Annotated in this window: 53 protein-coding genes and 1 pseudogene (2 of these 54 cut by a window edge); 23 read left to right on the plus strand and 31 right to left on the minus strand. The window is 30.3% G+C overall.

Features of this window, described 5'->3' with window-relative positions:
- The 5 genes from QMG30_RS13485 to QMG30_RS13505 all read right to left on the minus strand — a co-directional run.
- On the minus strand, positions 1 to 288 hold the 5' portion of the coding sequence (locus QMG30_RS13485; protein ID WP_281816188.1) for an ABC transporter substrate-binding protein. 1,005 nt of this gene lie to the left of the window's left edge; only the first 288 of its 1,293 coding nucleotides appear in the window; the start codon lies at positions 286 to 288; its stop codon lies beyond the left edge, outside the window.
- A gap of 193 nt (positions 289 to 481) precedes the next feature.
- Positions 482 to 2,029: a response regulator transcription factor gene (locus QMG30_RS13490; RefSeq protein WP_281816189.1), complete on the minus strand. Its 1,548-nt coding sequence runs from the start codon at positions 2,027 to 2,029 to the stop codon at positions 482 to 484.
- Positions 2,022 to 3,785: a sensor histidine kinase gene (locus tag QMG30_RS13495; protein ID WP_281816191.1), complete on the minus strand. Its 1,764-nt coding sequence runs from the start codon at positions 3,783 to 3,785 to the stop codon at positions 2,022 to 2,024. The genes QMG30_RS13490 and QMG30_RS13495 overlap by 8 nt, the downstream gene beginning before the upstream one ends.
- A 333-nt stretch (positions 3,786 to 4,118) precedes the next feature.
- Positions 4,119 to 6,365: a thiamine pyrophosphate-dependent enzyme gene (locus tag QMG30_RS13500; RefSeq protein ID WP_281816194.1), complete on the minus strand. Its 2,247-nt coding sequence runs from the start codon at positions 6,363 to 6,365 to the stop codon at positions 4,119 to 4,121.
- Between the two features lie 19 nt (positions 6,366 to 6,384).
- Entirely contained in the window at positions 6,385 to 7,443 is a 1,059-nt protein-coding gene (locus QMG30_RS13505; RefSeq protein ID WP_281816197.1) for a 2-oxoacid:acceptor oxidoreductase family protein, read from the minus strand.
- A gap of 423 nt (positions 7,444 to 7,866) precedes the next feature.
- On the opposite strand from QMG30_RS13505, the gene QMG30_RS13510 reads away from it, so the two are divergent.
- Complete coding sequence (locus QMG30_RS13510; protein ID WP_281816198.1) at positions 7,867 to 8,205, plus strand: hypothetical protein; 339 nt, start codon at positions 7,867 to 7,869, stop codon at positions 8,203 to 8,205.
- Positions 8,206 to 8,263: 58 nt separating this feature from the next.
- On the opposite strand, the gene QMG30_RS13515 is transcribed toward QMG30_RS13510, so the two are convergent.
- Together QMG30_RS13515 and QMG30_RS13520 are read right to left on the minus strand one after the other, a co-directional pair.
- Positions 8,264 to 9,010: a hypothetical protein gene (locus QMG30_RS13515; RefSeq protein WP_281816201.1), complete on the minus strand. Its 747-nt coding sequence runs from the start codon at positions 9,008 to 9,010 to the stop codon at positions 8,264 to 8,266.
- A gap of 84 nt (positions 9,011 to 9,094) precedes the next feature.
- Positions 9,095 to 9,793 (minus strand): 5'-methylthioadenosine/adenosylhomocysteine nucleosidase, encoded by a 699-nt coding sequence (locus QMG30_RS13520; RefSeq protein WP_281816202.1) that lies wholly within the window; start codon positions 9,791 to 9,793, stop codon positions 9,095 to 9,097.
- A gap of 330 nt (positions 9,794 to 10,123) precedes the next feature.
- On the opposite strand from QMG30_RS13520, the gene QMG30_RS13525 reads away from it, so the two are divergent.
- The 13 genes from QMG30_RS13525 (at position 10,124) to QMG30_RS13585 (ending at position 22,122) form a co-directional block, all read left to right on the plus strand.
- Positions 10,124 to 10,375 carry a TIGR03905 family TSCPD domain-containing protein gene (locus QMG30_RS13525; RefSeq protein WP_281816204.1) on the plus strand — a complete coding sequence of 84 codons (252 nt, stop codon included), beginning with the start codon at positions 10,124 to 10,126 and terminating at the stop codon, positions 10,373 to 10,375.
- Positions 10,376 to 10,690: 315 nt separating this feature from the next.
- Positions 10,691 to 11,425: a GntR family transcriptional regulator gene (locus tag QMG30_RS13530; protein ID WP_281816206.1), complete on the plus strand. Its 735-nt coding sequence runs from the start codon at positions 10,691 to 10,693 to the stop codon at positions 11,423 to 11,425.
- Between the two features lie 152 nt (positions 11,426 to 11,577).
- A complete protein-coding gene (locus QMG30_RS13535) occupies positions 11,578 to 12,609 on the plus strand; it encodes a BMP family lipoprotein (RefSeq protein WP_281816208.1) in 1,032 nt (343 codons plus the stop codon).
- A gap of 160 nt (positions 12,610 to 12,769) precedes the next feature.
- Positions 12,770 to 14,299 (plus strand): ABC transporter ATP-binding protein, encoded by a 1,530-nt coding sequence (locus QMG30_RS13540; RefSeq protein ID WP_281816210.1) that lies wholly within the window; start codon positions 12,770 to 12,772, stop codon positions 14,297 to 14,299.
- A complete protein-coding gene (locus QMG30_RS13545) occupies positions 14,292 to 15,362 on the plus strand; it encodes an ABC transporter permease (protein WP_281816212.1) in 1,071 nt (356 codons plus the stop codon). The genes QMG30_RS13540 and QMG30_RS13545 overlap by 8 nt, the downstream gene beginning before the upstream one ends.
- A 1-nt stretch (position 15,363) precedes the next feature.
- Positions 15,364 to 16,272: an ABC transporter permease gene (locus QMG30_RS13550; protein WP_281816215.1), complete on the plus strand. Its 909-nt coding sequence runs from the start codon at positions 15,364 to 15,366 to the stop codon at positions 16,270 to 16,272.
- On the plus strand, positions 16,265 to 16,843 hold the full coding sequence (locus tag QMG30_RS13555) for a cysteine hydrolase family protein (RefSeq protein WP_281816216.1): 579 nt from the start codon (positions 16,265 to 16,267) through the stop codon (positions 16,841 to 16,843). Before QMG30_RS13550 ends, QMG30_RS13555 begins: the two co-directional genes overlap by 8 nt.
- Positions 16,836 to 17,792 (plus strand): PfkB family carbohydrate kinase, encoded by a 957-nt coding sequence (locus QMG30_RS13560; RefSeq protein ID WP_281816218.1) that lies wholly within the window; start codon positions 16,836 to 16,838, stop codon positions 17,790 to 17,792. The genes QMG30_RS13555 and QMG30_RS13560 overlap by 8 nt, the downstream gene beginning before the upstream one ends.
- A gap of 30 nt (positions 17,793 to 17,822) precedes the next feature.
- Complete coding sequence (locus QMG30_RS13565) at positions 17,823 to 18,581, plus strand: nucleoside phosphorylase (protein ID WP_281816219.1); 759 nt, start codon at positions 17,823 to 17,825, stop codon at positions 18,579 to 18,581.
- 71 nt (positions 18,582 to 18,652) lie between these two features.
- The gene (locus QMG30_RS13570; RefSeq protein ID WP_281816220.1) at positions 18,653 to 19,438 is read left to right on the plus strand and encodes a BtpA/SgcQ family protein; all 786 of its coding nucleotides are present in this window, start codon (positions 18,653 to 18,655) and stop codon (positions 19,436 to 19,438) included.
- 22 nt (positions 19,439 to 19,460) lie between these two features.
- The gene (locus QMG30_RS13575; RefSeq protein ID WP_281816221.1) at positions 19,461 to 20,627 is read left to right on the plus strand and encodes an iron-containing alcohol dehydrogenase; all 1,167 of its coding nucleotides are present in this window, start codon (positions 19,461 to 19,463) and stop codon (positions 20,625 to 20,627) included.
- On the plus strand, positions 20,617 to 21,330 hold the full coding sequence (gene trpA, locus QMG30_RS13580; RefSeq protein WP_281816223.1) for a tryptophan synthase subunit alpha: 714 nt from the start codon (positions 20,617 to 20,619) through the stop codon (positions 21,328 to 21,330). The genes QMG30_RS13575 and trpA overlap by 11 nt, the downstream gene beginning before the upstream one ends.
- A 216-nt stretch (positions 21,331 to 21,546) precedes the next feature.
- The gene (locus tag QMG30_RS13585) at positions 21,547 to 22,122 is read left to right on the plus strand and encodes a uracil-DNA glycosylase (RefSeq protein WP_281816226.1); all 576 of its coding nucleotides are present in this window, start codon (positions 21,547 to 21,549) and stop codon (positions 22,120 to 22,122) included.
- 168 nt (positions 22,123 to 22,290) lie between these two features.
- On the opposite strand, the gene QMG30_RS13590 is transcribed toward QMG30_RS13585, so the two are convergent.
- The 5 genes from QMG30_RS13590 to QMG30_RS13610 form a co-directional block, all read right to left on the minus strand.
- The gene (locus QMG30_RS13590; protein ID WP_281816227.1) at positions 22,291 to 22,995 is read right to left on the minus strand and encodes a histidine phosphatase family protein; all 705 of its coding nucleotides are present in this window, start codon (positions 22,993 to 22,995) and stop codon (positions 22,291 to 22,293) included.
- A 45-nt stretch (positions 22,996 to 23,040) separates the two neighbouring features.
- Positions 23,041 to 24,396 (minus strand): MATE family efflux transporter, encoded by a 1,356-nt coding sequence (locus tag QMG30_RS13595; protein ID WP_281816228.1) that lies wholly within the window; start codon positions 24,394 to 24,396, stop codon positions 23,041 to 23,043.
- A gap of 229 nt (positions 24,397 to 24,625) precedes the next feature.
- Positions 24,626 to 25,351 (minus strand): sulfite exporter TauE/SafE family protein, encoded by a 726-nt coding sequence (locus QMG30_RS13600; protein WP_281816229.1) that lies wholly within the window; start codon positions 25,349 to 25,351, stop codon positions 24,626 to 24,628.
- Positions 25,352 to 25,596: 245 nt separating this feature from the next.
- Positions 25,597 to 26,928 (minus strand): PhoH family protein, encoded by a 1,332-nt coding sequence (locus tag QMG30_RS13605; protein WP_281816427.1) that lies wholly within the window; start codon positions 26,926 to 26,928, stop codon positions 25,597 to 25,599.
- Between the two features lie 199 nt (positions 26,929 to 27,127).
- Complete coding sequence (locus tag QMG30_RS13610; protein ID WP_281816231.1) at positions 27,128 to 27,619, minus strand: shikimate kinase; 492 nt, start codon at positions 27,617 to 27,619, stop codon at positions 27,128 to 27,130.
- Between the two features lie 273 nt (positions 27,620 to 27,892).
- Between QMG30_RS13610 and QMG30_RS13615 the strand changes: the two genes are divergently transcribed.
- Both QMG30_RS13615 and QMG30_RS13620 read left to right on the plus strand, forming a co-directional pair.
- Entirely contained in the window at positions 27,893 to 29,143 is a 1,251-nt protein-coding gene (locus QMG30_RS13615) for a Y-family DNA polymerase (protein ID WP_330680747.1), read from the plus strand.
- A gap of 71 nt (positions 29,144 to 29,214) precedes the next feature.
- Positions 29,215 to 29,478, plus strand: coding sequence for a hypothetical protein (locus tag QMG30_RS13620; RefSeq protein WP_281816232.1), 264 nt, complete (start codon positions 29,215 to 29,217; stop codon positions 29,476 to 29,478).
- Positions 29,479 to 29,602: 124 nt separating this feature from the next.
- Here QMG30_RS13620 and QMG30_RS13625 read toward each other — a convergent pair whose 3' ends face one another.
- Positions 29,603 to 30,181, minus strand: coding sequence for a thymidine kinase (locus tag QMG30_RS13625; RefSeq protein WP_281816233.1), 579 nt, complete (start codon positions 30,179 to 30,181; stop codon positions 29,603 to 29,605).
- 792 nt (positions 30,182 to 30,973) lie between these two features.
- Between QMG30_RS13625 and QMG30_RS13630 the strand changes: the two genes are divergently transcribed.
- Positions 30,974 to 31,135 (plus strand): YtxH domain-containing protein, encoded by a 162-nt coding sequence (locus QMG30_RS13630; RefSeq protein ID WP_281816235.1) that lies wholly within the window; start codon positions 30,974 to 30,976, stop codon positions 31,133 to 31,135.
- A gap of 67 nt (positions 31,136 to 31,202) precedes the next feature.
- On the opposite strand, the gene QMG30_RS13635 is transcribed toward QMG30_RS13630, so the two are convergent.
- On the minus strand, positions 31,203 to 31,811 hold the full coding sequence (locus QMG30_RS13635; protein WP_281816236.1) for a TetR/AcrR family transcriptional regulator: 609 nt from the start codon (positions 31,809 to 31,811) through the stop codon (positions 31,203 to 31,205).
- A 22-nt stretch (positions 31,812 to 31,833) separates the two neighbouring features.
- Positions 31,834 to 35,127, minus strand: coding sequence for an efflux RND transporter permease subunit (locus QMG30_RS13640; protein WP_281816238.1), 3,294 nt, complete (start codon positions 35,125 to 35,127; stop codon positions 31,834 to 31,836).
- 647 nt (positions 35,128 to 35,774) lie between these two features.
- Here QMG30_RS13640 and QMG30_RS13645 point away from each other — a divergent pair.
- Positions 35,775 to 37,004 carry an AI-2E family transporter gene (locus QMG30_RS13645; protein WP_281816241.1) on the plus strand — a complete coding sequence of 410 codons (1,230 nt, stop codon included), beginning with the start codon at positions 35,775 to 35,777 and terminating at the stop codon, positions 37,002 to 37,004.
- A 21-nt stretch (positions 37,005 to 37,025) separates the two neighbouring features.
- Here the strand turns inward: QMG30_RS13645 and QMG30_RS13650 are convergent, their stop codons facing one another.
- The 4 genes from QMG30_RS13650 to QMG30_RS13665 form a co-directional block, all read right to left on the minus strand.
- Complete coding sequence (locus QMG30_RS13650; RefSeq protein WP_281816242.1) at positions 37,026 to 38,960, minus strand: early set domain-containing protein; 1,935 nt, start codon at positions 38,958 to 38,960, stop codon at positions 37,026 to 37,028.
- Between the two features lie 433 nt (positions 38,961 to 39,393).
- Positions 39,394 to 39,711 carry a thioredoxin gene (gene trxA, locus QMG30_RS13655; protein WP_281816244.1) on the minus strand — a complete coding sequence of 106 codons (318 nt, stop codon included), beginning with the start codon at positions 39,709 to 39,711 and terminating at the stop codon, positions 39,394 to 39,396.
- A 406-nt stretch (positions 39,712 to 40,117) separates the two neighbouring features.
- Positions 40,118 to 40,984, minus strand: a complete 867-nt coding sequence (locus tag QMG30_RS13660) for a DUF3298 and DUF4163 domain-containing protein (RefSeq protein ID WP_281816247.1) — start codon at positions 40,982 to 40,984, stop codon at positions 40,118 to 40,120.
- A gap of 2 nt (positions 40,985 to 40,986) precedes the next feature.
- Positions 40,987 to 41,481, minus strand: coding sequence for an RNA polymerase sigma factor (locus tag QMG30_RS13665; protein WP_281816249.1), 495 nt, complete (start codon positions 41,479 to 41,481; stop codon positions 40,987 to 40,989).
- Positions 41,482 to 41,698: 217 nt separating this feature from the next.
- Here QMG30_RS13665 and QMG30_RS13670 point away from each other — a divergent pair, with 217 nt between their 5' ends.
- Complete coding sequence (locus tag QMG30_RS13670; RefSeq protein ID WP_281816250.1) at positions 41,699 to 42,667, plus strand: CPBP family intramembrane glutamic endopeptidase; 969 nt, start codon at positions 41,699 to 41,701, stop codon at positions 42,665 to 42,667.
- Between the two features lie 316 nt (positions 42,668 to 42,983).
- Here the strand turns inward: QMG30_RS13670 and QMG30_RS13675 are convergent, their stop codons facing one another.
- From QMG30_RS13675 to QMG30_RS13685, 3 genes are all read right to left on the minus strand, one after another.
- Positions 42,984 to 43,859 (minus strand): synaptonemal complex protein 1, encoded by an 876-nt coding sequence (locus QMG30_RS13675; RefSeq protein ID WP_281816251.1) that lies wholly within the window; start codon positions 43,857 to 43,859, stop codon positions 42,984 to 42,986.
- Positions 43,860 to 44,152: 293 nt separating this feature from the next.
- Positions 44,153 to 45,973, minus strand: coding sequence for a hypothetical protein (locus tag QMG30_RS13680; protein ID WP_281816253.1), 1,821 nt, complete (start codon positions 45,971 to 45,973; stop codon positions 44,153 to 44,155).
- Positions 45,973 to 46,116 (minus strand): hypothetical protein, encoded by a 144-nt coding sequence (locus tag QMG30_RS13685; RefSeq protein ID WP_281816255.1) that lies wholly within the window; start codon positions 46,114 to 46,116, stop codon positions 45,973 to 45,975. The genes QMG30_RS13680 and QMG30_RS13685 overlap by 1 nt, the downstream gene beginning before the upstream one ends.
- A gap of 757 nt (positions 46,117 to 46,873) precedes the next feature.
- On the opposite strand from QMG30_RS13685, the pseudogene QMG30_RS13690 reads away from it, so the two are divergent.
- Positions 46,874 to 47,225, plus strand: a pseudogene (locus QMG30_RS13690) (hypothetical protein); the annotation flags it as partial.
- Between the two features lie 255 nt (positions 47,226 to 47,480).
- On the opposite strand, the gene QMG30_RS13695 reads toward QMG30_RS13690, so the two are convergent.
- From QMG30_RS13695 to QMG30_RS25355, 5 genes are all read right to left on the minus strand, one after another.
- On the minus strand, positions 47,481 to 47,636 hold the full coding sequence (locus QMG30_RS13695; RefSeq protein ID WP_281816257.1) for a hypothetical protein: 156 nt from the start codon (positions 47,634 to 47,636) through the stop codon (positions 47,481 to 47,483).
- A gap of 205 nt (positions 47,637 to 47,841) precedes the next feature.
- The gene (locus QMG30_RS13700; protein ID WP_281816258.1) at positions 47,842 to 48,471 is read right to left on the minus strand and encodes a hypothetical protein; all 630 of its coding nucleotides are present in this window, start codon (positions 48,469 to 48,471) and stop codon (positions 47,842 to 47,844) included.
- 83 nt (positions 48,472 to 48,554) lie between these two features.
- Positions 48,555 to 49,139: a hypothetical protein gene (locus QMG30_RS13705; protein ID WP_281816259.1), complete on the minus strand. Its 585-nt coding sequence runs from the start codon at positions 49,137 to 49,139 to the stop codon at positions 48,555 to 48,557.
- Positions 49,140 to 49,206: 67 nt separating this feature from the next.
- The gene (gene trmB, locus QMG30_RS13710) at positions 49,207 to 49,854 is read right to left on the minus strand and encodes a tRNA (guanosine(46)-N7)-methyltransferase TrmB (RefSeq protein WP_281816261.1); all 648 of its coding nucleotides are present in this window, start codon (positions 49,852 to 49,854) and stop codon (positions 49,207 to 49,209) included.
- Between the two features lie 216 nt (positions 49,855 to 50,070).
- On the minus strand, positions 50,071 to 50,178 hold the full coding sequence (locus QMG30_RS25355) for an Rpn/YhgA-type helix-turn-helix domain-containing protein (protein WP_491851251.1): 108 nt from the start codon (positions 50,176 to 50,178) through the stop codon (positions 50,071 to 50,073).
- Positions 50,179 to 50,941: 763 nt separating this feature from the next.
- Between QMG30_RS25355 and QMG30_RS13715 the strand changes: the two genes are divergently transcribed.
- The 3 genes from QMG30_RS13715 (at position 50,942) to QMG30_RS13725 (ending at position 55,174) form a co-directional block, all read left to right on the plus strand.
- Complete coding sequence (locus QMG30_RS13715) at positions 50,942 to 51,433, plus strand: NADH-quinone oxidoreductase subunit NuoE family protein (RefSeq protein WP_281816262.1); 492 nt, start codon at positions 50,942 to 50,944, stop codon at positions 51,431 to 51,433.
- A gap of 117 nt (positions 51,434 to 51,550) precedes the next feature.
- On the plus strand, positions 51,551 to 53,344 hold the full coding sequence (gene nuoF / locus QMG30_RS13720) for an NADH-quinone oxidoreductase subunit NuoF (protein ID WP_334305038.1): 1,794 nt from the start codon (positions 51,551 to 51,553) through the stop codon (positions 53,342 to 53,344).
- A gap of 21 nt (positions 53,345 to 53,365) precedes the next feature.
- Positions 53,366 to 55,174 carry an NADH-dependent [FeFe] hydrogenase, group A6 gene (locus tag QMG30_RS13725; RefSeq protein WP_281816265.1) on the plus strand — a complete coding sequence of 603 codons (1,809 nt, stop codon included), beginning with the start codon at positions 53,366 to 53,368 and terminating at the stop codon, positions 55,172 to 55,174.
- A gap of 100 nt (positions 55,175 to 55,274) precedes the next feature.
- Here QMG30_RS13725 and QMG30_RS13730 read toward each other — a convergent pair whose 3' ends face one another.
- From QMG30_RS13730 to QMG30_RS13745, 4 genes are all read right to left on the minus strand, one after another.
- On the minus strand, positions 55,275 to 55,496 hold the full coding sequence (locus QMG30_RS13730; RefSeq protein ID WP_281816266.1) for a hypothetical protein: 222 nt from the start codon (positions 55,494 to 55,496) through the stop codon (positions 55,275 to 55,277).
- Between the two features lie 215 nt (positions 55,497 to 55,711).
- Entirely contained in the window at positions 55,712 to 56,539 is an 828-nt protein-coding gene (locus QMG30_RS13735) for a carbohydrate ABC transporter permease (RefSeq protein ID WP_281816267.1), read from the minus strand.
- 5 nt (positions 56,540 to 56,544) lie between these two features.
- Positions 56,545 to 57,477, minus strand: a complete 933-nt coding sequence (locus QMG30_RS13740; protein WP_281816268.1) for a carbohydrate ABC transporter permease — start codon at positions 57,475 to 57,477, stop codon at positions 56,545 to 56,547.
- 25 nt (positions 57,478 to 57,502) lie between these two features.
- On the minus strand, positions 57,503 to 57,671 hold the end of the coding sequence (locus QMG30_RS13745) for an ABC transporter substrate-binding protein (RefSeq protein ID WP_281816269.1). It continues 1,139 nt past the right edge of the window; the window shows 169 of its 1,308 coding nt (coding positions 1,140–1,308); the start codon falls outside the window, past its right edge; its stop codon occupies positions 57,503 to 57,505.

A 57,671-nucleotide genomic window follows, 5' to 3' on the forward strand; every position in this document is an offset into this window, starting at 1 on the left:
ATGTTGTAACTTGATTTCCTTGATTTCTGGTACTGCACCTGCAATTCCTTCAACTGCTTTTGTAAAAGCTTTTTCTTCCCCTGATGAACCCCAGAAACCTAATGTCAATGTGACAGCTTCATCAGAGCTTTTATTAGATTTATCTGTATCGGTAGTCTCTTCTTCATCTTGATTTACCTTAGAAATTGTATCATCTTTTGCTTCTTTCTTTGATTTGCAACCTGTAAAACATACACATATAAGGCTTATTGTTAAACAAATAGTTAAAATCTTAGTTAAATTTTTCATCTCTCTAATTCTCCTTTTCTTAATTTTCACTTACAAGTATACCTTAATTAAATTTTAGCATCATTATTATATTTTGATATTTATTAATCTTTTTTTTATAGTTTTTGAATTGTTGCTCGAAAAAAAGTGGTAGTATCAAAACTACCACTTTTCATTAAATTAAAATATAATTATTTTTACATTAATTATATTTTTATGTACTACTATTCCTATATTCATTTGGTGTTATGTCACAATATTTTTTAAACATATTAATATAATGGATAGCAGAATTGAAACCACATTTTTCAGCTACTTGGTAATGTTTTAGATTAGTGGTTTTTATCAAATTCTTTGCATATTCTATTCTCTTTTCATTAATATAGTTAGATATGGTTTTATTCATATACTTAGAGAATATCCTACTTATATAACTAGGTGTCACTCCAATACTACCAGCAATATCATCAAGACTTACATTCGTTGTATAATTTTCATCAATAATTTTAAGTGTCTGTACAATCAAATAATTCTTTGGTCTTCTAATATCAATATTTAATCTATCATCAAATTCTTCTAGCACTTTCAGTAATTCATCTGCATTGTGAATCACATCAAAATCTATATCTATTTTTTTCGTTCCACATAATTCCTGCATATGATTTTTAATTACATAAATAAATTTATCCACATTGATTAGGATGTTGTCTTTAGTAATCTTCCCAATAAACTTCTTTACTGTTTTTGAAATCTTATTATTACTATTTGATTCTAACCCTTTGATTAAGTCACATTTCAATTCATTCAAGTATTTATCATTTACATCCAATTCATATTTATCGTTATGATAATATATTTTCTTATTAGGATAGAAGTATGTTTGATCCAATATTCTTTGGACTTTATCATATGTCACATTAATATTTTCTAACCCTTTGTAGTTGCATCCCAATGCCATTACAATTTCAACATTCAAAAACGTTTTAGTAGCATATGATAAGTCATTTACAATATCTTGTATATAGTTATTTATATTAAATTGGCTTTTCTCTTTTGAAAAGGTCAATAGTACAACAAATAAATCTCTGGAATACTTGACTATCTCAAATTCATTATATTTTTCTAATGTATTTGTAAAAATATTATTGATACTATTGATAAATATATTATCACCATTCTTTTCATACCTTGCGATTATTCTTTCATAGTTCTCTATCTTGACCGCAATTAAATATATATCACCATTCTTTATTTTCAACTTATATCTATGAGCAATTGTTTCAAAATCAATTTTTTCATCAAAACCTATCCTAAGTATATTCGCAAGAAAGTTCGTTCTGAACTCTTTTATATTTGATAGATTATCATCTTTATTCTTATGTTTGGATAGATATTTCTTGTCAATTGACTTCAAATATTCTGCAAGATTATCAGCTAAAATGTTATTCTTAAGTATATAATCGTTGGCCTGATACTTAAGAGCTTTTTGAGCGAACTCAAAATTTTCGTGACATGTAAGCATTACAACATATCCCTCATATCCTTTTTCTCTAATTTTTTTTAATACAGTAATACCATCAACTATAGGCATTGTTATGTCTAAAAAAACAATATCGGGAGTTAATTCTAAGATCTTTTTGATTGCTTCTTCGCCATTCCCTGCTTCTCCTATTATGGAATATCCATTCTCTTCCCAATCAAATACTGATTTAATCCCAATTCTAACAAAATTTTCATCATCAGCTAAAAAAATATTAATCAATGGTTTCACCTTTTTCTATAGGAATCGTTATTTTAACAAGTGTACCTTCACCTAAACTACTTTTTATTTGCACTCCAAAATCCTTACCATAAATCATTTGAATTCTTTTATTCACATTATAAATACCAATCTTATTAAATCCATCATTAGTCTTTTCTTTTATAAGTATATTATCAATTACTTGTTGTGAGATACCATTACCGTTATCAAGGACTTCATAAACAATCATTTTGTTTTGTATATGAATCTTTATATTTATATTACCTTTCTTGTCCATATTGTCAAAACCATGGAAGATACAATTCTCCATAATCGGTTGCAATAAATATTTTAAAGTATAACAACCCAAAACTCTGTCTTCTACATCAAATGTAATATTAAATTTATTATAATACCTGAGAGATAATATTTGAATGTAATATTGAATTTGTTTTAGTTCTGTTTCAATTGTAATCTTATCAGATTTATCTTTGATAGCGAAACCGATGATATGTCCTATTGAGTCCAAAGATGTCTCTATTGATTTTGCTCCTTGCATTGTAGCCATCAATTTAATCGCATTAAGAGTATTAAGCATAAAATGCGGAGAAATCTGTGCTTGTAGTGCTTTATATTCCATCTCTCTTTTTTCATTTTCTTCTATGTATATTTTATTTATAAGATTTTGTGTGTTATCTATCATCAAATTAAAGGCATGACATAATTCCCCAAATTCACCTTTAGATGTTGTATCTACTCTAACAGATAAATCTCCTTTATATGCTTCTTTAATTGTACTGTTAAGACTCTTAATAGGCTTCATAATATGCCTTGATGTCATTTCAGACACGATAAATGCAATGAGAATACAAAAAACAGCTACTAGAATCATTATCACCATTGTTGTATATGCTTCTTTGTATATAGTACTTTTTGGTATTAACATCATGATAGAACACCCTGTAATATTTGATGTGGTCAATATAGAAAGATAATCCTTTTTATCTATCCTTATATTAGTTTTTCCTGATATGACCTGTTCCATTATATTATCGGTTTTCTCTTTACTTTTATCTTCAAAAGACGAATAAATAATATCGTTTTCATTATTTGATACAAATATTTGTGTACCAGAATGTATAGATTCATTATTCCACAATTCTACTAGGTCATTTATTTTCACATCAATTTTTAATATCCCTAACTTTCTATTAGTTCTTGCATTCATAATAAGGCGACCTACAGATATGATATCTCCACTATCTATGCCATACATAGTGTCCTTATGAAGAGGTAATATTATAGAACTACCATTAGAATTATACAGTGTATCATACCAATGTTGGTTTTCAAAATTATCGATTGGCGATACTGAATATCTATTTTTCGAATATATCAGTGGAGAATTAAATGGTATTAAAGTCACTGAATTAATGTATTCATTATTATACAATATGCTTGTATATAATTTAGCTGATACTTTATCACTGTCCCTATACATTTGAAATTTTTTCATATCTTCGGGATACTGTTCATAACTTCCATCTAGTACTTTAAAAACTGCTTCGTCCATAATAGGAATTTGTGACAAGTTATCTAACGAGGTTATCAGATTATCAAAAGCGATTAATGTCTGCTTATTAACAGCTTGTGAACTATTTATTGCATTTTCTTTCAGTGAATCTGATACATAAAACGTTAATATCGTAGTATTAAGTACTACAACTCCAACAACGACAATAAAGCATATAAGTAGTATTCTAGTTCTAAATTTCATAACAACACATCCATACTATTATCAAAAACCTATGGTTTTTATCATTTTTAATATATTTAGTATATATTTCGACTTATATTTTGTCAAACAATACTATATATAATTATGATTTTGAACTTATTAATATAAGCTTAGTACAAAAAATTTATTTTCTAATTGCCAAATCAATCACTTTTTTTCCTAATATTAATAATTATACATCTATTTAAGCTATAGAATTTTGAATAGTAATAAAAACAACCCCTAAGCTGTTAAGTTTTTCCTAATAACAGTTTTAGGGATTATTTTATCAACATTGCAATTCTTTATAAGTATATTCCATACTCTTGTAAACTATAAAACTAGACTATCATTCCTAGCCTTTAATCTCTCCCATCTTCTATCAACCTCATTCTGAATATCATCAAGAAGTGCTTCATATTTAGGTTTGGTTAAATGCTTAGTCCTTCCCATCATCTTGAAGAAATCTGCCATAGGAATCTTCTTATTCTTAGTCTCAGGATTATAAGTTATTGTTGTAATACCATTCTCTATTTCATATAGAGGATGATAACAGCTGTTAACTCCCGCTTCTATAACACTTCTCTCATATCTTGGCTCATCTCCCCAGTTTAGAGGACAAGCAGATAATGCTTTTATGAAAGCCAAACCATATTCTTGAGCATATTTTTGGGCTTTGGCGGCTTTTTTAATAAAATCACTTGGCATGAATTCAGCAACTGTCGCAACATAAGGAATGTTGGTTGCTGCAAATATCATAGGTGTATCCTTATTATAATTTGCCTTTCCTGCTTGAGCTGGACCAACATGTGAAGTAGAAGTCTTAGCTCCTTTTGGTGATGAATATGATAATTGATATCCAGTATTCATGTAACCACCATTATCGTATTCCATAATTATCATCTTGTGATTTCTAAGTGCAGCACCAAGAGCCGCTCCCATACCTATGTCAAGACCACCATCTCCACTGATCATAACAAATGTAAAATCTTCTCCTTCAGGTATCTCGCCTCTTTTTTGTTTCTGATGGAACATCTCAACAACACCTGATAATGTTGCTCCACCATTTTGGAATAAGTTATGGATATAACTCACTCTAAATGCTGTTTGAGGGTAAGGAGTCGTAACAACCATTCCACAACCTGTCTGGAATAATAGAACTACATTACCTTCAATACCTTTTAACAATAGATTAACGTTAACAGGTATACCACAACCAGGACATGCTCCTGAACCTGGTGCCCATCTTTTGGGCATCTTGGTAGCATTTTTTGGAATACCGCCTTTTGCAATGAATTTTCCTGTCTCTTCGTCTTTTACTACTGTTGTTACACCTGGTGATGCTTCTTCTTTAGTTATTGGTTTAAATAATTGCTCAGGCTTATAACCTTCTTTTCCTGTGTAGTTACCATAGTAATCAAATCTATTCTCAACTTTTTTAGTCTCCACAATATCAAGAGCCCTATTAAGCATATCAATCGCATCTTCTATATAGAAATCTTTACCACTAAGTCCATATACTAATGTAGCTACTTCAATATCTGCTTTGTAATCTTGTAATGTAGCTTTTAACTCAATAGATAGATTCCCACCGTTAGCACCATAACTATCTTGTCTATCGGCAACAACTATAGCTTTTGTATTCTTGACCATTTCATATAGTTCTTCTTTGTACCAAGGTCTAAGGGCATTAACCGCAAAAACCCCAACTTTCTTACCTTTTTTCCTTAATTCATCAACTGCTAGAATTGCTGTATCATAACTTGAACCTATTATGAATAGAGCAGCATCTGCATCTTCCATTTTATAGCCTTCAACAACATCGTAAGTTCTACCTGATAGTTGTCCATATTCCTTAAGAACATCTTTTATTACTCCTCTTGCATCATTCATAGCTTCATGCAATTGGAATTTATTATTAATAAGGTCAGGTTCATTCATATAAGAACCCATAGTAACAGGTTTATCAGGATCTAACAAGTGATGTTCCGGTTCATATTTTCCAATGAAATCCTGAACATCTGAATCTTTCTCGAAAACTTTAGCTCTTCTCTTCTGATGACTAGTGAAGAATCCATCAAATGCAACTATTACTGGTAGTTTAACCTTCTCTGCAATTTTTAGAGCACATATGTTCATGTCATATACTCTCTGTGGGTCTTTGGCAAAAAGTATTATCCATCCTGCATTGAGAGTATACATTATATCGCTATGATCGCCTTTTATAGAAAGAGGACCGGATACAGTACGACACACAACATTAAGTACCATAGGCAACCTAGTACCGGACTGTACTGGTAATTGTTCTAGAGCATAGAGCAAACCATTAGCTGATGTAGCATTGAAAACACGACCACCACCCGCTGTAGCTCCATAACAAATACCCGCTGCCCCATGTTCTCCATCACCAGGTATCATCATTACATCATGTTCACCTTCGGCTTTTAACAAATCAAGATGTTCGGCAATCTTGGTTGATGGAGTGATTGGATAATAACCCATTACATGATAATTTATTTGTTTTGCAGCATAAGCCGCAAGTTCATTTCCACTATCAAAAACAATCTTTTGTTCTACCATTCTTTAATCCTCCTCTATTCTAGTTTCCGCTTTCAGTATTAACGATTGAATTAGCTCCAGTATCTTCAAATTCCAGAGAATCTACAATAAGGTCTTTGTTTCTTACATGTAGTTTACCAATATCATAATCTCTTTCTAACTCAGCTGTTAATGCTGCTGTTGGACATACTTCCACACATCTAAGGCAACCTTTACAATGATGATAATCCAACCCTTTATTAACCATTGATGGTTTACCTCTATACTCACCTTGGACAAATTGGAAAACCATATCAGGGCAAGTAGTATCACATAGCCCGCAGTGTATACATTTCTCTTCATGGAAAATAGGAACATATCCTTGTCTGCTGGCAGAAACATCATTAGTAATAGTACTTCCAGGTATTGTGTTAACACCTCCTATAGGTGCATTAGCATAACCCCAGTCTCTTTTTACCTCTTTATATTCTTGATATGGATACTTGCCATCATCCTTATATTCAGTTCCAATAATATCTTCATAACCTCTCCTGACTCCTGCTAAATTTCCTTCAAGAGCAGCTGGATATTTCTTACCTACTGTATCTCTGACTACTTGTTCCAATGAATCAAGTGTAATGAATCCTGTAGCTTTTCCTATAGCCCCCAGCAATACCATATTGATTCTAGTACGTTCTTCCAAAGCTATCTTTAACGCATCAATACATATTAATGTTCCTGCATGCATTTTGAGTCTATCTCTAACAGCATCTGGTTCATCATTGGTATTGACTACAACAACTGTATTCTCATCCACACCTGCCATAACTGGAATTTTCCCAGCAAGATTCTCATGAAAAATTCCAATTACATGAGGTTTTTCTATTGGACTATTTATTCTGATCTCTTTATCAGTATCACAGTATCTGATAAATGATTTAACAGGTGTTCCTTTTTTTTCAGAACCGTAACTGGCAAAGTTAGAACTATTGAGTTCAAGATACAATGCACCTAACTCACCCAATATTTTACCGATAAGATTGGCCCCTAGTCCTCCTATACTCTCAAGTCTAATTTCATAAAAACCATGTTCATTTGTAATAGGTAGATTAACACTCATCTCTTCATTCCTCCTTTTTATGTGTTAGCAATTAGCTATAAATTACTAAATATATCCTGTAATAATCATTATAACATAATAATAGTTATTATCAAGTATTTATTATTTCAATAATTGTTATTATTTGTTCATACCACTTTCAGTATAAGTAAAAATATGTTTTAATATACCAATTATCATTTATTTTTTATGTTGATTTAACCTCAATATATAACAACTTAAATATTCATTCAATATTAGTTAGAATATGATATTATTTTTTAATAAATATTTATATAATCAAGGAAAAATAGTTATGACAAATAACAACACATTTATTAAAGGCTATATGATATAGTTATTTATAAGGTAAAAAAAAGAAATTCATGTTTAAGTCTTATCATAGAAATAGTATCTTGATTTTTAAAGGAGTGAACTGTTTAAATGAAACAATTTTTATATGTAATTTTAATAATAATCTTTTTTTTCAATATTACTGGTTGTAGTAATAATGATGATGATGAAGTAGATGCTTCTCGTCCTCCATTGGTAATGTATAATGATGAAATATACAAAACCACAGGTAATGAATTTGACGTTACAGATGAATATGAATTTGTTGATACGATAAAGAGTGAAACAAAACATAACGAAAAACCTACAGAAAATTCAACTGGTCATTTAGTAAAAAAAGATAGCTCCATTTATATAAAAACAAACGATAGCGATAATATTTATATAGGAAATAATGAAACAATAATAAAATTTAGTAAATTAAAATAGTATAAAAAAACACCATATCACTTACTCATTAAAAGTAACTGATATGATGTTCATATAACTAAGACATTATTTCTTTTATAACATCCTCCAAATCATTTTCATTTAATAAAGTGCTTTTCCTTCTTGATCTGGGGCTTTTTGATATTTTCGCACTGTTTGATATATCTTCATCCCTGTCTCTACTAGGCCTAGAATAGTCAGAGATATCGTGTATATCTTTTTTGCCTTTCTTATGAATTTTTTTAATTTCCTTACTTTTTCCATAATCTTCATTAGCAATCTTAACCCCATTCATAACGACTTTCAACTCATTATCTAGATGGTTGCACAGATAAATTGTAGCAATTTCTTTTTTGTCATCTATTCTACAAATCATTCTAACTCCAAGTAATATAAGTCCTAATACTAACCCAAATATACCACATATCAATACATTAGGCAAAACTTCTATATTAATCTTATTAAGCAATGCTATTTCCAGGAAAGTGAATGTAAGGCCTATTAATATTGTAAAATATAATGTATTGATTGCTAGATCCTCTAATATATATATTGGTATCTTATTAACTTTGATATTATAAAGATTTTTCTCTATAAATATTTTTGTATTCAATGGCTTAGTTCCCGAAACAACCCTGTGTCTATATTTATGTTCTATAAACATTATATCCTTGTCCATAAATTTCCCGTCAATAGTTTTCAGTATTCCATTATATTTATTATTAGCCGATAAACAGCTAAATACACCTATAATAAAAACAAAAGTTAATATTGAGCATACTATTAGATTAATTGTATCATACATAAGAAACTCCCCTTCCAATTATTTACAATTATTATACATCAATATTGCAATTATTGGAAGAGTTATTTGTAAATTATTTACAATTTATAATATTTCTATCATTCCTTCTATAATTTTTGTAGAATTATCTGCTGCGATTTGAGTGAATTCTTCAAAATTAGTTTCTGCTGAATTATCCGCTTTATCAGATATTGACCTAATTATTACAAAAGGTATCTTATTAAGATGGCATACATGTGCAATAGCTGCCCCCTCCATTTCTGTACAGAAACCGTTAAAATCTTCTATTAATCTTTCTTTGACTTTCATATCAGAAACAAATTGGTCACCACTGACAATTCTTTCAACAAATACTTTATGATCTGCAATCTTATTACTACTTGCTTTCTTAGCTAATTCTATTAATTTTTCATCTGCCTTGAAACAACTTACATCCATTCTAGGAATTTCTCCAACTTTATATCCGAATCCCGTTGCATCCATATCATGTTGAAGTGCATCACTAGAGACAACAATATCTGCTATATTCAGTTTGTTACTGACAGCACCTGCAACACCAGTATTAATTATCATGTCTACACCAAATTTATCTATCATGATCTGTGTGCACACTGCTGCATTAACTTTTCCGATGCCACATCTAACTACAACTATATCTTTGTCATACATCTTACCACTATAAAATTCCAGACTAGCGTATTTTTTAACCTCATCTATAACTATCTTCTCTTTTAAGGCTGCTACTTCTTCTTCCATAGCTCCTATGATTCCTACAACACTCATTTACTAATCCTCCTATATAATATTTACCGTATGTATTTTTAAAAATTTTCTAGTATCCTTATATCAATTATCTCATAGTACTAATATTTTGTGAACAGTATTTTATATAAAATTATATTTAAACAAAATAACTATTTTTTAATAACTAAAATTATGACTTGGGATTTGAATACCTAGTAAAAAAACTTTTTATTGCCAATATTTTTTTATTATTGTATACTATCTACATAAAAAGACAAGTTACAACAAGAAGTCTAGCATATTAATATTTTTGACTAATATAAAAATAACTCCATTAGGCAGAAAATATTATAGAAAGGATAAATAAGAATGTACGAATATTACCCAACAGGAACATGCTCTAAAAAAATAACATTTGATGTAGTAGATAACAAAGTAACTAATGTAAAATTTACATATGGATGTGCCGGCAATCTATTAGGCATTAGCCAACTGATTGAAGGAATGGAAGTTGATGAAGTAATTGATCGTTTAGAAGGAACTCCTTGTGGTTCTAAACAAACATCATGTCCAGACCAGTTAGCAAAAGCTTTAAAAGAATACAAACAAAAAAATTCTTAACATACGAAAGACTATCCATGATTTATGGGATAGTCTTTACTTAATATGAATAATATGATTTCATTCATATTTTATCTATTTTGATTAACTTTACGATAATAATCAATATAATCCCGTCATATTTACCAACTACTTATTGTATAAATATTTTTTTCAAACTACCATCCTTTAAATTACACAATTTCCAATTAATATAGTTAAAAAAATAGACTTTTTTCACAAAACGCCTTGAATTATGTAAAAAAATGTGCTACACTCTTCTCAACTGGTAGTGACGAGATGACATCGCGTTATCACCACCTAAGGAGGATAAAAATGAAAAGTATCGATACACCTATACCTTTATACTACAAACTGAAGCAAGAAATAATAAAAATGATAGAAAATGAAGAAGTAAATGCAGATGAACTAATACCTTCAGAACGAGAAATGATGGAAAAATACGATATAAGTAGAACTACCGTAAGAAAAGCTATAGATATATTAGTTAATGAAGGTTATCTGTATAAAATACATGGAAAAGGGACATATGTAAAAGGCAAGAAGTTCTCTCAAGGATTACTTAAATTAACTAGTTGTAAAGAAATGTTAAGAAGCAAGGGCTTTGATCCTATATCAAAAGTCATAAAATATGATGTCTTGACTCCAAGTAAAAGATTAAGCCACCAAATGAATCTTACTCCTAAGGATAAAGTCTTCTACACCGAGAGAGTTAATCTAATTGAAGGATCACCTATAAACTATACCAAATCATATATACCTTACAAATATGTTCCATCAATAGAAAACTTCAATTTTAATAAAAGTTCTATATACAAAACTTTATCGACTGTTTATAAAATAGATATAATCGGTTCTAACAGAACTGTTGAAGCCGTACTACCCGATGAAGTAATAGCAAAAGCACTAGACATTAACCTTAACCTACCTTTATTGAAATTTAATGGTTGGGTATATGGTGAACATAATAGCAGCAAAATATTAATAGAATATTTCAAAACATTTTATAGATCAGATAGATCCAAATTCTATATAGACTTTGTTGAATAACCTAAAGGTATTTTCCTATTCTACTTACTTTCGTACCAATATTTTACCCCTTCATATTAGTACGAAAGAACTTTCTAAAAAAAGTAGAATGGAACTTATCATATATGACCAAACTAATAAAAACTTATTTATTACTTAAAAGGAGGAAGAAAATGAACTTTAAAAAGGTATTTGCAATAATGTTATGCTTGACTTTATTATTAGTGGGATGTGGAAAATCAGCTGACACTAAAGACAAAGATTCAGAAGACAAAACTTTCAAAGTTGCCATGGTAACAAGTGCTGGTGGGTTAGGAGATCGTTCTTATAATGATTCTGGATATGAAGGACTTAAAAAAATTGAAAAAGATTTAGGAATGGAAATAAAAGTTGTTGAACCTGCAGATGTCTCAGAAGGTGAAAAATACTTAACTGAACTTGCAAAAGCAGGCTATGATTTAGTATGTACCCTTGAATATGGACATGCTGATGTTCTAGCTACTGTAGCTCCCCAATTTCCAGATACAAGATTCGCAATATTCAATATAGTTGTAGACCAACCAAATGTTACTTCTGTAATTTTTAAAGAACATGAAGGCTCATTCTTAGCTGGCGCTCTAGCAGCTATGGTAACAACCGATGAATCCATAGACAAAACAAATGATCAAAAAGTAATCAGTGCAATAGGTGGAGTTCAATCTCCTGGTATTGATAAATTTATAGTTGGTTATGAAGAAGGTGCCAAATATATAGACCCAGAAATCAAAGTATTGAAAGGATACTCTAATTCATTTGGTGATCCTGCAAAAGGAAAAGAACTCGCTCTAGTACAGATCGATCAAGGTTCAGACGTAGTATATCAAATAGCAGGTGGAACTGGCGAAGGTATATTCGAAGCCGTAAAAGATAAAAATGTTTTTGCAATAGGTGTTGACTCCGACCAAGATTATATCGTACCTGGTAATATCCTAACAAGTATGATGAAAAGACTGGACATGGCAATGGTTATGCTTGCAGAAAAATTAGAAGATGGTACTATCGATGACCAAAATCTTATCGAATTAGGATTAAAAGAAGGTACGGAACTTAGTCCAATGGAACATACAAAAGATATGTTAAAACAAGAATATCTTGATAAATTAGAAGAAATAAAAGAAAAAATTTCAAACGGAGAAATCAAAGTTACTGATGTCTCAAAAGAATAAAAAAAGATATCCCTAATCCTCAGTCAATACATTTCAAGGCTATAGAATAAGGGAAAACACCTTGAAATGTATTGTGATTAGTGGATATCTATATAAATAAATTAAAATCATCCAAGTTTACATCAATATACGAACTTGTTATGTAAAGGAGTGAATTTCCTTGTATATTATTGAAACTAAAAATCTCACAAAGAAATTCGGAGATTTTACAGCTAATAATAACATTAATCTACAAGTCAAAAAGGGTGAAATCCATGCAATTGTTGGGGAAAACGGTGCTGGAAAATCAACTCTTATGAATATGTTATATGGTTTATTACAACCCACTGAGGGTGAAATTTTAATTAAAGGAAAACACGTTACAATAAAAAATCCTCGTGATGCTATCAATCTTGGTATCGGTATGGTACATCAGCATTTTAAATTAGTACCTACATTTACAATCTTTGAAAATATCTTATTGGGCGATGAACTTACCAAAGGCATTCGCATTAATAAGAAAAAAGAAATAAAAGTCGTAAAAGAACTTATTGATAAATATGGTTTTAATATTAATCCCAAAGATAAAATCCAAAATGTTCCTATAGGAACTGAACAAAGGGTAGAAATATTAAAAATGCTTTATCGCAATGTGGATATTTTAATACTAGATGAACCAACTGCTGTACTTACTCCTCAAGAAGTTGATGAATTACTAATTAGTCTAAACGAGCTCCGTGAGGCGGGTAAGACAATCATCATTATTACACATAAGCTAGGTGAAGTCAAGAAATGCTCTGATAGTGTAACAGTCATTAGAAAAGGCGAAATAGTAAGCCGAGTAGAAACCAATGATGTGACAGAAAAAGACCTAGCCAAATTAATGGTAGGTAGAGATGTCTTGTTGCAAGTAGAAAAATCAGAAGCAAAAATTGGTGAAAAGCTATTTACTGTTAATAATCTTAGCGTAACCAATAAACAAAAAATCAAATTACTCAATAATGTAAATTTCACTGTCAAAAGAGGTGAAATCCTAGGTGTTGCAGGAGTTGAAGGTAACGGTCAATCACAGTTGATTAAAGTAATTACAGGACTTATGAAATGTACAAACGGAAAAATAACTTATAAAGGTAAAAATATAACTAATTATCCTTCTGAAAAAATAAGGAAACTAGGAATTGGTATTATTCCAGAAGATAGATATAAACATGGTTTGTGCAGAAATATGAAAATATCAGAAAACCTTATGGCAGGTTATCATGATACGAATAAATTTGGTTCAACTTATCATTATAACTACAACAAAATAAAGACAAACCGTGATGAATTAATTGATGACTTTGATATACGTGTGGGTTCGGCAGATGGAAACGTAGGTCAGTTATCAGGTGGAAACGCCCAAAAAGTTATCATTGCAAGAGAATTATCTATGAATCCAGATTTAGTTATAGCCAGTCAGCCTACTCGTGGAGTTGATATTGGTTCAATAGAATTTATTCATAAACAGCTAATTAAACTTCGAAATGATAACAAAGCTGTCCTTGTAGTATCATCTGAACTGTCAGAAATTATGAACCTGAGCGATAGAATAATTGTTATGTACAAAGGTAGTGTTATAGGAGAAGTCAATGCTAAAGAAACTACAAAAGAGGAACTAGGATTCCTTATGGCTGGAATAACAGATAGAAGTGAGGTAGAGAACAATGGCTAAAATTGACTATAAACAAATTTCAAAAAGAGTATTTTATTTAATCTTACCTGTCATATTTGCCTTTATCGTAGGAGCTATATTGATAATTATATCTGGACATAATCCAATAGAAGCTTATTCAGCCATGTTTCGAGGAGCTCTAGTTGGAAAAAGCGCTTTATACAATACATTATTCAGTGCTACTCCTATTATTGTAACAGGACTTGCAATCTCAGTTGCTTTTAAAGCGAATCTATTTAATATGGGTGTTGAAGGTCAAATGTATCTAGGTGCATTTGCTGCCGCTTATGTAGGTTTTACATTAAAAGGTATACCAACAGTAATCCATGTCCTATTATGTATAGTTGCGGCTATTATAGCTGGTGGACTATTCGCTCTTATACCTGGTGTATTAAAAGGCAGATTTAATGTTAATGAAATGGTGGTCACTATCATGTTAAACTATGTAGCAATTTTGTTAACTGATTACTTGACTAACTTCGTATTCTATTCAGGTGAAGGTTATGCCGCTACATACCCTATAGAACAAAGTGCCTACCTTCCTCGTTTCATGAAAACATCTCAACTGAACTTTGCTTTCTTGATAGCTATTGTCATGGTATGTATAGTCTACTATATATTCAAATATACAAGACTAGGTTTCGAAATAAAAGCTATTGGACATAACGTAAGTTTTGCAGAAGCAACTGGTATGAACACCAGAAAAAAAACTATCATCATAATGGTAGTTAGTGGGATGCTTGCTGGTGTTGCCGGTGCTGGAGAAATCCTAGGCGTTCATCATAGATTTATAGCTGGTTTTTCACCTGGATATGGATGGGATGGTATGACAATCGCACTACTTGGTAAAAATAATCCCATTGGTATTTTAATAGCTGCATTATTCTTCGGAATACTTAAAAATGGTGGAAGTACTATGGAGCTTATGGTTGGTGTTCCAAGATCACTAATAAGTATCATTCAAGGTTTAATCATCTTCTTTTTAGCTGTAGATTATTTAAATACAGAATTCAGTTTCATGTCAAGACTCAAACTTATGTTCAGAAGGAAAGTGAGGAGTTAGTATGATAGAAGCAATATTACACACATCCTTAAGAATGGCAACACCTATTGTATTAGCTGCCCTTGGAGGACTATTCACACACAAAGCTAATGTACTTAACATTGCATTAGAAGGCATGATGCTCATTGGAGCATTCGCAGGAGTAATAGCTAGTTTTGCCACTGGAAGTATCTTTATAGCGATTATTTCTGCTATAGTTGCATCAATGCTTTTTGCACTGCTCTTCAATGTATTTGGCATCACTTTGAAAGGGAATTTTATAATCACAGGTTTGGCAGTTAATATTTTCGCAGCTGGTTTGACATCTTTTGTCTTACAAGTCGCATTTGGTAGGAGAGGTGTATTCTCAGACCCTAAAATAGTAGGAACCACCCCTATTCATATTGAATTTTTGGACAAAATACCTTTTATTGGACCTATCTTGAATAACCATTCACCTATGGTTTATGTAAGTATTATCATTGCGATTCTAGTATATTTCGTTCTGAATCATACTAAATACGGTATTTACGTTAGAGCTGTAGGAGAAAATGAAGAAGCTGCAAAAGCTATTGGTATCAAAGTCAATAGAATTAAATACTCTACTGTTTATATAAGCGCAATACTATGTGCACTCGCTGGGATTAATCTTTCCCTTGGCAACCTCACTATGTTTGTTGAAAATATGACTAATGGCCGTGGATTTATTGCCCTTGCAGCAATATTCTGTGGAAGAGGTACTACTCTTGGTACCTATGTATTTAGTTTCCTATTTGGTTTTGCTGATTCTATTCAAATGCGTTTACAGAATCTTAACATTCCAGGCACATTTATACAAATGATACCTTTTATATTTATAGTATTAGTGTTATCAATTGTTGGAGCTGTTAGAATGATTGGTAACTTAGATAGGGGGATAAAAGATGAATAAAAAAACAGCTTTAGTAATTGTGGATATGCTTTATGACTTTGCACACCCGGATGGAAAAGTATTTTATCCTCAGAACCAAGAAATTCTACCTAGAATCCGTGATGTAATTGATCACTGTAGAGAAAAAAATATTTTAATAATTTTTGTACAACATTATCATAGAAAATATTTATTTGACAAAGAGCTAGGTTCTGGAAGAAGGATTAATTGCCTAGAAGGTTCTGGCGGTGAAGAAATAATGCCAGAACTCGGATATGACGAAAGAACTGACTATATTGTTAAAAAAAGAAGATATAATGCCTTTTGCGGAACTGACCTTGATCTTATTCTAAGGGAACATGATATAAGAAACCTTCTTATATGTGGTACTAAAACCAACTGTTGCATACGTGCGACCGTAGAAGGTGCTTATCATCTGGACTATAACCCAATCGTTATAAAAGAATGTGTCGCTACCAACGATGAAGTAGTTAATAATGTTCACTTAACAGATATAAAAAAATACTTAGGTAGTGTCATTACAATGAATGAACTATATGAGAATCTAGATGGTGGTGAATTTAATGACTAAAGATATAGACATCATAGCGGTGGGCTATCCCAGCCTAGACAGAATAATCAAAACAGAAGATTCCATCTCCATTGGGAAAACTTCAATAATCCAGAATTCGGATAACAGTAAAATATATTATGGTGGATGCAATGTCAATATTGCCTATACTTGTGCTAAATTATCATTAAAATCTATGCTAATGATGCGTGTCGGAAATGATTTTCAATCCACAGGATATAGAGATTTCTTACAAGATATCCACATTTGTTTAGATGGTATTGAAGTCATAGAAGAAGATGTTACCTCTAACTCTTATCTTATAGAAAATGATATGGGTAATCATATAACATTATTTTATCCAGGTGCTATGTCTGATAAATATCCTGTTCACATTGATGAAGAGATTATAAAAAGAGCAAAATACGGTGTCATAACAGTAGGAAATCTAGAATATAATATTGCTTTTGCAAAAGCTTGCATCAATGAAAATGTTCCTATTATATTCGGCATGAAATGTGACTTTAAAGCATTCAAAGAAGATGCTCTAAAATACTTGCTTAGCTCCTCTACTATTATTTTCATGAATGAAGGAGAAAAAAAAGAAATCAAGAAGTTGTTTAATCTTAAAGACATATGTGACTTATTTGATAATGGTCGTTGCAAATGCTTAGTTATAACACAAGGAAAAAATGGTAGCCTTATTTTATGCAAACACAATGGTAAAATCATGAAAGAAACAGTACCAATAGCTAAACCTGATAAAGTAACAGACACTTCAGGTGTGGGTGATTCTTATATAGCAGGTTTCATATATGGATTGGTCCACAAGATGTCCTATATGGATTGTGGAAAAGTAGGAGCTACAGTTGCCTCATTTATAATAGAAGAAATGGGATGTTTAGGTAATGTGCCTAGTGAAGAACAATTAAAAGAACGGTATAAACTCAACTTTATTAACAATTTATAGATTAGAAATCAGAAGAAAGGAATTGGCATAATGGAAAAGACCTTATATCTAAAATCAACTGATAAAGATATTAGTAAATATGTCGTTTTTTCAGGCGACCCAAGAAGAGTTGAAAAAATAATCAGCTTTATGGAAGATGTAAAAGAAATTGCTGTAAGTAGAGAGTTCCACTCTTATACCGGATTCTATAAGGGTGTTAAGATAACAATAAGTTCAACAGGTATTGGAGGCCCTTCAGCAGCTATAGCTTTAGAAGAAATGTATGAATGTGGTATGGAAGTTGCAGTGAGATTAGGAACTGTTATGGGACTTAGAGATGATCTATTAGGTAAATTCATTATACCTGTTGGCGCTATGCGTGAAGATGGTACGACAACAACATATGTTGATAGATCATATCCCGCAGTAGCTGACTTTGAACTTGTTGAATATATGAACAAAAGTGCTGAAAATAATGGATTTGGTTATGATAATTCAATAATTTGCAGTTATGACGGGTTCTATAGTCAAATGAGAGAATCCCGATTATCTAATAAATTACAACTACCTATAGTAGAAGATATTCAAGAACTTAAAAAGTACAACATTGGTGGAATTGATATGGAAAGCAGTACGATTCTTACTCTTTCACGTCTAATGGGTATTAAAGGATGTGTCGTAACTATGACAACAGTTCTTGAGAATCTCAAAAACTACCTGAAAGGTGGAAATAGACAAAAAGCTGAAGAAGAAGATCTTGTACGTGTAGTACTTGATGGAATCGTATTATATCACAATGCAAATGCATAGAAACATGAAGCTATTGAAGCTTCATATTATACTATAAATTCAACTGATCATAGAGGAAAGGACGATTAATTATGAGTTGGTGCAAGAAAATATTTGGAACAAATAAACCTATTATTGGTATGGTACACTTGAAAGCTTTACCAGGTACAGCTAATTTTGATGGTGATATGGAAAAGATTTATGCTGCTGCCTTAAAAGATGCAAAAGCTTTAGAAGCAGGCGGTGTAAATGGCATAATGGTAGAAAACGATGGAGACATCCCTTTCAGTCATTTACTTACTACTGAACAAACTGCTGCACTTGCAGCCTTAACAGCTGTTATAAAAGAGCATACCAATGTACCCATTGGTGTAGATGCAGCTTTTTGTGATTATAAAAGTGGATTAGCTTGCGCAAAAGGAGCTAGAGCTGATTTTATACGTTTACCTGTTTTTGTAGATACCGTTGTCAGCTTTAATGGAATTATGGAAGCTTGCTGTGATGAAGCTTTAAAATATAGAAAAGCCATTGATGCAACAGAAGTCAAAATATTAGCTGATGTTCAAGTTAAATATACTCACATGTTAAATTCTAACATTAGCCTTGAAGAATCTGCTGTATGGGCACAAGCTTGCGGAGCAGACGGAGTTATTGTAACTGGTTCACATACTGGTGGTGAAACACCAATAGATGCAGTTAAAAGAGTTAAAAACACTGTAAAAATACCTGTATTCATTGGTAGTGGAGTTACAACTGATAATGCTGATGAACAACTTAATATCGCTGATGGAGCTATTGTAGGATCTAGTATAAAAAGTGACGGAGTAATAGATACTGAAAAAGTTAAAAAACTTATGAATAAGATTGAACATAAATAATGATATGAGGAGAGTGACTAAAATGATGCGTCCAATGAAATTAGGCGGAGAACAATTGATGTTCGGACAAGGAGTTCTTGAACATCTAAAAACTATAGAAGGTAATAAAGCTGTAATCGTAACAAGTGGTGATTATCTAATTGTCAGTGGCCATATGGCTAAGATTCAAGGTTATTTGAAAGATGCTGGTATTGAATCAATTATTATTGATGATGTTGAACCTGATCCATCTTTCGAGACAATTCATGAAGGTGCCAAAAAAATGATGGAATACGGTCCTGACTGGATTGTAGGTGTTGGCGGTGGTTCTGCTATGGATGCTGCCAAAGCTATGTGGGTAATATATGAATACCCAGAAATCGATACAATAGATAAATTTGAATCAAAGCATAATAATATGCCCCCTCTTAGAAATAAAGCTAGAATGATAGCTATTCCAACTACCAGTGGTACTGCTAGTGAAGTCAGCCGTTCTGTAGTTATAACTAATACAGCTACTCATAAAAAATCAGGTGCCAGTGATATGAAAATGATACCTGATGTAGTTATTCTCGAACCTGATATTACTGCCTCAATGCCTAAGGGACTTACTGCCGCAACAGGGATGGATGCCCTTACACATGCAATAGAAGCCTATACTTCAACAAGAGCCAATATGATATCTGATGTATTAGCAGAAAAAGCAGTAGCTATGATACTTGATAATCTAGTAACAGCTTACAATACAGGAAATGATTTGACAGCAAGAGAAAACATGCAAGTCGCATCTTGCTTCGCTGGTATGGCATTTACTAATGTATCTCTAGGGATAGTACATAGTATTGCTCATACTGTAGGGGGATTATTCGGAATTCCTCACGGTCTAGCTGATGCTATAATTCTTCCTTATGTAATTGAATTCAACATGTCAGATGATATGGCTAAAAAACGCTATAATGAACTGGCTAAGAAAATCAATAAAGATTCTTTATTAGATGCTGTAAGAGAAATTAATAATCAATTAGATATACCTTTTTCTCTAAAAGAAGTAATTAATGATGATGACTCATTCAAAGCTCAATTAGAAGAGATTGCAAAGTTAGCCATTGCCGATGGATGTACTAAGACCAATCCAATAGTTCCAGATGTAGAACACATGAAAAAACTTATATTAAAAATATATAACGGAGGTACAACTAATGAGTGTTAAAATAATTGGTTACTTGTCTTTTGGTTATCCAACCATAGAAAAAAGCATAGAAAGAGCAGACATATATATAAAAGCCGGTTGTGACTTTCTAGAAGTAGATTTTCCTACAGATAATGCTTATTTAGATAGTGATTTTATTGGCGGTAGAATGAAAGCAGCTATGGAAGCTTGTGACGATTTTGATAAATACTTCAAAGGTATCGAGACATTAAAAGAAAAATATCCCAATACTCCAATAATATTATTAGCTTATGAACATACCATTAAAGCAATTGGTGTAGAAAAATTCATTAAACGTTGTAAAGAATTAGAAACCTACGACTTGATAATGGTTGGTCTTGAAAACGAAGATATCAAAAATCAACTTATCAAAGAAGGTATTAAAATATCCTGTTGGGTACCTTTTGATTTACCAGAAGAGAATGTCACAAGTGCTCTAGCCTCTAATGGCTTCGTTTATCTCCAATCAAAATCTGGTGGAAAAGAAAAAGAAGGTTATGAAACACTTGATAAATGTATCAAGTATCTTAGAGAAAGAGGCATTAAGAATCCTATTTATTGTGGCGTTGGTGTCTCCACTCGTGAAGATATCGTTAGAATAGAAAAAGCAGGAGCTGATGCAGCCTTTATCGGTAGTGCTTTATTAAAACAAGAAACCGACGAAGATATAATCAACTATATTCAATCTTTGAAAAGTAATTAAATTACAATCAATTAGTGAACTTATATAACAATAAAAGTGTTTTGCGATACTGATATTATCTCATAGAAAATATGTAATGGTATTTTTTAGCAAAACACTTTTTCTTCAATTAAATACGTAATACAAAAGTAATTGATATAAAACACTATCTATTTTCAACTTAATGACTATCTGATATAATATATATTATTAAGAATTCTGTGAGGCGAAAATATTATGTTAGATTGGAATGAACTTGAGAAAATATGTAACAACTGTACTAGATGTGATTTATATAAAACCAGACATCATATGGTATTCGGGAAAGGTGATATAAATACTAATTTAATGTTTATTGGTGAAGGTCCTGGCGAACAAGAGGACTTGACTGGAACTCCTTTTGTAGGAAAATCTGGACAACTTTTTGATAAGATTTTAAAAGCAGTAGACATATCAAGAGAAGAAATATACATAGCTAATATAGTAAAATGTAGACCACCTAGAAACAGAAATCCCCTTGAAACTGAAAAAAAAGCCTGTTTACCATATTTGAGATATCAGGTTAAACTAATACATCCTAAAATAATCGTGTGTCTCGGACGAGTTTCTGCACAATGTATTATCAATAAAAATTTTAGAATCACTAGAGAACATGGAACTTGGGTTGATAGGAAAGGATATTATTTAACGGCTACATATCATCCTTCTGCTCTATTACGTGACCCTTCCAAAAAAAGAGATGCTTGGGAAGATTTCAAGAAAATCAAAGAAAAATATCTTGAAATAAGTCAAAAAGAAAATGAAACCACATAATTGAAAAAACAAAATATATAATTTTTATATGCTAAAAAACCATCTATAGCGATAAGATAACAACTTACAAAGCCATTCTTATGCCATATATGGTTTTTATATGTACTACCGTCGAATATTATACCGATATTATTTGCCATGGTTTAATCCTAGGATATTTTCATTTAGTTAATAGTAATTTGCTTTCAACCCAGTCGATGTACATTCGATTCCTGCTTCATACAAATGAGATGTATCTCCAAATCCTATACATCTAGGAACAGCCCATTCTTTTGACCTTTCCTCAAATAAAATAGTTGTAACGGAAGTTGTTTGGATAAAAAAACTTGCCCAAAAAATAGGTAACGGTATATTAAGCAGATGAGAAAGCCACGTTCTTCCAAAACCTCCATGACAAAAAATAGCGATTTTCTCTCTATTAGGTTCTAATATACGATATTTACTACCAACTCTTTCATATCCTAATTTTTTAAAAAACATATCCGATTCTTTTTGAATTTCAGTAAACTTTTCTCTAGCATTTACACCTTTTATTATAGGTAGCTTATGCCAATCTGTAAGCGTCAAATAAGATGTATCTTTCAATATTACTTCACCTGGTAAATTCCAAGCCGGACAATCTTGTATGTCTTTATCATTTATTGGCATTCGTGGTATTTCTCTAGTCCATTCAAGTATCTTTGGTTCAATATCCATTAGTTTGGCAGTATATTTCATGGTATCAATAGCTCTACCTAATGGTGAGCAATAAATCCGTGTTATACCTTCTTTATTAAGTCTTTTGGCTAAGGCTTTAGCTTGTTTATGTCCATCATCAGTAATTGTATCGTTTTTGTAATCTGGTTCAGCATGACGAATAATATATAGTCTCATAATTATTTCTCCTTCAACATAAAATTACATTAACCATTTATATTTTTACCATGTTGATAATTGATTCTTATATACTTTTTTAAATGATATCAGTGCAACACTAAGACCTGCTATTTCTGATGTTATAAATGAAAACCATACCCCATTAAGTCCAAATATCTTACCAAATATGAATGCACATGGTAATAATACTACCAATTGCCTTATTATTGAAACAATCATACTAATATGAGCTTTTCCCATTCCTTGGAATGAAGTACTATACATAATAGAAATTGCAGCCATAGGGAAGATGAAACTAATAATTCTAAAGGCTATGACCCCAATTGAAACCATCTCTTGCGAACTATTAAACAAGCTGAATAATTGAGATGGTATAATCTGAAATGCTAAGAATCCCAATGACATATAAATGATAGCTGCAGTAATACCTAATTTTATAGCTTTCATTAGTCGCTCCTTATTTTTAGCACCATAATTATAACCAACTATAGGCATGATACCCTGTGATAATCCAAAAACAGGCATAAACACAAAAGATTGAAGCTTATAATACACTCCCATAACTCTTACTGCCACGTCTCCAAAAGATCCTAATACTAAATTTAGTCCAATAAGCATCACTGAACCAATTGCTTGCATTACAGCTGCTGGTAATCCTACTTTCATGATACCCTTTATTATGTTTCTATCGTATTTGAAACTTCTAAAATCCAATTTTACTTGGTGATCTTTTGTATAAAGTACAATCAACATATATACCATAGACAGTATTTGACCAATAACAGTTGCAATAGCTGCTCCTCTAATACCCATCTCAGGTAATCCAAAATAACCAAATATCAATATTGGGTCTAAAATAATATTTATTACTGCACCTATCAATTGTGATATCATCGGATGAATCATGTTTCCCGTACCTTGTAGAATACTCATACCTGCTTGAGCTATTAATCTACCAAATGAAAAAAACATTATTATCTGTATATATTGCGTACCTAATTCAATTATATTTTTACTTTTAGTAAACCATTCAAAGAAATCATTGGCAAAAAATATACCTAACAAAAGAATAATTAAATATAATGCTAAACTCATCAAAAGGCCATGTTCAGCTGCATTAGACGCAGTCTCTACATCTTTTTCTCCTAGTTTTCTTGATATAAGTGAATTAATTCCTATGCCTAGTCCTACAAAAAAAGCTATAATTATCAGCTGTATAGGAAAAGCATAACTAACAGCAGTAAACGCATCTTCACTATATCTAGCCACAAATATACTATCAACTACATTATATAACGCTTGTACTACCATAGCTATTATTGCAGGTCCAGACATCACAAACATCAATTTAGATATCTTCATCGTACCCATTTTATTTTGTCTAGAATTATTTTCCATTTTGTATTTTCCCTTCCAAACTATTATAATTATAATATCTATTTTATTTCAAAATATCTGCAAAAACTAGTTTATTCTTATCAAAGAACATTGTCAACTATTTTAAATGTTGAAATTTATATTTTTATGATATGCTTCTTAATATTTATGTATAATTATTATAGCTAACTTTATACATCTAACATTCTAAAAATTATACGTATTCTAATATGTAACCCATTATTTTCTATTATTTTCTTATTATTAACAGACAACCTAAAATGAACATCAATAGAATCACGATTCTATGAAGCAATTTACTATTGATCTTTTGGAACATACTTAGTCCTAATAGATTTCCAACAATAGTACCTGCTCCTCCATATAACGCAAAAGTTAATATGTTACCATTAATATTCCCATATATGGCATGCATGATTACTATCATAATTGATCTAGTCAAGAAACTGAATTCAAGTGTTGCTTTGTACGACAGTCTATCTTTCGTTCCATACAGATAATATACAACTAAAGGAGGTCCTCCTACATTGAACATTCCACTCATTATACCGCTTAATGAACCTGCTAGAATACCATTTTTTACATTTGTTTTGATCTTTATTTCTTTTTTACCTTTTATATATAAAAATATTGAAATGACAACTATTGTTACTCCCAAAATTTTCTTCAGTACGTGTTCATCTCCAAAAACTAAAAATCGTACACCAATGGGCACAAGTACCAATGAAGATACTAATGGTACTACTGCAATTTTATAATTTATATGTTTTCTGAATTTAGCAACAACATATGTTCCCATAAAAAAAGTCTGTAATCCAGTTACTATGGCTGCTACTTTCAAAGGCATAATGAATGGTATAAAAAACATTACAAACATTGCAAAACCAAATCCTGATAGTCCTTGAATCAAACCACCACCAAAGCAAATTACTAAAGTCAATACTTTTTCTGTCATAGTTACGGTCTCCTTGTCCACTGTAGTTTAGGTAAAAATTCTAATTATACTTTTATTCCATATTTTCAAATATAACATGTTTTAACCTTTTTGGCAAAAAGATTGTGCTAGATCTTATAGAATTTTCATATATAAAAATAATACATCTATAATAAGAAAAAACAGGAAAGTAGACCTTTCCTATTTAATAAAAAACGCTCCGTTTATTTAATAAACGAAACGTCATAACTAAAAAACTTATCTATTTACATGTTTTTTTCAGCTATTTCAGCTAAAGGACTACGTTCTACTCTTTTAAGTGCCACATGCCCTGTAATATTGAAGTATTTCATTTTCTCAACAGTATATACTAACCCATTGGATTTTGAATCAATATAATTATTATCAATCTGATTATCACTAGGATCTCCCAAAAATACAAATTTGGAATGTTCTCCTGCTCTAGTCAACATAAGTTTTGCTAAGTGTGGTGTCATTTCTTGAGCTTCGTCAACTATAATCAATGCATTGGTAAAAGTTCTGCCTCTCATATATGTAAAAGTCTTGGTCTCTATAACTCCCCTCTGTCTGAATTGTTCAATGAAATCTTCTACAGTAAATGAAGGTTTTCCTCCATTATTCTTACCTACTTCTTTTATGTCAGATAGATTCTCTATAGCATCATAGAAACTTCCCATCCAAGGTTTTAATTTTTCTCTTTCAGTACCAGGCAGATAGCCTATATCATTTCCTGCCGCTATTACAGGTCTTACGAATACTATTTTTCTATATTTATTGGTTTCTATTACATTCTGTAAAGCAGTCGCCGTTGCTAATATTGTTTTTCCCGACCCGGCTCCACCTATAATAGTTACAAAATGGATATCTGGGTTCATAAGTAATTCAAATGCCATTTTTTGCTCTCTATTGATTGGATTAAGTCCCCATGCACATTCATTAGCATGTATAAGAGGAACTATTTTTTCTCCATTATATCTGGCTAGTATCTCATGAGAAATTTTGTCTTTACTTTTTATATGAAGAAATTCATTAGGATATATCTCTTCTGACAAGTCTTTTGGAAGTTCTAAGCCCTCATCAAATATTTTATCAATATCTTTTGATAATAATTCAATTTCGATATATCCTTTGTAGATGGTATCAATGTCAATACGGTCACTTTGATAATCTTCTACTTCCATTCCTAATGATTTAGCTTTTATAGCCATATATAAATCTTTTGTCACCAATACTATTGGAATGTCTTTATTAACCTTTTTAAGACTTAATACTATGGCTAATATTCTAGAATCGTTTTTATTGGTATCAAAACCATTAGGAAGGATATCTATATCCATATGATTCAATTCTACACGCAAAACACTTTTATTGGGTAATTCAATTCCTTTTTCTATATCACCTTGTTCCATGAGTATTTTAATTTCTTTAGCTACCATTCTAGCATGAAACCCTACTAATCCCTCTCTTCTTTTTAGATTGTCTAATTCTTCTATGCATATTAAAGGTATAATTATGTTATTGCAAGGAAAGTTATGCATAAAATCAGGATCATGAATCATTACATTAGTATCAATTATATAATTTTTAACCGTATAAGTTCCTCCCTTCTAAAAATGCTGGTAACACCTCCTATTATACTTAGTATTTGTTCGTATATTATTAATATATTCTTAACACCTTAGAACTATCCTATTTAATTAAAAAGGACCGATGAATAGCATCTAATATGAATATCTATTCTACAGTCCTTGAATTTGATTTTATCTTCAATTTTTGTTATACATTTCCTTTTATATCTCTAACAATATCTTCTAAACTTTTATTATCACAATCAATAACTACATCCGCATACTTTTCATACAACTTAATCCTTTGGTCGTACACATCTCTTAATGTATGTCCTTTAGCCATGGCTATACCTCTTGTAGTTATATTGTTCACTCTTCTTTCTATCTCTTCATATGAGACCATTAAATAAACCACAATTCCTCTTTCTTTTAAATGTTTCATGGCTTCTTCTCTAAAAACTACACTTCCACCTGTAGCTATAATAGAATGTTTAGCTTCTATACTCAGAATAGCATCTTTTTCTACATCTAGAAATTTCTCCATTCCGATATCATCAATGATTTCTTGTAATAATGTATTTTCTCTTTCTTGAATTACTAAGTCTGAATCAATAAATGTAAAACCTAGAGTTTTTGCCAGAACTACTCCTATTGTACTTTTCCCTGCTCCTGGCATGCCTGTTAATATAATGTTATTCATTTTATGTTTTTCTCCTATACTTTATTGTTAATTTTGATAAATATATTTATCTCAAATTACCCTTTTAAAATTAAAAATCATTATTAATAACTTGTAGGTAATCTAATAACCAATACTACATTACTATGTTTTCTTTATTATACTTTATATATTTATTGGTTTCAATCATATCATTAGTGTGTTTTTGATTCCATTATTTTACAATTGTTACCAAAAAATACCCCTTTACCTCGAACACTTGTTCGTGTATACTAAATTTAAGAGGTGTTTATTATGCAGTATACTATTTTTCATATTGATGTGAATTCAGCTTATTTAAGTTGGGAAGCTACTTACAGACTTCAACAACAAGTATCTTGTGTTGATCTTAGAACTATTCCTTCCATTATTGGTGGTGACGAATCTAAACGACATGGAATTGTATTAGCCAAATCTATTCCTGCTAAAAAATATGGTATAAAAACAGGTGAATCATTGTTCAGTGCACGTCAGAAATGTCCATCCCTTGTAATAGTTCCTCCTAATTATAAACTTTTTATGAAATGCAGTGATGCAATGGTAAGTATATTCAAAGAATACTTTCCACTTGTTGAAAGGTACAGCGTAGATGAATGTTTTCTTGATTATACTAATATGAGTCATCATTTTGGTTCACCTATCCAATTTGCTCATTATTTGAAAAATAAAATACAAAAGGAACTGGGTTTTACCGTTAATATAGGTATTTCTAGTAATAAACTATTAGCAAAAATGGCTTCGGATTTTGAAAAGCCTAATAAAATTCACACATTGTTTCCTGATGAGATACAAGAAAAAATGTGGTCTTTACCAGTAAGAGACTTATTTATGGTAGGTAGAGCCACTAATAATAAACTTATGAAACTTGGTATTTACACAATAGGGCAATTAGCCAACTCTGATCCTGACCTTTTATATGCACATTTTAAAAGTCACGGATACCTTATACATGCTTATGCTAACGGAACGGCTACCGCTATTGTAAAACCTTGTTCTCCTGAAGCAAAGGGTATTGGTAATTCTACTACTATTTCCTTTGATGTAACCGATTCACGCACTGCCAAACTTATTTTATTATCCCTTACCGAAACTGTTTGTATGCGCTTAAGAGACTCTAATATGATAGCGAAAATGGTTAGTATAAGTATAAAGTCACATGATTTTGTTTCATTATCCCATCAAATGAATTTGACTGAGTCTACAGATATAACCAGTAATATTTACAAAGCTGCCTGTACTCTATTTGATGAAGCTTGGAACAAAGAACCTATAAGGCATCTTGGAGTTAGAGTATCTTCTCTTACTTCAAAGTCCTATACACAACTATCTCTATTCGATTTTGATAACTATGAAAAGCATACTGCTTTAGATGAATCAATAGATAAAATACGTTTAAGATACGGTAATACTTCCATTATCAGAGCTTCATTTTTATATAGTGGTCTAAGGCCTCTGAATGGAGGGATGCCAGAAGAAAATTATCCTCTTATGTCATCTTTATTATAACTGAGATAATAGTTACTATTATTAATTATAGTCACTAATTTTCATTTAATAAGAAAGGGAGTGTGACTTTTATGAAAGTGATTATGGAACCTATTGAAATGATAGGATGGTTTAATCTAAAAGGAGTATTAATGCCTCTACGATTTCGTCTGGAAACTAAAGAACATGAACTTAAAACAGTTAAAATAAATAAGGTCTTATATCACACGGAAGAAAAAATTGCAGGAAATCCTATGAGAACTTACGCCTGCGTAGTTGCCGTAAATGGGATAGAAAAACCTTGTGAATTAAAATATGAATTGAATACCTGTAAATGGATACTGTTTAAAATATGACTTCCAAATAATCTACTATATCATATTAATCTTGAAAATAATCTTATTCCCTATGTTATTATAGATTTTACTTCTATTTCATATGCTTATTCATATCCTTAAAAAATAGGAAAGAAAATCTTTCCTATTCTATCTTTGGATTTTTATAGCAATGATAACAAACCGGCACAAACTTCTCAAGTCCACCGATATCAATAGAATCACCTTCATATATAGGTTTGTCATCAACAATTTTTAAATTATGAGTAGCCTTATTATTACAAAACCAACATACAGTTTTTATTTCTTCAAGTTTATCAGCAAGCTCAAATAATCTTTTGCTCGCATCAAATAATTCCAATGTATAACTTACTCTAAGGCCATAACAAATAACAGGGGTACCATATGTGTCAACAATCTCTCTAAGTTGATCTATATGTTTAGTCTTTAACATCTGGCATTCATCAACTAATATACAATCAATATTATCTTTTTTATCACGATGTGATGCATACAAATCAAAGATATCTGTGTCATCATCAATTAACTCAGCTGGCATTTTGAATCCTGCTCTAGTAGCTACATATCCATCACTTCTAGTATCTATTTTAGGAATTAAAAGTAATACTTCTTTACCTTGAGTCTGATAATTATGAGCTGTTGCAATAAGATTTAAAGATTTTGCGGAAAAAACTGTGCCGTATTTAAAAAACAATTTCGCCATGTTATTTCTCCTAACATTTATTATTATTCCTATTGGAACTATTCTTTTATATTATTGCACAAATTTATTTTCAACTCAACATTATATTTATAGGTCTAAACTACTATTATTCCAATGGGTTGTATAGGTATTATGTACTGTTTTAGTTTTTTTTTAAATATTTTGTAACCATTAGAACCATTTAACATCTTATATAATTGAGGGAGTATTTTAATACATACTCGTTTAATTTGTAAACAAACAGAGCAATGCCCTTTGTTCTAAAAGTACCTAAAATGATTTAGGAAAACGTACACTTATTAAAAAGCAGTATACATATAATATTGCTGTTCCTATCAAACCATGGAGTTGCCCTGCTTCATGGTTTTGATGTGTATAAATGTAAAATTTTAATCAATTTTGGTAGTTATCCACATTTTTCCTGTTGATAACCCCATTTTCTTGGGGATAACTTTAATATCTATACACATTTTTGTCATGGGACATATTAAAATATCATTATATATCTATATAAATTCCTGATAATTTTTATTGAAAAAGGTTAATTTATTAACAAATATAAAAAGCTTTATTTCTCTTATTAATTACTTTACATAACTATTTTGTCACCTTTTGTCCTTGTGGATAAAAATTTGTGGATAAAATTTATCTTTTCATTTTTTACCAGTATAATTATTATCATATTTTCCCAAAATATATATAAAGATATTAAATCCAAATTAATATCTATTGTAATTATACTTACTATTCATTAATATTCTAAAGGAGAATTTGAGGAAGGAGATATAAATAATGAAATTTGCAACAGGTTTAATAGTAGGAAGCGTAATTGGTGCATCATCATTGGCTCTTATGAACATGGATAAACGTGATATGCGTAAGATGCAGAGAAAAGGGAAAAAAATGATGCATAAAGCTGAAAGATTAATGGATGATTTAAAAGAAATGATGTAGAATTTTTCTATTTAAAAGGCAGTCTCAGAATCATGAGACTGCCTTATTTATTAAAAAATATTTAGTTTTAAAGAACTTTCAATAGAAAATCATATATGGTATTGATATTATCCTCATCACTACCTATAGTAATATTGTGTTTTTCCAAAAATACATCTTCTCCAGAAAACTCATAGGATAATATTACTAAAAGATTCTGCCATATCAAATACGTCATTTTATCTTTTGGTTTTTCTATAATTCCCTCATTAACTCCTAATTCAATTATATCTTCTAGAAGATTATATAGCTTCATCCTAACCCCAAGCATAATACCCTTAATCTGTTTATGAATATCTGCTTTTGATTTAAAAGTTTTATCACATTCACTCAGCATGAATATAAAGTTAGTATTACCTTGTCTTATTGTAGTTATAATAATCTCTATAAGAGATTTGATAGTCATTTCAAATCCAGTATTACTAGAAAATAATTTTTGGGAAATTTCTTCTACATATCGCTCTCCCATATAGTTAATGGTTTTATATATAAGCTCATCTTTGCTGTTAAAATATTCATATACAGTACTTTTCCCAATATTGGCTTCATTGGCAACCTTAGATATAGTAAGGCCGTTGACGCCTTCTCTAACCATAATTGTTGTAGCAGCTTCATATAGCATGGTTCTTTTCATCATCTATTTATCCCTCTTCTAAATATTATCCCTTTTTTGATATTTTCTTTTTAAATCCATAAAATATTGAGTAGATGACTGGTACAATTATTAATGTCAAAAATGTTGACATAATAAGTCCACCAATAACTGTTATACCAAGCGGAGCAATCATTTCTGCCCCTTGACCAATACCAAGGGATGTTGGAATTACAGCTAATATAGTAGTTAGAGCTGTCATCAGGATAGGTCTAATCCTAACACTTCCAGCTTCTATTATAGCATCTTTTGTAGATTTTCCAACTTTTATTAATTTATTAATATAATCTACTAATACAATACCATTGTTAACAACAATTCCGGCTAATACAATCATTCCTAGAAAGGCGACTATACTAAGTGGTGTTCTAGTAATAAACAAGCCGATAAATGCTCCTGTGAAAGCTAATGGTATACTGAAAAGAATTATAAATGGATATAAGAATGATTCAAATTGTGATGCCATTATCATATAAACTAATACTACACCTAATAGTAGTGCCAATAATAAACTCATGAAAGCATCTTGTATCTCTTTATTTTCTCCTGCGTTCTCCATAGTATAACCATCCGGAATATCTACTTCTTTTAACTTCTCATCTAGTACTTTACCAACTTTTCCAGCACTAACTCCCTTTTCCAATTTACTAGTAACACTTATTACTCTTTTTTGATTAGTTCTATTGATTGAAGTATATCCTACTCCTTCTTCTATCTTAGCTACATCTCCTAATTTTACTTTTTCCCCAGTCATTGAAGTAAATGGAAGTTCTTCGATATCTTTTGTTTTAAGTTCCGTATCTGATGACTTATTAATATAAACATCCACTTTTTTCCCATCTAGATCAAGTGTAGTAGCTTTTACGTCTGTTAATCTTTGTCTTATGACACCCGCTACAGCTGCAGTTGTAATTCCAAGAGGTCCAGCAACTTCTCTATCTAAAGTAATATTAAGTTCTGGAGCTCCCTTTGATATTCCATTATCAACTTCTACAGTTCCATCAATATCTTCTATTACTCCAGCAACTTCTTTTGCAAGTTCTTCTAATTTATTAAAATCCGTACCTGCTATATCAACTTGAACAGGAACCGATGAAAATGCCATCATGTTAGATACAGCATTAACTTCTAAATCGCATTCTACTTTTTCTAGGATACTATCTCTAATATCATCTGAAATTTCTTGTGTAGTTTTGCTTCTTTCTGACTTAGGAACAAGAGTTAAACTGATTGTACCACTATCTGCTCCTCCGCCTGCTCCCATAAACTGACCCATTCCTCCGCCGTTTCCTACAGAAGTACTAATTGTCTCTATATCAGGGAACTCAATAAGAATATCTTCGATCTGTTTAACTTTATTGACTGTATTATTATAAGTAGTTCCTTTTGGCATTGATGCTGTAATTGTAATTTGTCCCTCATCAGTAGTAGGCATTAATTCTGTTCCTATAGATAATGCTCCAAAAATACTAGCGGCAAAAACAATAATCGTAAGTATTACTACTAATGCTCTATGTCTTAATGAACTTTTTAATATTCTGACATATAGATTTCTAAACCCATCCATAGCTTTATGATGAGTACTTGTATCAGGTTTTTTAATAAGCTTGGAAGATAACATCGGCACTAATGTCAAAGCAACAAGTAAACTGGCAAGTAATGTCAATGTAACTGTTATAGCCATTTCTTTGAATATCTGTGCTGTCATACCTTTTACGAATATAACTGGCAAGAATACTGCTATAGTTGTTAGCGTTGAAGCAATTATAGCACCTGAAACCTGTTTGCTTCCTTCAATAGCTGCATCTCTTCTACTTTTCCCTGCTTTTCTCATTCTATATATATTCTCAAGAACAACAACCGCATTATCAACCAGCATACCGATTCCAAGTGCCAATCCACCTAATGAAACAACATTTAGAGATATACCGCTTAACCATATGAATGTGAATGATACGACTATACTAATAGGAATAGCTATACCTATAACAATTGTTGGTCTTACATCCTTTAAGAAAATGAATAATATTAAGATTGCAAGTAATGCTCCTACTATGGCATTAACAGATACTGAAGAAACCATATCATTAATATATTTCGCTTGATCTAGTGTAACCAATATATTCATATCTGGATACTCATCTTTAATCTCATCAATAGCGTCATTAACTTTTTTGGAAACGTCTGTAGTATTGAATTCTGTCTGTCTTTGAATCATTAGTGAAATACTATCTTCACCATTGACTTTAGAATACATTTTATCATTTTGCACTACTTCTTCTACTGTAGCTATATCATTAAGCCTAATAGTTGTTGTTTCCATTTCTATACCTGGTATAGATATATCACTAGGCATTTCTGAAGAGTTAGGCATACCGTTAGTCATTTCAGCTGCATTTGGCATTCCGCCTGCATTAGGCATTGTCATATTGTTTCCATTGGATGTCATACCTGCATTGCTATCAGACACTGCTGAATCTTGTGAATTATTACTACTATCCTTTTTTTGTTTTAATAAATCCCATACGTCAGCTTTTTCTCCTTGTATAACAGGAACTGGTATTTCCATAAGGATAAAATCTTCAACATCTTCAATACTATCGAATTTACCTAATGTACGAATTGTTATGTCTTTATCACCTTCTGTAATCTGACCAGCAGGCATATCAAAATTAGAACCTTGTAGTAGTTTTGATACCATATCACTATCAATACCTAATAGATCCAACTTCTCTGAATCTAATGTTACCTCAACCTGTTTTTTGACTGCCCCATTTATTGTTACTGAAGCTACCCCTTCAATTCTTTCTAATCTTGGTTTAACTACGTTTTCAACAAAATCTCCTACTTCTGACATGTCACTGCCTTCTTTGGTAACAGCAAATCCCATAACAGGCATCATACTAGGATTAAACTTTATAATCATAGGAGAACCTACATCATCTGGAAAATAGCCTGTAACCATATCTAATTTTTCTCTCATATCCAACATGGCTACATCCATATTAGTTGACTCATTAAATTCTACGATAACTAGAGAACTATTTTCTGATGATATAGATTGTATTTTTTTAACATTTTGTACAGTCGCAAGTGCACTTTCAATACTTTTTGATACTGTATTTTCAACTTCCCCTGGGCTTGCACCAATGTAAGTAGTTGAAACAGCCGCATAAGGAATGTTCATACTTGGCAATAAATCTGTATTAAGTTGAGTGAATGATACTGCTCCGAATATTACAAAAATTAGTACTATCATCACTATTGTAACTGGTTTTTTAACACTAAACTTTGATAACATATAAGTCTCCTCTCACAATTAGTTGTTGTGACTTTTTCCGACCGAACGGTCGGTCGGTAATCCTATAATACTCACTATTAAAGTTTTTGTCAATACTTAATATTTAAAAAACACCTATAATCTTTATTCTACTAATTTTTTTTATATTACATGAAAAGAAAAATAATGTAGTATATAATAATATTTCCCCTAAAAAATAAGTATTTATTCATTATTCCTAGTATCTAAACATAATATTCTCTTGAATACAGTATTATAAATTGGAAATAATTAAATATACCTTATTTAGTATTTTTTTACCTAGAAAAAACTACTATATTTTTTAATATCCCTTTGAATTTACTCCTTTGAATGGTTATTGAAGAGCGTTAAGTAAGTATTATTTAGAATTATTAATTTTATATTAATTTTTATTAATATTACTCCATGTATTAGTAATATTTGTTATGATGTAGTTATATATAATATAAGAACTTTTAAAAATACTCTTAAATTATTATTGAAATATTACATACAAACAAAATCTTTATTGTTTATTAAAAAATACCTTTCATCTTATATAATTTTTAATAGGCATTAGAGTTAAATATGTATAAAGTTGTTTTTCATATTTATATATTGAATATAACTGTTGAGGAGGGCAAAATATGAAAATTCAATGGAATAAAAGATATACTACAATAAGCATCTATACAATTCTAGTAATTTTTGGCAGTATATTATTTTATAAATTCATTGGTAACTGGAATGAAACAACAATTTTTTTAAAGAACACTCTATCTACATTATCCCCTTTTATAATAGGATTCTTAATAGCATATTTTATTAATCCACTAGTAGTTTGGTTTGAAAAAATAATAGGTAAAATCAGATTAAGAAAAAGAAAAATCAAAAGCCTTAAAACCAAAAGAGGTCTAGCAATCTTATTTTCTTATATAACCGTACTAGGTTTCATAATAGTTATTTTAGCTTTTATCATACCTGAACTTGTCACTAGTTTAGGAGATATAATTACTAAATTACCAGATCTAATAGACGATTTGATTGATGAAATTACTGCTTTTGTAAATAACAGTTCAATTGATTTTATTGATCCTGAAGCTATAAATAACTTTATCGATAATAACCTTAAAAATATTCCTGGAGCATTAAATAATGTTTACGATGTATTCAGTAACATTGTGCCTTCCCTTTATGTTCTCACTAAGAACTTTACTTTCGGTATTCTTAATATTTTGTTAGGTTTTATTATAGCCATATATTTATTAGCGAGCAAAGAAAAGTCTATAGCAAGTTTTAATAAAGGAATAATTGCTTTATTTAGAGAAAAAACATCAAATAGCCTTATAGCTATTTTAAAAGATAGTCATCAGATTTTTTCTAAATTTTTTGTAGGTAAATTAATAGATTCTTTGATTATTGGTATATTATGCTTTATCATAACAATGATAGTAAATATACCTAATGCTCTTCTAATAAGTGTTTTTGTTGGAGTTACGAATATGATTCCTTATTTCGGTCCATTCATTGGAGGTTTCGCTGGAATTATATTAGTATTATTAATAAGTCCCATACAGGCTTTATGGTTCGCATTAATCATATTAGCTCTTCAACAATTCGACGGCAATATTCTAGGGCCAAAAATCCTTGGTGATTCAACTGGACTAAGTCCATTTTGGGTAATTTTTTCAATATTAGTCGGTGGAAAATTATTTGGTTTGATTGGAATGTTCTTAGGTGTTCCTTTCTTCGCAGTAATCAAGAACATTATAGATAAACAGATAAATAAGAAATATGAAATGAAAATGAACAAAAAACAACAAGAAGTAATAGATGATGATGACATCCAAAATGAAAAAAACGAAGAGGTTGAATAACCTCTTCGTTTTTTTATATAATTAATTAAACGGTATTGGATTAGCAAAATATCTTTGGACCATAGTAATCCACCAGTAATCATCTGTTGGAGGAGAACCTACTCCATCAGTACTACTGTTAACTCCAGCACCAAATAGTATTGAAATGACCCCTGCATCTTTTGATTTATCCATATGATGTCCCCACGTTATAGTATCAATACCATTATCTGATATTCTATTATCCTTATGTGTATTGGTCTTAAAATAATTAAATCGTTCTGTAGAACCTGGTTTAAATATATCTCCAAGGAAATATGCTGGTGCGGAATCTTCATATTTAGTTGAAGTTCCATTCAAATCAGGAAACAACCCATTAGCATATGGATTTAATGCTTGACTTGTATTAATATGTCCTACTGGTATCTGCCATAAGATTACAGGAAGATTAGAACTAGTATTCATAATTTTCACGAATTCAAGGTAATTATTCCATATATCACTATTCCAGAACCATGTAGAACCTGCTGGATTATTAGCTGAATCAGGAGTCACTCCACCACCATCTAATCCATATTTATCAATTGAAACAAAATCTGCTCCATACGTTTTCACACCTGCACTAACATAATAATCAGTAATAAGTTGTGCTTTCTCTCTAATAAAATTCAATCCATCCGTTAACCCCATTGTTTCTGTTTTATGTAAAATACCATTATTTGGAACATCATGTCCATCATAAGCCCATAGATTGAATTGCCATCCATAATAAGCTTGTGGATAATATTTACTAACAATATAATTAATTGATTTCACTAGTCCTTCAACAGTATTAGGGAAATCAGGGTCTTCTCCACTAGTTAACACACCACTACTATATGCAGCACTTACTTCAGCAGTAATCTCATTAGGCTGTTTACCTGATTGTTGCATCATATATCCAAGAAAATCTGGTTCAAATACTATTCCTACAGTATCATCTTGTGCATAATCTTTACAGATATCCAAAAAGAATTTTAGATCTTTGTAATAGGCATCCATATATGATGTATCCTGAATATGTGCCAAATCCAAGCTATAACTTTCACCACTATCAGGAATATTATAATATACAAAAAACGGTATCAGACCTAATTTTCTGCTCTCAATAATAAAATTCTTAGCACGTGCTCCATCAACATTAGTCCAGCTACGCCATCCATTTATTGGACCACCATTAATGTAGATATACCTTATATCCATTCTCTTATTTCTATCATCTGAACTAAAATCTCTCCAAAAATCAAGATCTCCCTGTTTATCTTCACTCACAGAACCTATAGAAAGATAATCTGGCATACCTGGAAGACTTCCATCCCCATTTTTGATTCTTACTCCAACATATCTTTCTTCTCCTGTATTCTTTTCTTTTATTTTAAGTGAAGCACGTCCTGCTTTTTTACCCTCAATCTTAAGGATATTACTATTTTCTATTGTACAATCGATTATTGAACTATTATTAGTAATCACAGTAAAATCAGGATTATTAATTCCATTAAAACTAAGAGTATACTCAATAGGTCCTTGAGGTTGCGTGAATTGACAAACTACTTTTTGAGTATCAATACCCTTAATTATTATATTACCTGTTGCATTACCCACTACTACTGATATTTCATCACTTGCTGTAGTTCCATAGGAATTAGTTATCTCTACATAATATTTATATGTCCCCTCTATTGTTCTTCCTCTTACCTGAAAAGATTCTGTTTGAGGATTAGGTGTATTATCAGTCAAATTACCACTATGTATCTCCTCGTAATCACCTGCTCCTATCTTCTCAAATAGTTTCCAGCTTGTCCCGTTATTTCCGTACCATATGTTCCATGTCAAATCATAGTCACCATCAATATCTCCAGACCACTGATTATGGCTTAGAGATGGTATAGCAGGAACCCCTGACCCTGAAGCACTAGAAGATAAAATTGATACTGTCAAAATTAAAGTGATACATAGAACTATTGAAAAAAAACTCTTAAAATATTTTCTTGAGATTATTTTCCTCCTCCTACTTACATAATTATAGTTTTAATTCTTACATTGTAAAAAATTGGTTCACCTCCACAGAAATTTTAATTTAGGTTATTTAATGGGTAATATATTAACGATTAGATATAGATATAAGTAGAAAACATTAAGTGAAACTTAAGTATAAAGAAATATATATACGCGCGTCTTGTATTATTATATATTTTTTGTTTATATTTTACATTAGTCAATCTTGTTATAACTTATAAAATTTTGGCACAAATAGGTCATAGAATATTTAATCTTATAAACTATTTAACGTGATATAGAAAATAAAACTCGTATTTTTCTAAAAGAGGAGCCTATTTACGAAATGTGTAAATAGGCTCCTTATAAATTTATTCTACATTGCTGATTCAATTTTTGATTCTAACTGCTGTTTTGGTACTGCTCCAACAACAGTATCAACAACTTTACCATTTTTGATCAATAACATTGTCGGTATACTCATAACTCTGTATTTTTGAGCTGTTTCACCATTCTGATCAACGTTTAATTTCCCTATTTTAGCTTTTCCTTCGTATTTTTTAGCTAATTCATCTATAACAGGTGCCATCATTTTGCATGGTCCACACCAATCTGCATAAAAGTCAACTAGTACAGGTATATCTGAGTTAAGAACTTCTGCTTCAAAATTAAGATCTGTAAATGCTAGTGCCATAATAAAACCTCCTTAATTATTTTTAGATTATTATAATATCATTATATTCTAATATAGTGATATATGTCAATACTTTTTTTTCTTTTTGATATTTTTCTTGTTATAGCTTAATAGCTGAAATTATACCTTCACTCTATCATATGCTAAAATTATAGATTTATTTAAAATAATCTATATAATATTCAAATTTACAATAATAATTAATATTCAGCTATAATATATAATGCGTAAATATCAATTTAAATATACCACTTTGTACCATTAATTTCAACAATTTAAATTAGTAAAATATTTAAAGTTTAAATTAAATAGGATTTTCTTATTTACCATAAAATAAATGTTTTGATTTGCAAAAAAAGACCACTAATAGTTAATGATCTTTCTTTATTAATGCTTTATATAATATCTAATCAATAATAAATTCAAGTTTACCTGTTGCTCCATCAGCTATTTCGTATTTATCAAACACAATTACTACTTTTTGATTGCTATTTATAAAGAAACCTTGGTCTTCTTTTATACTCTTGAATCCTGATTCTCCTTTAAAGAATCCATAATGTCGATCTTTTGGAGGATTCTCTAGTAATTTCTTTATCTGTTTTTCAATACTTTCATTTGCTCTAGTCATATAATCCTTACCAAGAACATCTTCTAATGTCATTTCTTTATCAGTAGTTAAATCGATATTATAATAATATGAACCGGAGTAGGCAGGTGCAAGAGTTTCATTATGATATATGATAAATGATAAAATTGATTCATCATTATATTTTTTTTCATAATCAATTTCGAATTTTATAGGTTTATAATTTTCTTGTGTTCCACCTGTCTCAAAATACGCTTCTTTATACTCTTCTGCACGCTTTTCAGCTTCTTTTATTTGCTCATCCATTTTATTTTTTATCTCTGTATTGATTTTGTCTTGTAAGTCTACATCATTAAGACCATCAACTCTAGGAATCACAACATTTTCAGTTATGCTATCATTTTCATATTTATAATCTACAAAAGTCAGTACTCTAGCAACTCTACCTATGATAGGTAAATTAGATATTGTTTTGGCTAATGTCTTATTAGTGTTCAATACAAATATAAACAAAATACATATTAAAAAAGTAGCACCTACTGCCTTGAATCCTCTATTGAATATCATTTCTCTTCTTATCACTTTTCTGGTAGTCTCTTCAATTGTTTTTTCAACAATATCATTTAACTCTTTAGGAATAGTGATATTTTCATATTCTTGTTTCATCTTATATAATTTATTTTCCATAATTATCCTCGCTTATTTAATATTACTTTAAGTCTATTTATTCCACTATATAATCTTGATTTTACAGTATTAACATTAACCCCTGTAATATCGGCTATTTCATTAATCTTCAGACCTTGAAAATATCTTAATATTATTACCGTTTTATACTTCATATCAAGTCTTTCTATAGCTTGATGAAGATCCATTTTATCAGCAATATCAATATTTTGATATTGAACGGCTTCGGGAATATTGTTTGTAATAATAAGTCGTTTATTTTTTCTTAAGAAACTTATAGAAGTATTTATTATTATACTAAACATCCATGCTTTTATTTTATTTATGTTTTTTAGTTTATCTATTGACGTAAGGCTTTTATAAATGGATTCTTGGACAATATCCAATGCAGAATCTCTATTGTGTACATAACTGTACGCTAATCTATAAAAATCATCTTGATGAATTTTTATGAACTCAACAAGTTTGTTATAATGATCATTGTTAAATGTCGACATCCGTTATATTTACCTCCTTACATATATAAGACGTAAAAGTATATCAAAAAGTTGATAATTCTATTATAAAAAGTTGAATATATCTTTCCCATGTGCTATATTTAGTTAAAGATTAAACTTTAAAATCAAATGAAATTTAGTTAAAATTATACTTTATATTAATTTAAAATAAAATGGTAAATAAATGATAATCAAATTTAGAAAGGATTAAGTTTTTATGAACTCTACAAGACGTGGTAATAGATTTATATTTATACTTATTTCAATAATGGCTTTTGTTGGTCCCTTTACAATAAGTTATTTAGCCAAAATCTTTAATTTTAAAATAACTTATGTATGCAGTATACTGATACCTCAACTTATATTTATAGTGATTCCTGTTATTCTATATTTTATCATTACAAGAGAATCTATAAAAGAAACACTTATGTTAAAGAAATTAGATATTATTAACATTTTGATATCTATTGGCATAGGATTACTGATACAACCTCTACTAAGTGTCGTTAATATACTATCACAAATATTTTTTGAAAATCAAGTATCATCTACTATTTTTTCTATTGCTGATTTGCCATTATGGCTATTATTGATATTAGTAGCTGTACTTCCAGCAATTAATGAAGAATTTGTTACCAGAGGTATCTTAGTATCTAATTATAAAAACGTGAATATATATAAAACAGCCTTAATCAGTGGTTTATCTTTTGGAATGCTTCACCTTAATGGTAACCAATTTTCTTATGCATTCGTAATGGGAATTATATTATGTTTATTAGTTAAAATAACTGGTTCAATATATTCAAGCATGATTATTCATTTTTTAATTAATGGATTACAAATGGTTTTAGTCAAAGTAGCAATGATTTTACAAGAAATATTTGGGCAAATTACTGATTTTGATGATTTACTACAAGAATCTATAGATAGTGTAGGGCATGAGACAATATTATCACTCTTACCAGGACCGCTAATATTAACATTATTCACATTACCTGTTGTTTATCTATTATTTAAGGTAGCCGTACGACATAATAATAAACAATACCTATTCACTAAAAATGATGTTTCAGAAATAGAACAACCAAAAATTAAAAAGCCAAAAATATTTGATATCTACCTTATATTATCCATAATAATATTTGTTGCTTACGTAGTCATATATGAAATCTTAAAACTTAGATAAATATCCAAAGCATATGAGAAAAATTATTAAATTATTCTTATATGCTAGTTTGAAGATAAAGACCTATCTTTCCTAGATGACCTACTTCCATGGTCGGAGAGAATACTAACTGAATACAGAAAAACAAAGTAACTATGATGCTGCCTTAAATAGGTGGCATTTTTTGTCAAGGTACCGATGGTTTACCGTATACCCCTAAACTATGCCTAAAACCTCTATTTAATCAAATAAAAACCCTAGGCAAGCACAAACTGCAAACCCAGAGTTTCTGTGACGCACGCAAGAGTATTATCCTATTAATCAGTACTTCTTTGATTTAGCGACCACCGAATAACTCAATATGACTTATAGCTACACCTTTTTGAGTACTAAATGAATTATATGTTTCCACAATTTTAAATTCTAATTGTAAGTTTAATTCATCTTTTAAATGTATATATACCTCTTGTCTTCCCATAGCTTCATCAAAATATAAAACTGCTTTAGGAATTAAATTAACATATAATATTGCTTTTTTTACTAATCCGTAATTCATATATTCATTAATAGTATTACGAGCACCATTATATAATGCTAATCCTAAGAATCCAGAGCACTGAATTGGATCTTTAATCTCTAAATTAATAGTGCTTGGTAACTTTGTAGTCTCTCTATACCAATACTGTTCTAAAGAGTTTATATTACTGATCATTGTTTTTTTCCCATTTTTAATTTCCCATGTGTCATAACTATAAATAACATGATCACCATCTTCTACGTAAGATTCATCAATACTAAAGGCATAAAAAGTTTTGGAGTGTTTTATTGGTATTTTATAACCATCAATTTCTTCATACTCTACTTCATTCTTACTAGATAATTCTTTTTTCCCATAATTCATTTCATTCTGAAGGAGTAAATTTTTATTTTCATATTCTTCCATTTTACTTTTAAACTCATCTATTTTAGATTTATTATCTTCTATTATTTTCTGCATATTTGCAATAATTAATTTATTATCCTCTATTGTATTCTCTAACTTTTGATTTACCATTAACAAATTATCATTTTTTGATGCTAAATCAGATAGTTGTTGATCATATGTACTTATTTTATTGTTTGCTTGTTCTAATTTTGACACTAATATATCTTTTGAGTTAGTGCAAGATATCAGAAAAATACTTGCTAAAAGAAATATCACAATTCTCTTCATTCCTACATTCTCCTTATTTTTTTATATATTATTAAATAAAACTATATTCTCTTAGTATTATAAGCTAATTAATCAAATAATTTTATTAAAAACAAAAATTAACCTTTTTCCACAAATAACTTTATATGCCTATATTAACAGATAATTCAATAATAATCAATCATAAAAAGGCCTACCTTCAATTAAGAAAGTAGGTCTGTATTTGTCCTAGAGCAGTATTTTTAGTTAACATCTATATTTATATAATATCATTTATCCATTCAAAACATATTAACTTTTATATCTTTTAAAATTTAATTAACACCACTTCTAACATACTCTAGGCCATCTTTTCCATATAATGATTGTAAAGTTATATTATTAACATCCAAATATTCCCTATCAACAACTACAATTCCACTTACAGAATTCATTTTTTTATTTATTACACTTCCATTTGTTGAACTAAAAATATTACTATCCACTAAACCAATAGATTTTGAGAATTTATTATAGATACCACAAACTGTTCCATTAGGATCATAACATAAACAATTAGAAGATGCTGCATCACTTTTTACATTTTCTCTCATACTTAATAATTGACATCCTTCTGAATTACTCCAACTACCATCTCCATCTTTAGCAGGATAATTAGGATATTTATATGTATTATAACCTACATGGATATTAATGCCATTGCTTGTACTATTATACCATTCTGTTGCACCGTATCTAATAACCTTTGCATTCTTAATATTGAAGGCTGGATATGTACTTTTATGTAAAAATTCTGCAATACTATACACACCATCTAATAATGTTGGAATATCATATTTAGTCCCTTTAGGTTTGTCTGGTAAAGTTGACGCTTGATCAGTAAAAAAAATTATTTTATTGTTTTTAATAATCAGTGAGATAGCACCATACCTATCAATACTATATTCAGATCTACCATTCTCTTTATTATATTTTGTATTGGTATTTAAACCTGCACCCTCAAAGAAAAAAATTATAGGTTGATTATTACAAATTGCTTGTTTAATTTTTTCATTGTTGGCATATGTATTAATTCTATGTAATGCATCTCTTTGTATTGATGTTAAATTATTACTATTTACATATGATTCAATTTCATCATATGATAAAATTTGATCTAAAGTATAATTTTTACATTTCAAACTATAACACCCTGAACCTGAGTTACAACTTATTCCAATATAATATTTAACCCCTGCCTGCACAGATTTTTTCTCAATTAAATCCGCCTGACCTGCACCTTTTGAAGATTTACCTATTAATTCTCCCCTAACACTTTCTTTATGAATTTCTATATTCACATCTAATGATTCTTTCAATGGTTTAACATAGAAATTAGCTTTTCCATCTTCCTTGAATTGTGCATAATACCAGTGCACATCACCTTGATTAATTAGTATGGGTTTAGTTGGATTGTCGTTATTGAGTCTAGTAGCATCTTTAACTGTAATTCTAGCTTCAGCAGTATTATCATTTTCATTTGATTCTACCGCAGTAAGTGAATCTGCTACAATACTTATTTTGTAAACCCCTGGTTCCATAAAATTAGCAGTAAATGATTGTTCTATATATGTCCTAGCCTTAAAATTTTCTTTTCTCCAGCCAAGATTAGTTAATTGATTATTAACTAATACTTTAATATTTGTTGTACCTTCAACGTTATCATAACTGAAATTATTAACTCTGAAATTAATTCTTACATCTTGGCAAAGTTCAACAGTACTTGGAACAATATTAGTTATTATTGTTTGAAGATTTGGTATGCCCGCCCATATAAATGTGCCTGTTACTTTATTATTGGAAAGATCTAAATCATCATATAAAGCCTCAATCTCTATTTCATGAGTACCTCCTATAACTCCATTTATTTCAAGAGGATAGTTAATAACTGTCATAGCAGGTACTTTTGATACATAAAAAATACCACTTTCACCTATTTCCCCATCTCTTTTAACAGTAACATTGAATCCATCTGAATCAATATTAGTATAATTAGCTATTTGGAAGTTAAAATTTGCTGGACCTCCAGAAGGTAGTGGAGTGGGTTGTCCCGTAGCTAAAATTAGATTCTGTACTCTAATATCACATTTTCCCATTATTCATTTTCCTCCTTTAATTTTGTCTCTACAGCCTCAGCTTCGTTTATTATAGCTGTAAATGTTATTTTTTCTTTATCAATATATTCTAAAGCATCAGCCTTACTAAGTTTACAGCTCATTTGTTCTTCTATCTTTTTCATTGTATCACCTTCCTATTTTTTTTATAAAGTAATCGCGATTAACTTCTACATTAATAATAGATATAATTTAATAAAAAAAGTCAACTTATTCTACTAAACTATTATCTTAGCCTTAATAAGATTTCCTAGGTTTATTGGCTTGATGTTATGTTATCATGGTATTTTACGACATTACCACGACATACATTAGATTTTTATATTAAATTATCATATCTTTTAATACAATGTACCTTGAACTATTTAAATGTTAACAATCTAAAGAGTTAATGGAAGGCAAAAGAAAAATTAAGGAAATTATCCTTAGAAAAATAAAGAAAAGCATTACTTTGAAAAAGCATGATGACAATACTCATCTATATTACTACTAACATTAATGAATCATAAAAGACTAGAAAACGGATTAGAAAAAACTAGGCTAACACAAATATAAATCTAAATTTTATGTTAAGTCAATAGATAAGTATATTCTTATAATGTACATTATCTAATGATAGTTTATTCGTATACGGTAAATAGTCAGTACCTAGCCATCCAGATCCACCTATGAGATAATCCAAGATAACTTCATTTACTTTAATCACTCTTAGAGGTTTTAAAGTTACTTGAATTACTTGGAGGTTTTTTATGAATTTTTTCTAGAGAAATTAAACGCCAGTATAATCTTACCCAGTGGACACCTATTACTAATATAAATGATACAATAAGTAATGTAAGAAAGTGATCACTTAAGAATGCATGATTATTAAATATAATATAAGATTTTAAAAAATTAAAGCGCCTCATGGAGGAAAGTAACTTGAAGGTAAACAAAAGTCAAATAGCAAGAGAATTGGGAGTTGATACGTGTACTGTTGATAAATATATTAATGGCTATACAAAGCCATCTACACGTTTATCTAATATAGTTGAATTTTATCCGATAATCAAAGAACTACTTAGTGATGAATCTAAATATTTTATTATAAACGTGTGTTTTGGCAATATTCAAAAGATAAGTTTATAGATTATCTCTTAACAAAACACAAGATATTTTGTTTTCATTTTTAAATAAAACATTTGGAGGTATTCCAAAGGAATTATTAACAGATAATATGAAAACTGTTATGGAAGATAAAGACCTATCTTTCCTAGATAACCTACTTCCATGGTCGGAGATAATACTAGCTAATACAGAAAAACAAAGTAACTATGATGCTGCCTTAAATAGGTGGCATTTTTTGTCAAGTACTGATAGTTTCCCTTACAATTATTCTTATATGCTTTAGTTTGAAGCTAAATTATAAAATAGTATGTATAATTTACTTTAACATAAAATTAGGGCTTTCCAGCCCATCATATTTAACATTCTAATCATATATATATGTTTATTTATTCTTCTTGGTATACTTACTAAATAATTTTTCTAGATAATTTTCCATATCATCTAAGCTCTTAGTAATATTGAACTCTTGTTTTTTCTTATTCTTTTTACCATAGCTTTGTTGTAAATACCTATATTTTACTTTATCAGAAAATCTCATATATCCCCCTTTTTATTAAAAGATAATGTAATCCTCTAACTATATAATATTATCTACAATATTATATGAGATTTCACCTATTAAGGGACTTATCCATAAAATTTTGTTTCAATATTCTATAATGGTAAGCTAATTAAAAGGCTTTGCAGAATAAAAACATAGTCGTTCTTATATCTTTTTATTCTGCAAACCAACCTATAACCTTTTACTTACATACATTAATTGAAGGTGGTAAAGTTAAATTAATAATATTTATACTAAAATAAATCTTTTCTTGGATTTCATCTTCTTTATTTATCAATGAAAATTCAAGTTTGGATTTTCCTTCTTCACCATTAACAGAAAATCCCCAATAATGTTTTGTATAATCATCTTGTGCCTCTTTTGCTTCACTAACTAGAATAAGTTTGTCATCTTTTTCGTACTCATAATTTATATCATATTCATTTAACACAACAGCTATAGTATCTTTACTTTTTACTGTTACCTCTTTATTATTACGATCTAAAACTTTATCTGGAAATACACCCAGAAACCCGCTAATGGTCTCTCTATCATCAATAGATATCTCTTTATCTTGTTCGTTAACCAGTATTTTAGTTACATTATACTGTACAGGATATTCGCTAACTGTTAAAGATTTTATTGTTTCGAACATGATTATATTTCCTAATTGAAATTCTTTACTTATTCCCTCTTCAAAAATAACATCTTCAGTTATATCCACAATAATGTAATTATTCTTATCTAAAGTTTCCACAACAAATTCTTTTTCATTTTTTATTTCTATTATCTTGCCCATAAAATTATTTCTTTTATTATTGCCTTCTAACATGAGTTCACCTCTTTTAACAAGAAAAATATTTCTATTAGTTTTCTCATATTAAAAGTATGTGAAATAATATAAAATATTACAAATTATTTTGCGTTACTAAGATTTGCTATTTCATCAAAATCAAATTCTAGATCTGTTATTATTTTATCGAACATGATTCCTACATAAACACTGTTCCTAAAATATTCTTTATTAAAAAGAGAATCAAAATAACCTTTTCTGAAATCCTCTAATATCTCTTCTTCATCTTTAATCAATCCAACCCCTATCTCAATATCATAAATATTAAAAAGGTCTTCATATAATTCTCTATCAAAATTTCCTTTCGGCATAATAAATCCTAATTTATAGGATGTGTTTTTATTCTTAGTACCGATAGAAAAACCAAATACAGATTTTTTATTGGTATTTTCTATAGGTATAACAATATTTTTAAAACCTTTGTCCTTAACGTATTTTTCGATTACTCTAATATTATCTCTTGGTACACTATTATCTACAGTACAACATAGATTAGTATTAATCATAACTAATAGGTCTTGGTCTCTTAATAAAATATTTAACACATCGAATCTATAATCTTTTTTATCTTTGTCTTTCAACTTGAAAAAATCAATAAATGTTCTTCCTAATTTCTCATCCCTTTTTACCTTTACCTTGCTTTTCATACCTATGCCCTCCTTATTGTAATGATACATTAATTAATATTTTTGCCGTTATTTAATAATTTAATTACTAACTTAATCTTTCTTTAACAGCTTCGAGCCTAGAAATAGGTATCCCCATACTAACAAATTTTTCTTCATATTCAGTCATAATATTATCTTCTCCATTATCATTACTGTGTAAATCTCTGGTCACCTTTTCAACTTTCCAGCCATATTTTTCAATCTCCTCAAGAGAAAATTCGAATAAATCCTTATTATCCGTTTTAAAACATATTCTTCCATCAGGTGATAATATTTTCTCATATTTTTCTAAGAAGTTATGATGAGTCAGTCTTCTTTTATCATGTCTGTCTTTTGGCCATGGATCAGAAAAGTTAAGATATATTCTATCAATCTCACCTTCTTGAAATACATCAAGTATTTCCTCTGCATCCATTCTGATAACTAAAACATTTCTAAGATCTTCCTCCTCTAAATTCTTTAAGGCTCTTACTAATACTTTAGTAAATTTCTCAAACCCTATATAGTTAATATTGGGGTTATTTTTTGCTAATGTTGTTATGAACTTACCCTTACCCATTCCAATCTCTATATGTATAGGATTATCATTGTTAAATATCTTATTCCATTTACCCTTGTAGTTCTTTTCGTTTTTTACAACCTTTGGATGAATGGAAATCTTTTTATCTGAATCTTTAACATTTCTTAATCTCATATTATGCTCCTTAATATCGTTTCTAAAAGTTTTATTATCATTATTATGATTTATGTTATAGATTTTGTCAATTATATGAACAAAAGAAGCTACGCCTCGTTTTGCAAAACCGATTTGTCGTTAGGAAAGTCCTTAGTGCATATGAAAACGCTCCTATTTCATATGTTTAAAAAGATGAGAACAAATAAAAAGGAGGTAATTCTTATCAATTACCTCCTATTCATCGTCTAAACCTTTTATAGTTTTTATATCTAAACCTGTAATTTGTGCTATCAATTCTATGTCCATACCCTTTATCAACATCCTCTTTGCTACTTCTTTTATTCCTTCTTTTCTTCCTTCTTTTCTTCCTAACTTTTTACCTTTTTCTTCTACCGTTGGAACAAAGTTCTGGTCATGTTAAACACCTCCTGTTCTAATTTTTCATCATTTCCATATTTTCTATTCAAATACTCAAATATATTAGCTATCGCTAATAATACTTTATGTAAGTCATCTCCATCTATTTTCGTCTGGTCATATAATATTTTTGCCTCTTTTGCTATTATTTCTGATATATGTTTTGCTTCTAAAACTGTTTTAATTATCTGGTTCTGAGAATTATTTTATTATATCATATTCCTAATTTGAATAAAATATCAAAAAAAACCTATCCACGGCGGATAGGTTAAAAGTTTTTATATATAAATAAAAGGGGGGGTAGTTTCTACACAATTATCGTAACATATAAATATGTCCAAATTATGAATTTAATATTACTATTATATGTAAAGTTAATTACCTTTTACAAACAATTTATTTCATTAAAACAACAGTTATATCCCTATAAATCAAGCTTTAATGAGATAATCACAATTTAATCTAAAGTCAGTAATATTACAAATCAATGTCATAATAATACTTAAGTACCAAAAATTGTTATGAGAAAATTGTCCTATATTGTAATAGATAATAACTAATTGTTGATTTATTAATCAATTAATATAATACCCAAATTAAGTAACCCTTTCCATTTTATAAGAATAAAATTCCATTTTTTTGTACAGCCTAACATTAATAATGTATCTATAATAAGGAGGTATGAAAATTGGAAATAACAATAGATAAAAATGAAACTGAGAATTATGAAGAATTGAATCAGATAATTGAAAAATATAAAGACAAGAAAGGAATGCTCATTTATATTCTAAAAAAAGCTCAAGATATCTTCGGCTATCTTCCTATAAAAGTCCAATCCTATATTTCTGAAAAAATGGATATTCCCATATCTACAATCAATGGAGTCGTAAGCTTCTATTCACTATTTTCTCAAGAACCTACAGGTAAATATACAATAAGTGTTTGTCTAGGAACTGCCTGTTATGTTAAAGGCGCCGCTGACATTTTAGAAGCAATAAAAGAAGAATTGGGATTAGATGTTGGGGAAACCACTCATAACAATCTATTTACATTAAAAGCAACCAGATGTATAGGAGCATGCGGTCTTGCACCAGTTATAACTATCAATGATGATGTATATGGGCGTTTATCTCCCTCAGATATACCTTCAATAATTCATAAATACACAAAAAATTCTTAAGGAGATGAGCCTATGGACATTAATATTATCAATTCCATTCCTGAGTTAAACAGAATCAGGCAACAATATTATAAAAAACTAACTATTAGGTTGAAAGATACTACTATTGATAAAGAGATTAACAAATATCATATACTCGTATGTTCTGGTACAGGCTGTACATCCTCCAACAGCCAGAAAATACTAAGAAAATTAGAACATGAAATAAAGAAACACAAATTACAAGACAAAGTAAAAGTCTTCAAAACAGGTTGTTTTGGTTTTTGCAAACTTGGTCCCATAATTGTCGTACATCCTGACCGTACATTCTATTGTCATGTAAAAGAAGAAGATGTTGATGATATATTAGAAGAACATATAAAAAATAATAAAGTTGTTGAACATCTATTATATAAAAGTCCATCTACAGATAGGATTCAAGAAAAAATAGATGACTTGGATTTCTTCAATCATCAACAAAGAATCGCTCTAAGGAACTGCGGTATTATTGACCCTGAAAACATATATGAATATATTGCCATGAACGGATATGAGTCTATTGCTAATATCTTAGATAATAAAACTGAACCTACTAATATTATTGAACAAGTTAAACAATCAGGTCTTAGAGGAAGAGGTGGTGGAGGATTTCCTACCGGCAAAAAATGGGAATTCGCTCGTGCTTATGAGAATGATAAAAAATATATAGTCTGCAATGCTGATGAAGGTGACCCCGGTGCATTTATGGACAGGTCAATATTAGAAGGTGATCCCCATAGTATCATTGAAGCAATGTTAATAGCTGGCTACTGTATAGGAGCAGATCAAGGTTTTATTTATGTTAGGGCTGAATATCCTATTGCTGTAGATCGTCTTTCAATCGCTTTGGAACAAGCCAAAAAAGCAGGCTTATTAGGAGATAATATCTTGGGAACAGATTTCAATTTTGACCTTGATATCAGATTAGGTGCAGGAGCTTTTGTTTGTGGTGAAGAAACAGCTCTTATATCTTCGATAATGGGGTTAAGAGGAGAACCTAGACCACGACCACCTTTCCCCGCAGAAGTGGGATTATGGGAAAACCCAACACTTATCAATAATGTGGAAACCTATGCCAACATACCTATAATTCTATTAAAAGGCGCTGATTGGTACAGCAGTATAGGAACAGAGGATAGTAAGGGAACTAAAGTATTTGCACTAGCGGGACAAATCAATAATACTGGTCTTATTGAAGTCCCTATGGGAACTACATTAAGAACTATAATATATGATATCGGTGGCGGAATCCCAGGTGGTAAGAAATTCAAAGCAGTACAAACTGGAGGTCCCTCAGGAGGATGTATCCCTGAATCTCATCTAGATACTAAAATCGATTTTAAATCATTAACAGATATAGGCTCAATGATGGGTTCTGGAGGTATGATTGTGATGGATGAATCTGACTGTATGGTTGATATAGCTAGATTTTACCTTGAATTTGCAACAGACGAATCCTGCGGAAAATGTGTACCTTGCAGAATAGGTACCAAGAGACTTCTTGAAATACTAGAGCGTATTACACAAGGTAAAGGCAGTATAGAAGACATAGACATCTTAAAAGACCTAAGTGTCAATATTAAAAACAGCTCATTATGCGGACTAGGTCAAACTGCTCCAAACCCTATACTCAGTTCACTTAATTATTTTGAAGATGAATATATGGCCCATATCAAGGAAAAACGTTGTCCTTCAGGAGTATGTAATTCACTCCTTAGAGTAGTTATTTCTGATGATAAATGTATTGCCTGTGGAATATGTGCAAAAGTCTGCCCTGTAGACGCTATAACAGGTGAACGTAAAAAACCTCCTTACCATATACATCAAGATATATGTATAAAATGTGGAGCGTGTATACCGAAATGTCCTGTTGATGCTATATATAAACGATAAAGTGGAAAGGAGTCAAATATAGTGGAAAATATTCGTGAAAAAGAAGAAAAAGACTTAAAAGAAAAACTTATTACTATATATTTTGACGGTAGACCTTATGAAGTTCCCATGGGAATGACTGTATTAGAAGCTGCCAGATTAGTTGATATTGATATACCAAGCCTTTGCTATCTTAAGGATATAAATGAAATAGGAGCTTGTCGTGTATGTGTTGTAGAAATAGAAGGCGTAAGAGCCTTACAACCATCTTGTGTTTATCCAGTTAGAGATGGCCTTAGAGTAAAAACCAATACAAAAAAAGTCATGGACGCAAGAAGAACTGCTGTTACCTTGATTTTATCCAATCACCATAGAGAATGTCTGACATGCATTCGTAACCTTAACTGTGAATTACAAAACATTGCTGATAGCTTAGGAATCAGAGATATACCATATACAGGTGAAATGCCTGATTACGGATTCCATAACGATAATAATTTTATTCAAAGAGATTACAATAAATGCATAAATTGCAGAAGATGCATGGCTATCTGTAATAAAATTCAAGAGTGCAACGTATACTCTCCTCTAAATAGAGGTCTTAATACAGTTATTGCTCCAAGTTTCAAAAAAGATCTATCAGAAGTTACTTGTATAACTTGTGGTCAATGTATAATTGCCTGTCCTACAGGTTCTTTGACAGCTAAAGAGAATATAGATGATGTCTGGAAAGTTCTAAATGATCCTGATAAACACGTTATAGCTCAGACAGCTCCTTCTATACAAGTTACAATAGGAGAAGACTTCAACCTTCCTGTAGGTACTATGGTCAGAGGGAAACTTGTAACAGCACTTAATAGATTAGGTTTTGATAAAGTATTTGCTACTGATGTAACAGCAGACCTTACCATAATGGAAGAAGCAAGTGAATTAAAAGAAAGGGTTACTAAACATCCAGATATGTTACCTCTTCTTTCTTCTTGCTGCCCTGCTTGGGTAAAATTTGCAGAACATTTTTATCCGGATATGCTTCATAATCTATCAACTTGTAAATCTCCTCACGAAATGTGTGGTGCTCTAACCAAAACATGGTATGCTAAAAAATATAATATTGATCCTGAAAAAATCGTTAATGTGGCCATTATGCCATGTACTGCTAAGAAATTCGAAGCTGCAAGACCAGAAATGACTTCAGATGGCTATAGAAATGTTGACTATGTATTAACAACCAGAGAATTATCCCGAATGATACGATCTGTAGGTATAAAATTCAATAGTTTACCTGATAGTGAATATGATGAACCTTTTAATCAATTCAGTAGTGCAGGTACTATTTTTGGTGCAACAGGAGGAGTATTAGAGGCAGCAGTCAGAACTGCTCATTATTTTATGACAGGAGAAGAAATAGGTGTTCCAGAATATGAAAAAGCAAGAGGGCAAAAAGGCTTAAAATATGGCAAAGTCACTTTTGGCGACACAACTCTTAGAATTGCTATAGCACATGGTACTGGTAATGCCAAGAAAGCATTAACACGACACCTCAGCGGTGAAAAACCTTTTGATTATATGGAAGTCATGGCCTGTCCAGGCGGCTGTGTTGGCGGTGGTGGACAGCCTATATTAGGTGGTAAAGACCATAAAAAGATATCTTTGGATTATAGACATAACAGAGCAGATACACTATATAATATTGATAAAGACAGTAAAATCAGAAAATCCTATGACAATCCTGTTATGAAACAGATATATGATGAATTTTTGGGGGAACCTCTGTCTAGTACTTCAAAAAAATATCTCCATACTACCTTTATTAAAAGAGGTAAATACCCATATCTAGAAAATAATAATTAAAATAGAAAAATGGATAATATATTCTACTAAAGAATTATTATCCATTCTTTATGAATGGTTATATAAAAGTTATATTCAGTTAATACTAACATTGATTTAATTACATATTTCCACCATTCATATTTCCACCATTCATGTTTTGGTTTTCGTTCATGTTCTGATTTCCGTTCATTTCATTATTCTCTTCGATTATATTATTATTTTCTTGGTTAGGTGTGTTAGGATTAGATGGATCTGCATCATTATCATTTTTACATCCTACAAAAGAAAATAAACATAATCCTAAAGCCAATACTATTGCCCTTATTGTATTCTTTTTCAATATACTCACCTCTGGTTGTGTTGTTTATTATAGTTTTTTCGAAGATACCAATTGATGTTTTCATTAAGTATATAAATTATTTATTCTCTTATTTATTTCAAAAAAACATCAAATGAAATTCATAAATATCTTAGGAATTCTATATTAGTATTTGCAATATATTAAATTAAATTCACGATTCAAGGTTAGTAAATTATTGAAAAAAATTTTTTGATCTATTCTTTTAATCCAGAAGTATTTATTCCTTGGATAAAAGTTTTTTGCATGATGAAAAAAAGTATGATCATCGGAAGCATAAACATAGTCGCTCCCGCCATCAATAATTTCCAATCTAATCCATGAGAAGTTGTAAATTGACTTAATCCTATTGATATAGTCCATTTATCGCTTTGTGTTAGAAAAATTAAAGGTCCAAGAAAATCTGTCCACGACCAGATGAAAGCGAATAATCCCACTGATACAACTGCTGGTTTCGCTAATGGTAAACATATATTCCAATATATTCGAAACTCTGATGCCCCATCGATTCTAGCCGCTTGTGACATCTCCTCAGGTATCGTTAGAAAAAACTGTCTCATTAAAAAAATAAAAAATGCTTTACCAAAAAAATCAGGAACAACCAAAGGTGCTATAGTATTTATCCATCCTAATTTAACATACATGCTGTAGAGAGGAATCATCGTTACTTGGAAAGGTAACATCATTGTAGCAAGTACCAAAATAAATACTTTATTCCTACCACGCCAATGTAATTTAGCAAAAGCATATCCTATCATTGGTGCTGAAATAAGATTCCCTAATACAGCAAAGAAAACTATTTTGACTGTATTTCCTGTGTAATGCAAAAAAGGTATAGCATGTAATGCATCTTTATAATTAGAAAACATAACTGGATTAGGAATCCAATCAGGTGGGAATTTAAAAATTTGAGCATCATTTTTCAAAGACGTATCAAGAAGCCATAAAAATGGGAATAGGAAAAATGCGCCTACCAAACATAACAAAAAATACTGTAAGAATTTTCTTTTCTTTGAAATAACCACTTTTTTCACTCTCCTCTATAGTAAACCCATTTTTTGGAAGTTTTAAAGATTATTAATGTAAAAATTAGTATAATCAACAACATAATCCATGCTAATGCACTTGCATATCCAAATTTCAAATATGAAAAACCTTCTTGATATATATTTACTGCAAAGAAAAGCAACGAATTTTTAATACCACCAAGAGAAGATTTATCGGCGGCTGCTTGGGAAATAATATACGTTTGAGTAAAGATATTAAATCCTGCAATCATTCCACTTATAAGCTGGAAAAAAGTTATAGAACTTAGCATAGGCCATGTCACGTTCTTGAATTTACTCCAAGCTCCCCCTCCATCTATTTCAACTGCTTCATAATAAACATGAGGTATATCTCCAAGCCCTGCTAGGAATATAACCATTGTACTTCCTATTCCCCATAAGGACATCAATATGATAGCCGGCTTTGTCCATTCAGCAGATATAAGCCATAATGGTTCATTAAGATGAAGAAATCTTAAAAAAGTATTAATAAGTCCATACTTTGGATTTAATAACCATACCCATAATAATGAAGCTGCAACTGGTGGCATAAGAGAAGGTATAAAATAAATTGACCTAAATATACTTTTCCCTTTTACATTCAGGTTAAGTAATATTGCAGTAGCTAGTGCCAATATCAACTGCAGACCTACTCCGAAAATCACATAATATAAAGTATTGAATAAAGATAAATAAAATTCATGGCTCGTAAATAAAGTAAAATAATTTTTTAAACCTACCCATTGTGGAGCTTGAAATAAATTATATTTTGTAAAACTATAACAGAATGTTGTTACTATGGGATATAAATTAAATGCTATAAATCCTATAATCCAAGGCGTTAAAAATACAATAGCTAGTTTTTTTTGATTTCTTGATGCAGAATATGCTTTGACTTTTTCATAATTTCTTTTCATTCTCACACCTCTTTTATAAATATACTTATCTAGTTTTAACCCATTCATCAACTAATGGTTTAATCTTCTTAACTACATTAGCCATAGCTTCTTCTGCTGTAACTTCAAAACTATAGAATTTCTCTTCTTGTAGATTAAGCTCATCACAATATTCTTTTGCAAAAGGTATACATGGGAAAGCATGTGCATTACCA

The organism is Vallitalea longa, from assembly GCF_027923465.1.
Taxonomy (GTDB): Bacteria; Bacillota; Clostridia; order Lachnospirales; family Vallitaleaceae; genus Vallitalea; species Vallitalea longa.

Coding starts and splice junctions, on each gene's coding strand:
- QMG30_RS13495 (WP_281816191.1), bottom strand. CDS start 3,785: ATGAAATTTAGAACTAGAATACTACTTATATGCTTTATTGTCGTTGTT.
- QMG30_RS13500 (WP_281816194.1), bottom strand. CDS start 6,365: ATGGTAGAACAAAAGATTGTTTTTGATAGTGGAAATGAACTTGCGGCT.
- QMG30_RS13505 (WP_281816197.1), bottom strand. CDS start 7,443: ATGAGTGTTAATCTACCTATTACAAATGAACATGGTTTTTATGAAATT.
- QMG30_RS13510 (WP_281816198.1), top strand. CDS start 7,867: ATGAAACAATTTTTATATGTAATTTTAATAATAATCTTTTTTTTCAAT.
- QMG30_RS13515 (WP_281816201.1), bottom strand. CDS start 9,010: ATGTATGATACAATTAATCTAATAGTATGCTCAATATTAACTTTTGTT.
- QMG30_RS13520 (WP_281816202.1), bottom strand. CDS start 9,793: ATGAGTGTTGTAGGAATCATAGGAGCTATGGAAGAAGAAGTAGCAGCC.
- QMG30_RS13525 (WP_281816204.1), top strand. CDS start 10,124: ATGTACGAATATTACCCAACAGGAACATGCTCTAAAAAAATAACATTT.
- QMG30_RS13530 (WP_281816206.1), top strand. CDS start 10,691: ATGAAAAGTATCGATACACCTATACCTTTATACTACAAACTGAAGCAA.
- QMG30_RS13535 (WP_281816208.1), top strand. CDS start 11,578: ATGAACTTTAAAAAGGTATTTGCAATAATGTTATGCTTGACTTTATTA.
- QMG30_RS13545 (WP_281816212.1), top strand. CDS start 14,292: ATGGCTAAAATTGACTATAAACAAATTTCAAAAAGAGTATTTTATTTA.
- QMG30_RS13550 (WP_281816215.1), top strand. CDS start 15,364: ATGATAGAAGCAATATTACACACATCCTTAAGAATGGCAACACCTATT.
- QMG30_RS13555 (WP_281816216.1), top strand. CDS start 16,265: ATGAATAAAAAAACAGCTTTAGTAATTGTGGATATGCTTTATGACTTT.
- QMG30_RS13560 (WP_281816218.1), top strand. CDS start 16,836: ATGACTAAAGATATAGACATCATAGCGGTGGGCTATCCCAGCCTAGAC.
- QMG30_RS13565 (WP_281816219.1), top strand. CDS start 17,823: ATGGAAAAGACCTTATATCTAAAATCAACTGATAAAGATATTAGTAAA.
- QMG30_RS13570 (WP_281816220.1), top strand. CDS start 18,653: ATGAGTTGGTGCAAGAAAATATTTGGAACAAATAAACCTATTATTGGT.
- QMG30_RS13575 (WP_281816221.1), top strand. CDS start 19,461: ATGATGCGTCCAATGAAATTAGGCGGAGAACAATTGATGTTCGGACAA.
- trpA (WP_281816223.1), top strand. CDS start 20,617: ATGAGTGTTAAAATAATTGGTTACTTGTCTTTTGGTTATCCAACCATA.
- QMG30_RS13585 (WP_281816226.1), top strand. CDS start 21,547: ATGTTAGATTGGAATGAACTTGAGAAAATATGTAACAACTGTACTAGA.
- QMG30_RS13590 (WP_281816227.1), bottom strand. CDS start 22,995: ATGAGACTATATATTATTCGTCATGCTGAACCAGATTACAAAAACGAT.
- QMG30_RS13595 (WP_281816228.1), bottom strand. CDS start 24,396: ATGGAAAATAATTCTAGACAAAATAAAATGGGTACGATGAAGATATCT.
- QMG30_RS13600 (WP_281816229.1), bottom strand. CDS start 25,351: ATGACAGAAAAAGTATTGACTTTAGTAATTTGCTTTGGTGGTGGTTTG.
- QMG30_RS13610 (WP_281816231.1), bottom strand. CDS start 27,619: ATGAATAACATTATATTAACAGGCATGCCAGGAGCAGGGAAAAGTACA.
- QMG30_RS13615 (WP_330680747.1), top strand. CDS start 27,893: ATGCAGTATACTATTTTTCATATTGATGTGAATTCAGCTTATTTAAGT.
- QMG30_RS13620 (WP_281816232.1), top strand. CDS start 29,215: ATGAAAGTGATTATGGAACCTATTGAAATGATAGGATGGTTTAATCTA.
- QMG30_RS13625 (WP_281816233.1), bottom strand. CDS start 30,181: ATGGCGAAATTGTTTTTTAAATACGGCACAGTTTTTTCCGCAAAATCT.
- QMG30_RS13630 (WP_281816235.1), top strand. CDS start 30,974: ATGAAATTTGCAACAGGTTTAATAGTAGGAAGCGTAATTGGTGCATCA.
- QMG30_RS13635 (WP_281816236.1), bottom strand. CDS start 31,811: ATGATGAAAAGAACCATGCTATATGAAGCTGCTACAACAATTATGGTT.
- QMG30_RS13640 (WP_281816238.1), bottom strand. CDS start 35,127: ATGTTATCAAAGTTTAGTGTTAAAAAACCAGTTACAATAGTGATGATA.
- QMG30_RS13645 (WP_281816241.1), top strand. CDS start 35,775: ATGAAAATTCAATGGAATAAAAGATATACTACAATAAGCATCTATACA.
- trxA (WP_281816244.1), bottom strand. CDS start 39,711: ATGGCACTAGCATTTACAGATCTTAATTTTGAAGCAGAAGTTCTTAAC.
- QMG30_RS13660 (WP_281816247.1), bottom strand. CDS start 40,984: ATGGAAAATAAATTATATAAGATGAAACAAGAATATGAAAATATCACT.
- QMG30_RS13665 (WP_281816249.1), bottom strand. CDS start 41,481: ATGTCGACATTTAACAATGATCATTATAACAAACTTGTTGAGTTCATA.
- QMG30_RS13670 (WP_281816250.1), top strand. CDS start 41,699: ATGAACTCTACAAGACGTGGTAATAGATTTATATTTATACTTATTTCA.
- QMG30_RS13675 (WP_281816251.1), bottom strand. CDS start 43,859: ATGAAGAGAATTGTGATATTTCTTTTAGCAAGTATTTTTCTGATATCT.
- QMG30_RS13680 (WP_281816253.1), bottom strand. CDS start 45,973: ATGGGAAAATGTGATATTAGAGTACAGAATCTAATTTTAGCTACGGGA.
- QMG30_RS13685 (WP_281816255.1), bottom strand. CDS start 46,116: ATGAAAAAGATAGAAGAACAAATGAGCTGTAAACTTAGTAAGGCTGAT.
- QMG30_RS13695 (WP_281816257.1), bottom strand. CDS start 47,636: ATGAGATTTTCTGATAAAGTAAAATATAGGTATTTACAACAAAGCTAT.
- QMG30_RS13700 (WP_281816258.1), bottom strand. CDS start 48,471: ATGTTAGAAGGCAATAATAAAAGAAATAATTTTATGGGCAAGATAATA.
- QMG30_RS13705 (WP_281816259.1), bottom strand. CDS start 49,139: ATGAAAAGCAAGGTAAAGGTAAAAAGGGATGAGAAATTAGGAAGAACA.
- trmB (WP_281816261.1), bottom strand. CDS start 49,854: ATGAGATTAAGAAATGTTAAAGATTCAGATAAAAAGATTTCCATTCAT.
- QMG30_RS13740 (WP_281816268.1), bottom strand. CDS start 57,477: ATGAAAAGAAATTATGAAAAAGTCAAAGCATATTCTGCATCAAGAAAT.